At 72.7% G+C, this 55564-nt stretch carries 55 protein-coding genes (1 of these 55 cut by a window edge); 21 read left to right on the top strand and 34 right to left on the bottom strand.

The genetic code is table 11. The annotated features are described in order from the left end of the window. Window positions 1-582 carry the beginning of a cyclic dehypoxanthinyl futalosine synthase gene (gene mqnC, locus MUU72_RS11075; protein ID WP_248013016.1) on the bottom strand. It extends 618 nt beyond the left edge of the window, so the window shows 582 of its 1200 coding nt (coding positions 1-582); its start codon is at window positions 580-582; the stop codon falls past the left edge of the window. Window positions 583-1080: 498 nt separating this feature from the next. Here mqnC and MUU72_RS11070 point away from each other — a divergent pair, with 498 nt between their 5' ends. Further along, window positions 1081-2094, top strand: a complete 1014-nt coding sequence (locus MUU72_RS11070; protein ID WP_248013015.1) for an alpha/beta hydrolase — start codon at window positions 1081-1083, stop codon at window positions 2092-2094. Window positions 2095-2192: 98 nt separating this feature from the next. Here MUU72_RS11070 and MUU72_RS11065 read toward each other — a convergent pair whose 3' ends face one another. After that, complete coding sequence (locus MUU72_RS11065; protein ID WP_248013014.1) at window positions 2193-3092, bottom strand: menaquinone biosynthetic enzyme MqnA/MqnD family protein; 900 nt, start codon at window positions 3090-3092, stop codon at window positions 2193-2195. A 248-nt stretch (window positions 3093-3340) separates the two neighbouring features. Here MUU72_RS11065 and MUU72_RS11060 point away from each other — a divergent pair, with 248 nt between their 5' ends. The 4 genes from MUU72_RS11060 (at window position 3341) to MUU72_RS11045 (ending at window position 5914) form a co-directional block, all read left to right on the top strand. Next, window positions 3341-3544 carry a cold-shock protein gene (locus MUU72_RS11060; protein ID WP_043264958.1) on the top strand — a complete coding sequence of 68 codons (204 nt, stop codon included), beginning with the start codon at window positions 3341-3343 and terminating at the stop codon, window positions 3542-3544. Between the two features lie 706 nt (window positions 3545-4250). After that, the gene (locus MUU72_RS11055; protein WP_248013013.1) at window positions 4251-4388 is read left to right on the top strand and encodes a hypothetical protein; all 138 of its coding nucleotides are present in this window, start codon (window positions 4251-4253) and stop codon (window positions 4386-4388) included. A gap of 18 nt (window positions 4389-4406) precedes the next feature. Continuing rightward, the gene (locus MUU72_RS11050) at window positions 4407-4718 is read left to right on the top strand and encodes a hypothetical protein (RefSeq protein ID WP_248013012.1); all 312 of its coding nucleotides are present in this window, start codon (window positions 4407-4409) and stop codon (window positions 4716-4718) included. A gap of 278 nt (window positions 4719-4996) precedes the next feature. After that, on the top strand, window positions 4997-5914 hold the full coding sequence (locus MUU72_RS11045) for an alpha/beta fold hydrolase (protein WP_248013011.1): 918 nt from the start codon (window positions 4997-4999) through the stop codon (window positions 5912-5914). Between the two features lie 101 nt (window positions 5915-6015). Here the strand turns inward: MUU72_RS11045 and MUU72_RS11040 are convergent, their stop codons facing one another. From MUU72_RS11040 to MUU72_RS11020, 5 genes are all read right to left on the bottom strand, one after another. Beyond that, window positions 6016-7380, bottom strand: coding sequence for a dicarboxylate/amino acid:cation symporter (locus MUU72_RS11040; protein WP_248013010.1), 1365 nt, complete (start codon window positions 7378-7380; stop codon window positions 6016-6018). Between the two features lie 437 nt (window positions 7381-7817). Beyond that, on the bottom strand, window positions 7818-8105 hold the full coding sequence (locus MUU72_RS11035) for a DUF4229 domain-containing protein (RefSeq protein WP_248013009.1): 288 nt from the start codon (window positions 8103-8105) through the stop codon (window positions 7818-7820). Window positions 8106-8200: 95 nt separating this feature from the next. Continuing rightward, window positions 8201-8725, bottom strand: a complete 525-nt coding sequence (locus tag MUU72_RS11030; protein WP_248013008.1) for a GNAT family N-acetyltransferase — start codon at window positions 8723-8725, stop codon at window positions 8201-8203. 39 nt (window positions 8726-8764) lie between these two features. After that, on the bottom strand, window positions 8765-9928 hold the full coding sequence (mqnE, locus tag MUU72_RS11025; RefSeq protein WP_248013102.1) for an aminofutalosine synthase MqnE: 1164 nt from the start codon (window positions 9926-9928) through the stop codon (window positions 8765-8767). 177 nt (window positions 9929-10105) lie between these two features. Beyond that, window positions 10106-10564 (bottom strand): Lrp/AsnC family transcriptional regulator, encoded by a 459-nt coding sequence (locus MUU72_RS11020; protein ID WP_248013007.1) that lies wholly within the window; start codon window positions 10562-10564, stop codon window positions 10106-10108. Window positions 10565-10653: 89 nt separating this feature from the next. Between MUU72_RS11020 and MUU72_RS11015 the strand changes: the two genes are divergently transcribed. Beyond that, complete coding sequence (locus MUU72_RS11015; RefSeq protein WP_248013006.1) at window positions 10654-10824, top strand: hypothetical protein; 171 nt, start codon at window positions 10654-10656, stop codon at window positions 10822-10824. Window positions 10825-10828: 4 nt separating this feature from the next. Here the strand turns inward: MUU72_RS11015 and MUU72_RS11010 are convergent, their stop codons facing one another. Next, on the bottom strand, window positions 10829-11539 hold the full coding sequence (locus MUU72_RS11010; protein ID WP_248013005.1) for a UbiX family flavin prenyltransferase: 711 nt from the start codon (window positions 11537-11539) through the stop codon (window positions 10829-10831). Window positions 11540-11661: 122 nt separating this feature from the next. On the opposite strand from MUU72_RS11010, the gene MUU72_RS11005 reads away from it, so the two are divergent. Then, window positions 11662-12270 carry a rhomboid family intramembrane serine protease gene (locus MUU72_RS11005; RefSeq protein WP_248013004.1) on the top strand — a complete coding sequence of 203 codons (609 nt, stop codon included), beginning with the start codon at window positions 11662-11664 and terminating at the stop codon, window positions 12268-12270. Between the two features lie 130 nt (window positions 12271-12400). Here MUU72_RS11005 and mqnP read toward each other — a convergent pair whose 3' ends face one another. Together mqnP and MUU72_RS10995 are read right to left on the bottom strand one after the other, a co-directional pair. Then, window positions 12401-13300, bottom strand: coding sequence for a menaquinone biosynthesis prenyltransferase MqnP (mqnP, locus tag MUU72_RS11000; protein ID WP_248013003.1), 900 nt, complete (start codon window positions 13298-13300; stop codon window positions 12401-12403). A 73-nt stretch (window positions 13301-13373) separates the two neighbouring features. Beyond that, on the bottom strand, window positions 13374-14828 hold the full coding sequence (locus MUU72_RS10995; RefSeq protein WP_248013002.1) for a menaquinone biosynthesis decarboxylase: 1455 nt from the start codon (window positions 14826-14828) through the stop codon (window positions 13374-13376). 86 nt (window positions 14829-14914) lie between these two features. On the opposite strand from MUU72_RS10995, the gene MUU72_RS10990 reads away from it, so the two are divergent. The 3 genes from MUU72_RS10990 to MUU72_RS10980 all read left to right on the top strand — a co-directional run bounded on the left by MUU72_RS10990 (window position 14915) and on the right by MUU72_RS10980 (window position 17866). Continuing rightward, window positions 14915-15418: a PLD nuclease N-terminal domain-containing protein gene (locus MUU72_RS10990; protein ID WP_248013001.1), complete on the top strand. Its 504-nt coding sequence runs from the start codon at window positions 14915-14917 to the stop codon at window positions 15416-15418. Between the two features lie 121 nt (window positions 15419-15539). Next, window positions 15540-16151, top strand: a complete 612-nt coding sequence (locus MUU72_RS10985) for a DUF4291 domain-containing protein (RefSeq protein ID WP_248013000.1) — start codon at window positions 15540-15542, stop codon at window positions 16149-16151. Window positions 16152-16438: 287 nt separating this feature from the next. Next, window positions 16439-17866 carry an alkaline phosphatase family protein gene (locus tag MUU72_RS10980; protein ID WP_248012999.1) on the top strand — a complete coding sequence of 476 codons (1428 nt, stop codon included), beginning with the start codon at window positions 16439-16441 and terminating at the stop codon, window positions 17864-17866. Between the two features lie 102 nt (window positions 17867-17968). Here the strand turns inward: MUU72_RS10980 and ccsB are convergent, their stop codons facing one another. The 7 genes from ccsB to hemL form a co-directional block, all read right to left on the bottom strand. Beyond that, entirely contained in the window at window positions 17969-19054 is a 1086-nt protein-coding gene (gene ccsB, locus MUU72_RS10975; RefSeq protein ID WP_248012998.1) for a c-type cytochrome biogenesis protein CcsB, read from the bottom strand. Beyond that, entirely contained in the window at window positions 19051-20868 is a 1818-nt protein-coding gene (gene resB / locus MUU72_RS10970) for a cytochrome c biogenesis protein ResB (RefSeq protein ID WP_248012997.1), read from the bottom strand. Before resB ends, ccsB begins: the two co-directional genes overlap by 4 nt. A 3-nt stretch (window positions 20869-20871) precedes the next feature. Next, window positions 20872-21633 (bottom strand): cytochrome c biogenesis CcdA family protein, encoded by a 762-nt coding sequence (locus MUU72_RS10965; protein ID WP_248013101.1) that lies wholly within the window; start codon window positions 21631-21633, stop codon window positions 20872-20874. A 7-nt stretch (window positions 21634-21640) separates the two neighbouring features. Further along, a complete protein-coding gene (locus MUU72_RS10960; protein WP_248012996.1) occupies window positions 21641-22252 on the bottom strand; it encodes a TlpA family protein disulfide reductase in 612 nt (203 codons plus the stop codon). A gap of 142 nt (window positions 22253-22394) precedes the next feature. After that, a complete protein-coding gene (locus MUU72_RS10955; protein ID WP_248012995.1) occupies window positions 22395-23615 on the bottom strand; it encodes a polysaccharide deacetylase family protein in 1221 nt (406 codons plus the stop codon). 155 nt (window positions 23616-23770) lie between these two features. After that, window positions 23771-24418 (bottom strand): histidine phosphatase family protein, encoded by a 648-nt coding sequence (locus tag MUU72_RS10950; RefSeq protein WP_248013100.1) that lies wholly within the window; start codon window positions 24416-24418, stop codon window positions 23771-23773. Window positions 24419-24501: 83 nt separating this feature from the next. Continuing rightward, window positions 24502-25827 carry a glutamate-1-semialdehyde 2,1-aminomutase gene (gene hemL, locus MUU72_RS10945; RefSeq protein ID WP_248012994.1) on the bottom strand — a complete coding sequence of 442 codons (1326 nt, stop codon included), beginning with the start codon at window positions 25825-25827 and terminating at the stop codon, window positions 24502-24504. A gap of 319 nt (window positions 25828-26146) precedes the next feature. On the opposite strand from hemL, the gene MUU72_RS10940 reads away from it, so the two are divergent. Then, window positions 26147-26740 (top strand): hypothetical protein, encoded by a 594-nt coding sequence (locus MUU72_RS10940; protein WP_248012993.1) that lies wholly within the window; start codon window positions 26147-26149, stop codon window positions 26738-26740. Between the two features lie 147 nt (window positions 26741-26887). On the opposite strand, the gene MUU72_RS10935 is transcribed toward MUU72_RS10940, so the two are convergent. Further along, window positions 26888-27649, bottom strand: a complete 762-nt coding sequence (locus MUU72_RS10935; RefSeq protein ID WP_372503068.1) for an SDR family NAD(P)-dependent oxidoreductase — start codon at window positions 27647-27649, stop codon at window positions 26888-26890. Window positions 27650-27789: 140 nt separating this feature from the next. Then, entirely contained in the window at window positions 27790-28425 is a 636-nt protein-coding gene (locus tag MUU72_RS10930) for a cupin domain-containing protein (RefSeq protein ID WP_248013098.1), read from the bottom strand. Window positions 28426-28878: 453 nt separating this feature from the next. Here MUU72_RS10930 and MUU72_RS10925 point away from each other — a divergent pair, with 453 nt between their 5' ends. The 3 genes from MUU72_RS10925 (at window position 28879) to MUU72_RS10915 (ending at window position 30639) form a co-directional block, all read left to right on the top strand. Further along, complete coding sequence (locus MUU72_RS10925; RefSeq protein WP_248013097.1) at window positions 28879-29166, top strand: MazG-like family protein; 288 nt, start codon at window positions 28879-28881, stop codon at window positions 29164-29166. A 49-nt stretch (window positions 29167-29215) separates the two neighbouring features. After that, a complete protein-coding gene (locus MUU72_RS10920) occupies window positions 29216-29551 on the top strand; it encodes a YnfA family protein (protein WP_248012992.1) in 336 nt (111 codons plus the stop codon). A 320-nt stretch (window positions 29552-29871) separates the two neighbouring features. After that, a complete protein-coding gene (locus tag MUU72_RS10915) occupies window positions 29872-30639 on the top strand; it encodes an SDR family NAD(P)-dependent oxidoreductase (protein WP_248012991.1) in 768 nt (255 codons plus the stop codon). Window positions 30640-30667: 28 nt separating this feature from the next. On the opposite strand, the gene MUU72_RS10910 is transcribed toward MUU72_RS10915, so the two are convergent. Next, complete coding sequence (locus MUU72_RS10910; protein WP_248012990.1) at window positions 30668-31861, bottom strand: RtcB family protein; 1194 nt, start codon at window positions 31859-31861, stop codon at window positions 30668-30670. A 161-nt stretch (window positions 31862-32022) separates the two neighbouring features. Here MUU72_RS10910 and MUU72_RS10905 point away from each other — a divergent pair, with 161 nt between their 5' ends. Together MUU72_RS10905 and MUU72_RS10900 are read left to right on the top strand one after the other, a co-directional pair. Continuing rightward, the gene (locus MUU72_RS10905; protein ID WP_248012989.1) at window positions 32023-32952 is read left to right on the top strand and encodes a hypothetical protein; all 930 of its coding nucleotides are present in this window, start codon (window positions 32023-32025) and stop codon (window positions 32950-32952) included. A 198-nt stretch (window positions 32953-33150) separates the two neighbouring features. Next, window positions 33151-33939 (top strand): DUF3558 family protein, encoded by a 789-nt coding sequence (locus MUU72_RS10900; protein WP_248012988.1) that lies wholly within the window; start codon window positions 33151-33153, stop codon window positions 33937-33939. 185 nt (window positions 33940-34124) lie between these two features. On the opposite strand, the gene lysS is transcribed toward MUU72_RS10900, so the two are convergent. Further along, window positions 34125-35882 carry a lysine--tRNA ligase gene (lysS, locus tag MUU72_RS10895; RefSeq protein WP_248012987.1) on the bottom strand — a complete coding sequence of 586 codons (1758 nt, stop codon included), beginning with the start codon at window positions 35880-35882 and terminating at the stop codon, window positions 34125-34127. Between the two features lie 232 nt (window positions 35883-36114). On the opposite strand from lysS, the gene argS reads away from it, so the two are divergent. After that, window positions 36115-37869: an arginine--tRNA ligase gene (argS, locus tag MUU72_RS10890; protein ID WP_248012986.1), complete on the top strand. Its 1755-nt coding sequence runs from the start codon at window positions 36115-36117 to the stop codon at window positions 37867-37869. Window positions 37870-37943: 74 nt separating this feature from the next. On the opposite strand, the gene hemB is transcribed toward argS, so the two are convergent. From hemB to MUU72_RS10865, 5 genes are all read right to left on the bottom strand, one after another. Then, entirely contained in the window at window positions 37944-38933 is a 990-nt protein-coding gene (gene hemB, locus MUU72_RS10885) for a porphobilinogen synthase (protein ID WP_248012985.1), read from the bottom strand. 133 nt (window positions 38934-39066) lie between these two features. Then, window positions 39067-40725, bottom strand: coding sequence for a bifunctional uroporphyrinogen-III C-methyltransferase/uroporphyrinogen-III synthase (locus MUU72_RS10880; RefSeq protein WP_248012984.1), 1659 nt, complete (start codon window positions 40723-40725; stop codon window positions 39067-39069). After that, entirely contained in the window at window positions 40722-41732 is a 1011-nt protein-coding gene (hemC, locus tag MUU72_RS10875) for a hydroxymethylbilane synthase (protein ID WP_248012983.1), read from the bottom strand. Before hemC ends, MUU72_RS10880 begins: the two co-directional genes overlap by 4 nt. Beyond that, complete coding sequence (locus MUU72_RS10870) at window positions 41729-43114, bottom strand: glutamyl-tRNA reductase (protein ID WP_248012982.1); 1386 nt, start codon at window positions 43112-43114, stop codon at window positions 41729-41731. Before MUU72_RS10870 ends, hemC begins: the two co-directional genes overlap by 4 nt. Beyond that, window positions 43111-43890: a redox-sensing transcriptional repressor Rex gene (locus MUU72_RS10865; protein ID WP_248012981.1), complete on the bottom strand. Its 780-nt coding sequence runs from the start codon at window positions 43888-43890 to the stop codon at window positions 43111-43113. The genes MUU72_RS10870 and MUU72_RS10865 overlap by 4 nt, the downstream gene beginning before the upstream one ends. A gap of 332 nt (window positions 43891-44222) precedes the next feature. Here MUU72_RS10865 and MUU72_RS10860 point away from each other — a divergent pair, with 332 nt between their 5' ends. The 4 genes from MUU72_RS10860 to MUU72_RS10845 all read left to right on the top strand — a co-directional run bounded on the left by MUU72_RS10860 (window position 44223) and on the right by MUU72_RS10845 (window position 48196). After that, window positions 44223-44501 carry a glutaredoxin family protein gene (locus MUU72_RS10860; RefSeq protein WP_248012980.1) on the top strand — a complete coding sequence of 93 codons (279 nt, stop codon included), beginning with the start codon at window positions 44223-44225 and terminating at the stop codon, window positions 44499-44501. A gap of 237 nt (window positions 44502-44738) precedes the next feature. Continuing rightward, a complete protein-coding gene (locus MUU72_RS10855) occupies window positions 44739-45608 on the top strand; it encodes an HAD family hydrolase (protein WP_372503075.1) in 870 nt (289 codons plus the stop codon). 330 nt (window positions 45609-45938) lie between these two features. After that, the gene (locus MUU72_RS10850; protein WP_248012978.1) at window positions 45939-46727 is read left to right on the top strand and encodes an ECF subfamily RNA polymerase sigma factor, BldN family; all 789 of its coding nucleotides are present in this window, start codon (window positions 45939-45941) and stop codon (window positions 46725-46727) included. 266 nt (window positions 46728-46993) lie between these two features. Next, window positions 46994-48196: a DUF5667 domain-containing protein gene (locus MUU72_RS10845; RefSeq protein WP_248012977.1), complete on the top strand. Its 1203-nt coding sequence runs from the start codon at window positions 46994-46996 to the stop codon at window positions 48194-48196. A gap of 69 nt (window positions 48197-48265) precedes the next feature. On the opposite strand, the gene MUU72_RS10840 is transcribed toward MUU72_RS10845, so the two are convergent. The 8 genes from MUU72_RS10840 to MUU72_RS10805 all read right to left on the bottom strand — a co-directional run bounded on the left by MUU72_RS10840 (window position 48266) and on the right by MUU72_RS10805 (window position 55418). Further along, entirely contained in the window at window positions 48266-49261 is a 996-nt protein-coding gene (locus tag MUU72_RS10840; RefSeq protein ID WP_248012976.1) for a lysophospholipid acyltransferase family protein, read from the bottom strand. Window positions 49262-49275: 14 nt separating this feature from the next. Beyond that, window positions 49276-50325, bottom strand: a complete 1050-nt coding sequence (locus MUU72_RS10835) for an NAD-dependent epimerase/dehydratase family protein (RefSeq protein WP_248012975.1) — start codon at window positions 50323-50325, stop codon at window positions 49276-49278. A gap of 202 nt (window positions 50326-50527) precedes the next feature. Further along, window positions 50528-50626: a 30S ribosomal protein bS22 gene (locus tag MUU72_RS10830; RefSeq protein WP_003948845.1), complete on the bottom strand. Its 99-nt coding sequence runs from the start codon at window positions 50624-50626 to the stop codon at window positions 50528-50530. Between the two features lie 120 nt (window positions 50627-50746). Then, window positions 50747-50956, bottom strand: a complete 210-nt coding sequence (locus MUU72_RS10825; RefSeq protein WP_014144137.1) for a helix-turn-helix domain-containing protein — start codon at window positions 50954-50956, stop codon at window positions 50747-50749. Between the two features lie 128 nt (window positions 50957-51084). Then, complete coding sequence (locus MUU72_RS10820; protein ID WP_248012974.1) at window positions 51085-51900, bottom strand: phosphatase; 816 nt, start codon at window positions 51898-51900, stop codon at window positions 51085-51087. Window positions 51901-52280: 380 nt separating this feature from the next. Beyond that, on the bottom strand, window positions 52281-53456 hold the full coding sequence (locus MUU72_RS10815) for an acetoin utilization protein AcuC (protein WP_248012973.1): 1176 nt from the start codon (window positions 53454-53456) through the stop codon (window positions 52281-52283). Next, window positions 53407-54651, bottom strand: coding sequence for an MFS transporter (locus MUU72_RS10810; protein WP_248012972.1), 1245 nt, complete (start codon window positions 54649-54651; stop codon window positions 53407-53409). Before MUU72_RS10810 ends, MUU72_RS10815 begins: the two co-directional genes overlap by 50 nt. 116 nt (window positions 54652-54767) lie before the next feature. After that, a complete protein-coding gene (locus tag MUU72_RS10805) occupies window positions 54768-55418 on the bottom strand; it encodes an HAD family hydrolase (protein ID WP_248012971.1) in 651 nt (216 codons plus the stop codon). Window positions 55419-55564: the final 146 nt, after the last annotated feature.

Below are 55564 nucleotides of genomic sequence, written 5' to 3'. Positions count from 1 at the left end.
CGCGATGGCCTTGCGGGGGCGCTCGGGGAGGAGTTCCGCACCGGCGCCGGCGAAGGAGTCCAGGCCCGCGGCGTGGATGCGCGTGATGGCCTCCTCGACCGACACCTCGGAGATCCGCGCCATGTGCTCGACCTCGGAGGCGCCGAGGGAGTGGATGACCAGCTGCGGGAATTCCTTCTTGATGGCCGCGAAGTGCTTCTCGTAGTACTCGACGCCGTAGTCCGGGTGGTGGCCGCCCTGGAACATGATCTGGGTGCCGCCCAGCTCGACGGTCTCCGCGCAGCGGCGCAGGATGTCGTCGAGGTCGCGGGTCCAGCCCTTCTCCGTGTCCTTGGGGGCGGCGTAGAAGGCGCAGAACTTGCAGGCCGTCACGCAGACGTTGGTGTAGTTGATGTTGCGCTCGATGATGTACGTCGCGATGTGCTCGGTGCCGGCGTAGCGGCGGCGGCGGACGGCGTCGGCGGCCTGGCCCAGCGCGTGCAGCGGCGCGGAGCGGTAGAGGTCGAGCGCCTCCTCCGGCGTGATGCGGCCGCCCGCGGCGGCGCGGTCGAGTACGGACTGGAGGTCGGCGTTCTCGGTCACCGGGGCGTCCCTTTCGAGGCGTTACAGAAGGACTGAAGGACTCGACCAGCGTACGCCAGGGGTCTGACGGCGTCGGGGGCGGCCGCCGTCCGCGCCGGGGCCGTCTCTTGGGCGCGCCGCCGCGTCGCCCCGCCCTGACGGCCCGCCGGCACCGCGCCGTACGGCGCCCGCCCGGTGAACTCCCCGCCGGCGGCGGGCCCGGGTCATGCCGCTTATGACCCAGGTCATGCCGCGCTCCCGAAACCCGGCGGCCCCCTTTCCGCATCAAACAGGGCGCAAGCCGACCATCCGTCCCGCGCGCCCTGGGTCCAGGGCCCGTCCCTCGGGAGACCGCCCGTGCACCTCACCCCCGGGGACCGCCCGTACGGCCCGCGCCAGGACTTCCGCACCGCCCGCCGCGGCCTGACCGGCCGCCCGCGCCGCTCCGGGTGCTCCGGTCCGGCGCGCCGGACACCGGAAGGCTCAAAGGGGCGCCCGCGCCGCCGCCCGAGGTGGCGGATGTCCTTCCTCACCGGGCTGATCGCCCTCGTGGGCCTGTGCGCCTACCCGACCGTCAAGTACCTGGACGTGCTCAACGACATCGGTGAGCCGATGTCGTTCAGCCAGACGCTGCCCGGGGGCGCCCCGGGCCCGGTGCGGGCCTCGGCGGCCGATCCGGCGGTCCGGCTGCCGGGCGGCCCGCAGGCCGCGTTCCGGACGGCCGCGACGCTCTCCGACGGCACGAAGATCGGCGTCACCACGCTGCACGGCGAGAAGTCCGGCGTCACCGGCAAGGTGTGGGTCTGGGCGCCGAAGGAGTACTACGAGGCGCGCTACCGGAACAGCGCGTTCCCGGTGCTGATCGCGCTGCCCGGCAGCTACGGCTACCCGGACAACTACTGGGCGCGCCCCGGCCTGAAGCTCCAGCGCACCCTTACCGACCTGGTCTTCCAGGGCCGCAGCAAGCCGTTCCTGGTGGTGATGCCGGTCCTCAACCCTGCCCGGCACTACTACGACGGCAGCGACATCCCCGGGCAGCCGAAGATGGGCACCTGGCTGTCCGACGACGTGCCCGGCCTGGTCAGGGCCAACTTCCGGACGTTCGCCGACCGGGACGGCTGGGCGTTCATGGGGTCCTCGTCCGGGGGGTTCGCGGCCCTGAAGCAGGTCCTGGCGCACCCGGACCGCTTCAAGGCGGCGATCGCCAGCGGCCCGGACACCCGTCCGGACTCGCCGCTGTGGCGCGGCCACCGGGCGGAGAAGCGGGCCAACGACCCGGAGGTGCTGGCCCGGCGCCTCGCCGCCCGGCCCGGCGGCCCGGAGGTCTTCCTCCAGTTCCAGATCGGGACGCGGGAGGGCGGCCGGGCGAATCTGGAGCGGTTCATCCAGCGGTACGCCAAGGGGCCGGTGCACGCCCGGCTGCACGTCATCGAGGGCGGCGGCCACACGGCCAGGAGCTACGTCCAGGGGATGCGGGACGTGAGCCTGGAGGCGATCAGCCGGGTCCTGCGGGGGCCCACACCGGCGCCGTAGCGGCCGGTCCGGCCGGCGGGGCGCCCGCGGGGGCGCGCCGGGCGCGCGAGAGCCGCCACGGGCCGCCCTGGGCCCACCGCGGCCCGGCTCCCGCCCGGCTACGCCCCGGTGCGCGCCAGCAGGTCCACCCGGACGTCCGCCGGGAAGCCGGTGGTCGGGCCCACCCGGCGGGCGAACTCGGTGACGCCGCGCAGCTGGTCGGGGCCGAACCGGAAGTCCAGGGTGGTGAAGTACCGCTCCAGTACCGCCTCGTCGAAGTGCTCCCAGCGGGCGGCCTGTTCGGCCACCTTGCCGACCTCGTCCAGGGACAGGTCCCGGGAGGCCAGGAACGCCTCGTGCACCGAGCGGACCACGGCGGGCTCGCGCTCCAGGTAGTCGCGCCGGGCCGCCCAGACGGCGAAGACGAACGGCAGGCCGGTCCAGTCCTTCCACATCCGGCCGAGGTCGTGGACGTCCAGGCCGAGGGCGGGGCCGTCGTGCAGGTTGGCGCGGAGCGCGGCGTCGCCGATCAGCACCGCCGCGTCGGCCTCCTGCATCATCAGGCCGAGGTCCGGCGGGCAGGTGAAGTAGTCGGGCCGCACCCCGATCTTCTCGGCCAGCAGCAGCTGCGCCAGCCGGACGGAGGTCCGGGAGGTCGACCCGAGGGCGACGCGGGCGCCGTCCAGCCGGTCCAGCGGCTTCTGCGAGACGATCACGCAGGACATCACGGGCCCGTCGCAACCGACCGCGAGGTCGGGAAAGGCGACCAGGTCGTCGGCGGCGCGGAGGAATTCGACGAGGGTGATCGGCGCGATGTCGAGGTCCCCGCGCACCAGCTGTTCGCTGAGCTTCTCGGGGGTGTCCTTGGTGAGGTCCAGGTCGAGCAGGGTGCCCGTACGGGCCAGGCCCCAGTAAAGGGGCAGGCAGTTCAGGAACTGGATGTGGCCCACCCGCGGCCGGCTGCGACGGTGGTCGGCGTCGGCTCCTGCGGGCGCGTCTCGGAAGGTTGAATTGTCCACATGCGGAGGCTAGTCCCGGGGGGCGCCGCGACGGACGCCGGGGGCGGTATGGCCATTCCGGGCCGCGGCCAAACGTGATCTTTGGCTCTTCCCCGTCCGGAGCGCACCATGCTAGGCTCAGGCCAAGTTGCAGTTTGGTTTCCCTTGCAGTACAGAGCCTGCGGAGCATGTGACCCGCAGGCTTTTGTAGTTTTCAGACTTCTTTGCAGGTTCTGGAGCAGGGCAACCCTTTGGCCCAAGGAGGGCTCATGGCTACCGGAACCGTCAAGTGGTTCAACGCTGAAAAGGGCTTCGGCTTCATCGCCCAGGACGGCGGCGGCCCGGATGTCTTCGTCCACTACTCCGCGATCAACGCCACTGGTTTCCGCTCCCTCGAGGAGAACCAGCAGGTCACGTTCGACGTCACCCAGGGCCCGAAGGGCCCGCAGGCGGAGAACGTCACCCCGGCCTGAGTAACCCGCTCCGGTCTTTCTCAACCGATCGACCGGTAGCACCCAAGGAGCCCCCCTCCGCCTCCGGGCGGAGAGGGGCTCCTGCCTTTTGTACCGGCTTTCGTACAGCCTCGCCGCCGGGGGATTTCCCGCGGCCCGCCGGGCGGGGAAATGAATACCAGGTGAATATCGGCCACCCGGGGGCCGGAGGGACCGGTTCCGGGCCGTCCGCGGGGCGGAGCCGCCCCCGCCCGCGGTGCGCCGGCGGCCCGCGCGGGCCCCGTCCGGCGCGCAATGCCGGCCGGGAACGGAACGAAGAATTCCCCGGTTCTCGAAGATCCGGGAAAGGCCCGGGAAGGTTCCGGGAAAGGCGCGGGAAAGATCGGGGAACGGCGGGGAAATGCGCCCGCGCGGCACCGCCGGATTGCGCGTCGGCGCGATGCGCCGGCGCGGGAAATCCTCCGCATTCCCCTTCGCCCCGGCCACCCCGCCCGGGCCCGGCCGGCCTCCGGCACCGGCCCTGGCCTGCGGACTCCCGTCCCGCCCGGCCGCTCGCCCACCCCGCGCACCGGCGCTCTTCCGGCGACTGCCGGAGGGGCCTTCCGGGAGCGGAAAAAACCGGACCCCCGGTCGCATGAGAAGGCCCGCGGCCGGTGAAAGCGGAACCGCGAGGTGCGATCACGCAAAGTGGTCGCACCGCCACATGCCAGGTTCTACCGTGGGCAGAATGAGCGACAGCATGCCCCCGCAGAAGCCGTGCCCGGACTGCGGTGGCGCGGGCACCGTCGAGTGGGAGACCCCGGGCGGCCACAAGGTCACCACCCAGTGCTCCGGCTGCGCCGGCACCGGAACGGTCCTGGCATGAAGGAGGCGGAGGCGGACCATGGCGGCCTTCAGCAGAAGCGGCAAGCCGGTCGGCCTGGACGCGCGGTACGTCGGCAGACTCCCGTGCGCCGTCTGCGGGCTGCGGCCGATGAAGCTGCCGGGCCGGGAGGGCGGGGTGTGCATTCCCTGTTACGCCGAGGAGCGGGCGGCGGCCGGGCGGCGGGCCGCGTCGGCCGGGGCGTGGGTGGCGGCGAGCTTCGTCGGCGACCCGTGCCTGGCGTGCGGTTCGCGGTCCGTGGACGCCAACGGCTGGGCGTTCTGGTGCAATTCCTGCCAGATGCAGACGGCGGTGGCGCTGCCGCCGCGGTGAGGCGGACGGCGGAGCCCGCGGCCGCCGCGCGGCAGGCCGCAAGGCCCCGTGCCACCTCCCCCACAGAGGTGACACGGGGTTCCAGTTTGACGCGCCGAGGGCCAGGGCTCCAGAGCCGGAGCCACTGCCTTTCGTAAAGGCACGGCCATGTCCGGAGCGCCCGAGGTGGCGGAGCGCCCCCGATCCCCGCCCCCGCCCCGGGCGCTTGACACGCCTTTCCCACTGACGAGACGATACGTAGCGTCACGTTGGATGGTGGACGACACGGGAGGTCAGCCATGCCGGTGCCGGGGACGGCGGAGGCCGAGGAGCGGTTCGTCGCGGCCGGGGCGGGGGTCCGGCTGTGGACGGAGCAGCGCGGACCGGCCGGCGCGCCGCCGCTGCTGCTGGTGATGGGCGCGCAGGCCACCGGGGTGGGCTGGCCGGAGCCGCTGGTGGACGCGCTGGCCGCACGGCACCGGGTGATCCGCTACGACCACCGGGACACCGGGCGCTCCACCTGGTCGTTCGACGAACGGCCGTACCGGATCGCCGACCTGGCCGGCGATGTGCTCGCGGTGCTGGACGGGCTGGGGATCGCGCGGGCACACCTGGTCGGGATGTCGCTGGGCGGGATGCTCACGCAGCTGGTCCTCGCCGACCGTCCGGAGCGGGTGCTCAGCGCCACGCTGATCGGGACGTGCGCGCTCAGCACCGCCCCGTACACCCCGCCCGGCGGCGGCAGCGTGCCGGTGGCGGAGCTGCCGGGCATCGCGCCCGAGGTGCTGGAGATGTGGGCCCGGCCGGTGGCGGACCGCGGCGAGGAGGCGGAGATCGAGCGGCGGGTGGCGCACTGGCGGGTGCTCTCCGGCGGCGGGCTGCCGTTCGACGCGGAGTTCTACCGCGCGCTGGAGCGGCGGGTCATCGCGCACACCGGGCACCACCGGGTCGGCACCGCGCACGGGCGGGCCGACGACAGCGGGATGCTGCGCACCGAGGCGCTGGCCCGCAACGAGGTGCCGGTGCTGGTGGTGTCCGCCCCGGCCGAGCCGGTGTTCCCGCCGCCGCACCCGCAGCACCTGGCCCAGGCCGTCGGCGCGGCGCAGGTGGTGGAGGTGCCCGGGATGGGGCACGCGCTGCCGCCGGAGGTCCACGGTCCGCTGGCCGCGGCGATCCTGGCGCACACCGCGGCGGCACCGGAGGCGTCGCGGGGCTGAGCGGTCCGGCGCGGGACGGGGGTGCGCCGGAACGCGGCGGCGCCCCCGCGGCCACCTTGAAAGCGGTGGCCGCGGGGGCGCCGTGCGGTGCCGGCGGCGGGTCAGGCCGCGACGGGCGCCGGCTCGCGCTCGGCGGCGGGCTCGGCGGAGCCGTCCTGGGTCTCGCCGATGCGGATGCTGGTGGCGCGGGCGTAGGCGTCGCGGTCCAGGATCTTCTCGCGGGCGGAGACCAGGATCGGGATGACCGACTGGCCGGCCACGTTGGTGGCGGTGCGCATCATGTCCAGGATCGGGTCGATGGCCATCAGCAGGCCGACGCCCTCCAGGGGGAGGCCCAGCGTCGAGAGGGTCAGGGTCAGCATGACCGTGGCGCCGGTGAGGCCGGCGGTGGCGGCGGAGCCGATGACCGAGACGAAGGCGATCAGGACGTAGTCGGCGATGCTCAGGTGGACGTTGAAGATCTGCGCGATGAAGATCGCGGCGATCGCCGGGTAGATGGAGGCGCAGCCGTCCATCTTGGTGGTCGAGCCGAACGGCACCGCGAAGGAGGCGTACTCGCGGGGGACGCCGAGGCGCTCGGTGACCTTCTGGGTGACCGGCATGGTGCCGACCGAGGAGCGGGAGACGAAGGCCAGCTGGATGGCGGGCCAGGCGCCGCGGAAGAACTGGAGCGGGTTGACCTTGGCGACGGCCGACAGCAGCACCGGGTAGACCACGAAGAGGACCAGCGCGCAGCCGACGTAGATGTCGACGGTGAACGTGGCGTACTTGCCGATGAGGTTCCAGCCGTAGGTGGCGATGGCGTGGCCGATGAGGCCGATGGTGCCGATCGGGGCGAGGCGGATGACCCACCACAGGGCCTTCTGGAGGAGTTCCAGGGCGGACCGGCTGATCGTGAGGACCGGTTCGGCCTTCTCGCCGAGCTGGAGGGCGGCGATACCGGCGACGGCCGCCATGAAGACGATCTGGAGGACGTTGAGCTGGGTGAACGGTGTGATGACGTCGGTGGGGACGATGCCGGTCAGGAAGTCGATCCAGGAGCCGGTGTGCTGCGGGAGCTTGCCGTCCTTGGGGGTCAGGCCGGTGCCCGCGCCGGGGTGCGTCAGCAGGCCGATCGCCAGGCCGATCGCCACCGCGATCAGCGACGTGATCATGAACCACAGCAGGGTGCGGGTGGCGAGCCGGGCGGCGTTGTTGACCTGCCGCAGGTTGGTGATCGACACCAGGATCGCGAAGAAGACCAGGGGGGCGACGGCCAGCTTCAGCAGCTGGACGAAGAGGTCGCCGATGTGCTCCAGGGTGCCGCCGAGCCAGCCGACGTCACCGCTCTTGGCGACCCAGCCGAGCAGGACGCCGAGGACGAGGCCGGCCAGGATCTGCACCCAGAACGGAATCTTGGGTATGCGGGAGCCCTTCGGGGCCTGGGGCGCCGCTGCGGGCGCGGGGGTCTGGGCAGGCGTGGACAACGGACACACTCCGGGGACGGGAAAGGCGTGGACGCGGGGCGTCGGGATGGGGGTGCTCAAAGCGCCAGGAGGTCCGTACGTGTGAAACGGGATCTCCGGCCGCCGGGGGACATGTCAGCGGCGGCGACAGGCCGCGGACATACAGCGGCAAAGATCGACGTGCAGGCGCACCACGAGCGGGACGCTCATGGGGTTCGAGGGCGCTGCTGCGTTCGTCATGCCCAGTACGTTAACACTTGAACTTTGAGGGACCCAAAGAAAATCTTTGGGACGCGGGCGGGCCCGGCGGATCGGTACGGATCGGGCGGGAGGCAGCAAAACGGCGCCCGTGCCGGGGAGTTGGGACTCCGCGGCAGGGGCGCCGGACGGGGGCGGGGGCCGGACCGCGCGCCGACGTGACGCGTCTTACAGTCCGGGGGGCGGGGCGGGGGCGGGGCCTACAGCCCGTCCTCCATGCGCTGGTTGGCGGCGAGCCGCTCCTTCTGGCGGTCCACCCGGGCCACGATCTGCTCGGACATCGCGTCCCGCTGCTTGCGCAGCAGCACGAAGCTGAGCGGCGCGGAGATGACGATGGCGAGCAGCAGCATCCAGACGGTGTTGGAGTTGCCGACACCGAGGGGGATGATCCGGAAGTAGGCCAGCACCCACACCACGGCGAAGCAGACGGCGAACAGGCCGATGCGAAGGGCGGTGTAGCGGAGTGTGGCGAACTGGTGGCTACGCACGGTCGGGACCTTCTTCTCAACGGCAACCGAAAGGGTCTGCCGTCCAGTCAAGCACAGGGCGGCGGGTGATCTTCCGGGCCCCCGGGTGCGGGGCGTCAGTCCAGGTCCAGCCACATGGTGACGTCGTCGCGGTAGTCGTCGTCGGCGAGCCGGATGGCGCGGGGGGCGCGGCCGATCTCGCGATAGCCGCAGGACGCGTAGAAGCGGGACAGTCCGGTGCCGCCGCGGCAGGTGAGGCGGAGGCCGATGGCGCCGCCGGTGGTGCGGGCGGCGTCGGCGACCGCGGCCATCAGCGCGCGGCCCACCCCGCGGCCCTGGAGGGAGGGGTGGACCATCACGGTGTAGACCCACAGCCAGTGGGTGTAGAGGCGGTGCCGGTTGCGGGCGAGGAAGGCGGTGGCGACCACCCGGCCGCCGGCGTCCCGGCCGGCGACGAGGCGCTCGTCGCCCTCGGCGAGGGCCGCGAGGCGGCGGACGAGGTCGGGGCGGATGTCCTCGGGGGTGACGGGCGGGACGAAGCCGACCGCGCCGCCGGCGTTGGAGACGTCGGCCCACAGCGCGCAGATCCCGTCGCGTACGTCGGGGGTGACGGCAGGGTCCAGCTCGAAGCGCACGCTCATGGGCCGGACCCTACCGGGGTGTCCGCGGGAGGCGGCAGGTCAGAGGCGCATCGGCTGCGGGGCCTCGCGGCGCTCGGGGTCCGGGCCCGGGTACTCGCGGATGGTCTCGTAGCGGGTGTTGCGCTCGACGGGGCGGAAGCCGGCGTCCCGGATCAGCTCCAGCAGGTCGTCGCGGGTGAGCTTGTTGGGCGTGCCGTAGTTGTCCGCGTCGTGGGTGATCTTGTACTCGACGACCGAGCCGTCCATGTCGTCGGCGCCGTGCTGGAGGGCGAGCTGGGCGGTCTGCACCCCGTGCATCACCCAGAAGACCTTGACGTGCGGGACGTTGTCGAAGAGCAGCCGGGAGACCGCGAAGGTCTTGAGCGCCTCGGCGCCGCTGGCCATGGTGGTGCGGGCCTGGAGCTTGTTGCGGACCTTGCCGTCCTGCATGTCCACGAAGTCGTGCTGGTAGCGCAGCGGGATGAAGACCTGGAAGCCGCCGGTCTCGTCCTGGAGTTCGCGCAGCCGCAGCACGTGGTCGACGCGGTGGCGGGGCTCCTCGATGTGCCCGTAGAGCATGGTGCAGGGCGTCTTGAGGCCCTTCTCGTGGGCCAGGCGGTGGATCCGCGACCAGTCCTCCCAGTGGGTGGCGTGGTCGACGATGTGCTGCCGGACCTCCCAGTCGAAGATCTCGGCGCCGCCGCCGGTCAGCGACTCCAGCCCGGCGTCGATGAGTTCGTCGAGGATCTCCGAGGCGGACAGGCCGGAGATGGTCTCGAAGTGGTGGATCTCGGTGGCGGTGAACGCCTTGAGCGAGACGTTCGGCAGCGCCTTCTTCAGCTCCCGCAGCGAGCGCGGGTAGTAGCGCCACGGCAGGGTGGGGTGGAGGCCGTTGACGATGTGCAGCTCGGTGAGGTTCTCGTTCTCCATCGCCTTGGCGAGGCGGACGGCTTCCTCGATGCGCATGGTGTACGCGTCCTTCTCGCCCGGCTTGCGCTGGAACGAGCAGTACGCGCAGGACGCGGTGCACACGTTCGTCATGTTGAGGTGGCGGTTGACGTTGAAGTGGACGGCGTCGCCGTTCTTCCGGGTCCGCACCTCGTGGGCGAGGCCGCCCAGCCATGCGAGGTCGTCGGACGCGTAGAGGGCGATCCCGTCCTCGCGGGTCAGCCGCTCCCCGGCGTGGACCTTCGCTTCCAGCTCGCGCTTGAGGCCCGCATCCATCGACGCAGCCATCGGGTCGCCTCCCACCATCTCCGTGTGTCTCCGGCCGTTTCCCGTGAAACGCTGGCCGTTTCGTGCGAAAAACGGGCTTCGCCGAGCCTACTCCCCCGCTTCCGCCGCGGACGGAGGCCCCTTGGGGGCGCCCCGGGCCTCCGTCCGCCGGTGCGTCCGACCGGGTCAGTCCACCTCTTCGGGGAGTTCGCCGACGCGGTTCTCCCACTTGGTGGAGAGCACGATCGTGGTCCGCGTGCGGGAGACGCCCTTGGTGCCGGAGAGCCGGCGGATGGTGCGCTCCAGCCCGTCGACGTCGCCGACCCGGACCTTGAGCATGTAGGAGTCGTCGCCGGCGATGAACCAGCAGTCCTCGATCTCGGCCAGGTCCTTCAGCCGGCGGGCCACGTCCTCGTGGTCGGCGGCGTCCGAGAGGGAGATGCCGACCAGGGCGGTGACGCCCAGGCCCAGCGAGGCCGCGTTGACCGTCGCGCGGTAACCGGTGATCACACCGGCCGCTTCGAGGCGGTTGATCCGGTCCGTGACGCTGGGACCGGAGAGGCCGACGAGCCGGCCGAGTTCGGCGTAGGAGGCCCTGCCGTTCTCGCGAAGTGCCTGGATGAGCTGCCTATCCACCGCGTCCATGCCCTCAAGCCTTCCAATCTTTCCGCGTTTCTGCGTTCTGCATGTAGAATCTAAGGCATACAGGGTCCGAGCCCTGTGATTCATTTAGAATGATCAAGGACGATCTTTCAACAGGAGAAGACACCGTGTACTCGATCGAGATGGCCTACGCCCGCATGCGTGAGCTGCAGGACCAGGCCAATCGTTCCCGTGCCGCCCAGCAGTCCGCCACCCCGCGGACCCGGCGCCGCCTCGGCCGCGCCGCCACCAAGAAGCGCTGACGAGCTACCGGGCCTCCCCCTTGGAGCCGCCCCCCAGCTCCCCTTCCCACCGCCGGTACAGCCCGTGCGGCACCCGTGCCGCGTCGAGCACCCGGCCCGCGACGAAATCCACCAGATCCTGGATGTGCGTCGCACCCGCGTAGAACGCCGGAGAGGCGGGCAGCACCACCGCGCCCGCCTCGTCCAGCGCCACCAGGGCCTTCAGCGTCTGCCCGTTCAGCGGGGTCTCCCGCACCGCGACGACCAGCGGCCGCCGCTCCTTGAGCGTCACGCTCGCCACCCGCTGGAGCAGGTCCTTCGACAGCCCCAGCGCCACCCCGGCCACACACGCCGTGCTCGCCGGGACGATCAGCATCCCCTTCGCCGGATACGAGCCCGACGACGGCCCCGCCGCCAGGTCCCCGGCCGGCCAGTACCGGACCGCCGCCAGCGCCTCCTCGGTCACCGGGAACGTCTCCGGCTTGCCGTCGGCGCCGCGCGCCAGCCACTGCCGCAGATCGGCCCGCCAGTGCGCGTCCCGGAAGGCGATCCCGGTCTCGTCCAGCAGCGTCAGGCGCGAGGCCCGGCTGACGACGAGATCCACCGCCTCCCCGGCCGCGAGCAGTCCGCGCAGGACGGACGCGGCGAACGGCGTCCCGGACGCCCCGGAGATTCCCACGACCCACGGGCGGCGCCCCGGGTCCGGCTTGCTGGTGTCGATGTGCGGCGGCTCCACGGATCGAGCCTATCCGGCGGAACCGACAGGGCCGCCACGACCGTTACTACCTGTGCGCCGGCACCGCACCGGACGCACCGGACGACACCCCGGCGGCAGGCCGGCGGCGAAGGGGGCGGGAGATGACACCGCGCACGGCACGGGCCCGGCCCGCGCTCTTCCTCATGCTGGGCTGGATCGCGCTGCTCTGGGCCCTGGAGATCGCCGACACCCTCAGCGGGAACGCCCTCGACGCCTACGGCATCCGCCCCCGCGACGCGGACGGGCTGCTCGACGTGGTCCCGGCCGCCTTCCTCCACTTCGGCTTCGGCCACCTGGCGGCCAACACCCTCCCGCTGCTGGTGCTGGGCTTCGTCGCCGCGCTGCGCAGCGGGATCCGCCGGTTCCTGGCCGCCGCCCTGCTGATCATCCTGGTCAGCGGCGTGGGCGTGTGGCTGACCGCCGCCCCGGGCAGCACCACCGCCGGCGCCTCCGGGGTGGTCTTCGGGCTCTTCGGCTACCTCCTGGTCCGCGGCTTCGTCGAGCGCAAGCCGCTGGACATCGTGATCGGGCTGGTGGTCGGCGCGGTCTACGGGTCGATCCTGTGGGGCGCGCTGCCCACCACCAGCGGCATCAGCTGGCAGGCCCATCTGTTCGGGCTGGCCGGCGGCGTGCTGGCGGCGTTCCTGCTGCGCGAGCGGGGCCGGGCCGGGGTGGCGGCCGGGGGCGGCACCGGACCCCTCCCGCGCTAGCGGTGTCCGTGACGTCGCGTCGTTCGCCCGGAGGGCGGACGGGACTTTACGGACACCCCCTGGAGCGCCGAGGCCCGGCCGGTCGGCGCAGGCTGACCGGCCGGGCCTCGCGAGGGGCGGCCCCGCCGCCTCAGGGCGTCAGGCCGCGGACGAACAGGTCCAGCACCGCGCAGACGAACAGCGCGATCCCGATGAAGCTGTTGACCTGGAAGAACGCGCGGTTGAGCCGCGAGGTGTCGTGCGGGCGGACGAGCGCGTGCTCGTAGCAGAAGGCCGCCGCCACGATCACCAGGCCGAGCCAGAAGAAGACCCCGGCGCCGATGGCGGCGCCGTACCACGCCAGCAGCGCGGTGGTGGCGACATGGCACCAGCGGGCGCCCCACAGCGCGCCCGGCACGCCGAAGCGGGCCGGGACGGACTTCACGCCGTTGCGGCGGTCCGCCTCGACGTCCTGGCACGCGTAGATCAGGTCGAAGCCGCCGATCCAGATGCCGACCGCGAGGCCGAGGACCACCGCCTCCCAGGACCACGCGCCGGTGATCGCGATCCAGGCGCCGACCGGGGCCATCGCCTGGGCCAGGCCGAGGATCGCGTGCGGGAAGTCGGTGAAGCGCTTGCCGTAGGGATAGACCACCATCGGCACCACCGCGACCGGCGCCAGCGCCAGGCACAGCGGGTTGAGCAGCGCGGCCGCGCCCAGGAAGAAGACCACGGCGATCAGCGCGCCGGTCCACGCGGACCTGACCGACACCGCGCCGGTGACCAGCTCGCGCCCGGCCGTGCGCGGGTTCCGGGCGTCGATCTCCCGGTCGATGATGCGGTTGACGGCCATCGCGAAGGTGCGCAGGCCGACCATGGCGACGGTGACCAGCAGCAGCCGCACCCAGTGCAGGTGCCGGTCCAGCTGGTGCATGGCGGTGAACGCCGCGATGTAGGCGAAGGGCAGCGCGAAGACCGAGTGCTCGATGACGACGAGCCGCAGGAAGGCCCGCGTCCGGCCCGGCTGCGGAACGGCGGCGGAGGCGCTCATGCCGGCACCTCGCCGCGCTCGGTCCGGCGTGCGCGCGGCACGCCCCTGTTGACGGTGCGTCCGCCCGGCTCACTCACAGCCCGTACTCCTTCCAGCGGCGGTCGACCAGTGCCGCGGTCCGCGGGTCCGACTCGACCATGTCCGGCCAGCCGCCGTCGCGGGTGTAGCCCTCCTCGGGCCACTTCCGGGTCGCGTCGATACCCGCCTTGCCACCCCAGAACTGCTGGTAGGAGGCGTGGTCGAGGTGGTCGACGGGGCCCTCGACGACGGTCAGGTCGCGGGCGTAGTCGGTGTTGCCCAGCGCCCGCCAGGACACTTCGTGGAGGTCGTGCACATCGCAGTCGGCGTCGACCACCACGATCAGCTTGGTCAGCGACATCATGTGCGCGCCCCAGATGGCGTGCATGACCTTCTGGGCGTGCTTGGGGTACTTCTTGTCGATCGAGACGATCGCGCAGTTGTGGAAGCCGCCGGACTCGGGGAGGTGGTAGTCCACGATGTCCGGGACGATGATCTTCAGCAGCGGCCGGAAGAAGCGCTCCGTGGCCCGGCCCAGCGGCCCGTCCTCGGTCGGCGGCCGGCCCACCACGATCGACTGGAGCAGCGGCCGGCGGCGCATCGTCACGCAGTCGATGGTCAGCGCGGGGAAGGGCTCCTGCGGCGTGTAGAAGCCGGTGTGGTCGCCGAACGGGCCCTCCGGCAGCATCTCGCCGGGCTCCAGCCACCCCTCCAGGACGACCTCGGCGTGCGCCGGGACCTGGAGCGGGACGGTCTTGCAGTCCACCATCTCGACCCGCTTGCCCTGGAGGAAGCCGGCGAAGAGGTACTCGTCGATGTCGCCGGGCAGCGGCGCGGTGGAGGCGTACGTGACGGCCGGGGGGCAGCCGAAGGCGATGGCGACCGGCAGCCGCTCCCCGCGCCGGGCGGCGACCTGGTAGTGGTTGCGGCTGTCCTTGTGGATCTGCCAGTGCATCCCGATGGTGCGCTTGTCGTGGCGCTGGAGACGGTAGAGGCCGAGGTTGCGGACGCCGCTCTCGGGGTCCTTGGTGTGGGTGAGGCCGAGGTTGAAGAAGGAGCCGCCGTCCTTGGGCCAGGTGAACAGCGCCGGGAGCCGCTCCAGGTCCACGTCGTCGCCGGTGAGCACGGTCTCCTGGACGGGCGCCTCGCCCTTGATCTTCTTCGGCGGGACGTGCGTCATGCCCGCGAGCTTGCCGAACGCCTCGCGCACGCCGACGAAGCCGTGCGGGAGTTCGGGCCGGAGCAGCCCGCCGATCTTGTCGCCGATCTCCTCGTAGGACGTGAGGCCGAGGGCCTTCAGCAGGCGCCGGTCGGTGCCGTAGACGTTCATGGCCAGGGGCATCGAGGAGCCCTTGACGTTCTCGAAGAGCAGCGCCGGGCCGCCGGCCTTCTGCACCCGGTCCACGATCTCGCCGACCTCCAGATACGGGTCGACCTCGGCCTTGATGCGCGTCAGGTCGCCCTCGCGCTCCAGGGCCCGCAGCAGGGAGCGAAGATCGTCGTAAGCCATACGCCCCAGTATCCGGTACGCACTACCCTGGACGGGTCACGGGGCCCGCCGCGGGCCCGTCCGCGCATCCAGGGGGACCGTCCGCAATGCTCAGGTATCTGCCGTTCCTGTTGGTGCTGGCACTGTGGATCTACGCCTTCATCGACTGCCTCAACACCCCGGAGTCGCAGGTCCGCGGACTGCCCAAGGTGGTGTGGGTGCTGATCATCCTGCTCTTCGGCGAGGTGCTGATCGGCCCGATCGCCTGGCTGGTGGCCGGCAAGGAGCGGCACCGCGTCGCGGGCGGCGGGGGCAGCACCCCCTCGGAGTGGCACCGCAACCACAGCACCCGGTGGGTGGCGCCGGACGACAACCCCGAGTTCCTGCGCTCGCTCCGCGAGGAGAACACCAAGGACGAGGCGCTGCTGAAGGACTGGGAGGCCGATCTGCGGCGCCGCGAGGAGGAGCTGCGGCGCAAGGAGGCCGGGACCGGCGGCAGCCGGGACGGCGCGAGCGGCGCGGACGGTGCCGACGGGACGGGCGGCGCCGACGGGGCGGGCGGCCGGGCCCGCCGCAACGGCCCCGAGGACACCCCGCCGGCCACCTCCTGAGGCCCCGTCAGCCCGCTCCGGCCCGGCCCCGCACGCCGTCCCCCGCACACCGTCCGCCCTCCGCCGCCCGCCGCGAAATCCGGTGGCCGCCGCCGCCCGCTCCCGGCCAGGATGGGCCGCCATGAGCACCGGCACCACCGCCACGCGCGAGCCGTTCCGCCGCGTCCGGGCGCGGCACACCGCGGACACCGTCACCGTCTACCAGGCGTACGCGCCGTCCCTGGGCCTGCCCGCCGCGCGCGAGGGCCACTTCCCCGCGGCCTGGAAGCGGGACCGGATGACGTGGATCAAGCCGTCGTTCCTGTGGATGATGTACCGCTGCGGCTGGGCCACCAAGGCCGACCAGGAGACCGTGCTGGCCGTCGAGATCACCCGCGCGGGCTTCGACCACGCGCTGGGCCGGGCCTGCCTGTCGCACCACGACCCCGCGGTGCACCCGGACCGCGACGCCTGGCGGCGCGCGCTGCGGTCGGCCCCGGCCCGGGTCCAGTGGGACCCGGAGCGCGATCTGCACCTCCGGCCGCTCCCGTACCGCTCGCTCCAGCTCGGCCTGTCCGGTGAGTTGGTCCGGGCGTACGCGGACGCGTGGACGGTGGCGATCCGCGACGTGACGCCGCTGGCCCGCCGGATCCACGCCCTGGTCCGCGCGGGCGAGGACCGGGCCGCCCGGGCCCTGCTCCCCGAGGAGCGCCCGTACCCGGCACCGGACGCGGCCCTGGCGCATCTGCGCTGAACCGAGAGGGCCGCGGCCCGGGCCGACGCTGCCCGGCAGCCGGGGGAACTCCGGGCGCGGTCCGCGTGTCCCCGTCAAGGGCCGCGGCGGCGTAGCCGGGGTGGTGCGGGCGGCGGTGCGCGCCGCGCGCGGGGACGTACGCGGCGTAGGGGGGTCCGGCCAACTCTGGTCCGTTCACGGCCATTTGGGGCAGCGTTCAGCAACCTCCCCCTGCCCGGGAAACTGCGCCGCCGCCACAGTCGGGACGGTCCACCGAGGGCCTCAGCGACTCAGGGAGAGTGGCTCATATGCCGGATATGACCCGACGCAGACTCCTCGGCTCGGCGGCCGGGGCGATCGGCGGCACCGCCGCGCTGTCGCTCCTGCCGCCCAGCGTCCAGAAGGCCGTCGCCGCCGGTCCCCCGCGGCACGGCTCCCTGCACGCCGTCGAGCACGTCGTCCTGCTGATGCAGGAGAACCGTTCGTTCGACCACTACTTCGGCACGCTGCGCGGCGTCCGCGGCTTCGGCGACCCGGACGCGCTCACCCTCTCCACCGGCCGGTCCGTCTTCCACCAGCCCGACCCGGAGAACCCCGACGGCTACCTGCTGCCGTTCCGCCTCGACACCCGCACCTCCAGCGCCCAGGCCATCCCGTCCACCAGCCACGCCTGGTCGGTCCAGCACGAGGCGTGGAACGGCGGCCGGATGGACCGCTGGCTGCCGGCGCACCGCAAGGCCGACGGCGCCAACGGCCCGTACGTGATGGGCTACCACACCCGCGAGGACATCCCCTTCCAGTTCGCGCTGGCCGAGGCGTTCACCCTCTGCGACAACTACTTCTGCTCGGTCTTCGGGCCGACCTGGCCCAACCGGCTGTACTGGATGACCGGCACCCTCGACCCCGGCGGCACCCGCGGCGGCCCGGTCCTGAACAACACCGCGCCCACCCCGTACCGCTGGACGACGTACGCGGAGCGGCTGGAGGCGGCCGGGGTGAGCTGGAAGGTGTACCAGGAGGAGGACGACTACGGCTGCAACCTCCTGGAGCAGTTCCAGACCTTCCGGGACGCCAAGCCGGGCAGCGCGCTGTACGAGAAGGGCGTGCGGCCGCAGCCGGCCGGCACCTTCGAGGACGACGCCCGCCACGACCGGCTGCCGGCGGTCTCCTGGATCATCCCCACCAGCCACCAGTCGGAGCACCCGGACTACCTGCCGGCCGCCGGCGCCGACTTCGTGGCGCGGAAGATCGAGGCGATCGCCGCGAACCCGAAGGTGTGGGCCAAGACCGCGTTCATCCTCAACTACGACGAGAACGACGGCCTCTTCGACCACGTACCGCCGCCGGTGCCGCCGGCCGGGACCAAGGACGAGTTCGTCCACGGGCTGCCGATCGGCGCCGGCTTCCGGGTGCCCTGCCTGATCGTCTCGCCGTGGACGGTGGGCGGCTGGGCGGCCGGCGACGCCTTCGACCACACCTCGGTGCTCCAGTTCCTGGAGCGCTTCACCGGGGTGGCGGAGCCCAACATCAGCGACTGGCGGCGGGCCGCCTTCGGCGATCTGACCTCGGCGTTCGGCTTCCGCGACCCGGCCCGCCGGCCGCCGCGGCTGCCGCGGGACACCGCCGCGCAGCTGGCCGAGGCGCAGTGGGAGGTGGCGCACCTGCCGAAGCCGGTGCTGCCGGGCGCGGACCAGAAGCCGCCGCGGCAGGAGCGCGGCGGGCGCCGGCGGCGCTGACCCGGGGCGCGCACGCCCCGGACGGACGGCGGTGCCGTACGGACCGGCCCGGCGGGCGGGCCGGTCCGTACGGCACCGGGTGGGGCGGAGGGGGCGCGGGGCTCAGACGCCGGCGTAGGAGTGCAGGCCGGTGACGAAGATGTTCACGCCGTAGTAGTTGAAGAGGTAGCAGGCGAAGGCGATCAGGCCCAGCCAGGCGGCCTTGCGGCCCTTCCAGCCGACGGTGGCGCGGGCGTGCAGGTAGCAGGCGTAGGCGACCCAGGTGATGAAGGACCAGACCTCCTTGGGGTCCCAGCCCCAGTAGCGGCCCCAGGCGGCCTCGGCCCAGATGGCGCCCGCGATGATGGTGAACGTCCACAGCGGGAAGACGGTGGCGTTGACGCGGTAGGCGAACTTGTCGAGCGAGGCGGCCGACGGCAGCCGCGTGAGGACCGAGGTGGCGAAGGCACCGGGCTGCTTGCCGGCCGGGTCGGCGAGCTTGGCCTCGTAGCGGTCGCGGAAGAGGAAGAGCAGGGTGGCGACCGCGCCGAGGTAGAGCACCGCGCCGGAGAGGATCGCGCAGGAGACGTGGATCCACAGCCAGTAGGAGTGCAGCGCGGGCACCAGCTGGTCGCTGGCGGTGTAGAGCACGCTGACGGCCAGGCCCAGGTCGAGCAGGACGGTGGTGACCAGCGGCAGGCCGATCCAGCGGACGTTCTTCCTCAGGGCCAGCAGGAGCAGGTAGATCGTCACCGCGACCGCGCCGAAGGTCGTGGAGAACTCGTACATGTTGCCCCAGGGGGCGCGCTGCACGGACAGCGCCCGGGTGACCACGCCGCCGACGTGCAGCGCCCAGGCCAGCACGGTCAGCGAGATCGCGATCCGGCCGTAGAGGTCGCCCTTCTCGGTGCCGCCGTGCGCGCCGGGGCCGTCGGGGACGTCGCGGCTGCCGGCCGCGGCGCGGGTGACGACCTCGGGGCGCTCCAGGACGGCGGTGCCCCCCTTGGCGGCGGTCCGCACGACCGGGGCGGCGGGCGCGGCGGCCGCGGCCGTCAGGGCCGCCGCGGTCCGGCCGACCTTGCTGCGGCTGCCGAACACCCACTCGGCCATGTGGGCGACGAAGGCGAGGGTGTAGATCGCCATCGCCGAATAGACCAGCACGTTGCTGTTGTGAGCCAGTGTCTCGTTGGCTGCGGCAGCGAGGTTCACGCGCGCGCTCCTTCGGAGGGGTCAGCAGGATCGGCAGAGTCGGCGGAGTCGGACGGCTCCGCCGGGTCGTCGGCGGACGCGTCCGCTGCGGGCGCGGCCGGCGGGGCGGCCGGGGTCAGCTCCCCGGCGAGGGCGGCGAGTTCCTCGGCCACCCGGGCCGACTCGCTGCGGCCCAGACCGGCCATCTCGACGAGGGCGGCGCCGCCGTCGGTGGGCTCCACGCGCACCCAGACCCGGCGCCGCTGGATGAACAGCGAGGCGGCCAGGCCGAGCAGGGCCAGCACCGCGCCGGTCAGCGCGAGGCCGTTGCCGGGCTGGTGGGCGATCTTGAAGCTGGCCCAGGTCCTGATGCCCTCGAAGGTGATGGAGCCGTCGCCGTTGGGCAGCTGCATGGTGGACTCGGCGGCCAGCTGCTGCGGGGTCAGCTCCGCGCCGGCGTGGCCGAGCATCTTCGCCGCCCGGTCCTTGGGCAGCAGCATCTTCTTGAAGATGTCGCCGTCGGGGTCCTTGTACTGCTTCATCCGGTCGGTGTTGAGCCGGTAGACGTTCTGCGGCAGGCCGGAGTCCAGGCTGAGGTCGCCGTGCCAGGCGTTCACCGACAGGACGGGGAAGTCCGGGGCGGGGAACTGGGAGAACATCGACCCGGAGTTCTTACCGCCGAAGGTCGGGACGAACAGCGCCTGGAAGCCGAGCTGGTTGCGCTTGCCGTCCTTGGTCTGCGCGCCGGGCACCTTCACCACGCCGGAGGAGGTGAAGTTCTTGGGGTCCTGCGGGAGGAACGGCACCGCGCCGTGGTAGACGACCTTGCCGCGGCCGTCCTTGACGGTGACGACCGGCGCGTAGCCGTGGGAGAGCAGGTAGACCTTGTTGCCGGCGATGTCGAGCGGGGTGTTCACCTCGATCGACTTCTTGTGCGGGGTGCCGTCCGCGCCGGTGAAGTAGGTGATGTTGGCGCGGAAGGTACGGGGGGTGCCGCGCTGCGGGCCGGTCCGCTCGTACGTGGCGTCGAAGGAGTCCATGGTGAAGCCGAACGGCTCCATGGTGTCGGTGTCGAAGAACGGGCCGGAGCTGAAGTCGTCGTACTGGGTGAGGCTGTTGGAGAAGCCGTCGCCCTCGGTGATCAGCTTGCCGCCCTCGGACTTCCACAGGCCGCCGACGGCGAACGCCACCAGCATCACGATCAGCGCGACGTGGAAGAGGAGGTTGCCGGCCTCACGCAGGTAGCCCTTCTCGGCGGCGACCGCGGTGCCCTCCCGGCGGACCCGGAAGCGCCGCTTCTTCAGCATCCGCTCGGCGGCGTCCAGCACGTCCCCGGGCGCCGCCTGCGTGTGCCAGGTGGTGTACGCGGGCAGCCGGGTCAGCCGGCGGGGGGCGGCCGGCGGGCGGCCGCGGAGCTGGCCGACGAACTGCCAGGCGCGCGGCACGATGCAGCCGATCAGCGAGATGAACAGCAGCAGGTAGATCGCCGAGAACCACACCGAGCTGTAGACGTGGAACATCCCCAGCTTGTCGTAGACCGCGCCGAGGGTGGCGTGCTTGTCCCGGAACTCGTCGACCTTGACCGGGTCGATGCTGGTCTGCGGGATCAGCGAACCGGGGATCGCCCCGATGGAGAGCAGGAAGAGCAGCAGCAGCGCCACCCGCATGGAGGTCAGCTGGCGCCAGAACCAGCGCACCCAGCCGAACGGGCCGAGTGAGGGGAGGCTGACGTCCTCCGCGGGCGCGGTGGAGAGCCGGTCGCCGGCGGCGCCGAGGTCACCGCCCTGGTCGGCGGCGGCGCCCGGCTCTCCCGGGGTGTCGGTCTTGGTGGACATCAATCAGATCCCAACGGTGATGCTTTGCGTCCAGCTCTGTAGCTGGGACATCAGGATGTCCCAGACACCTGTGAGAAGGAGGACGCCGAGGGCGATCATCATGCCGCCGCCGGCCCTCATCACCCACACGTAGTGCCGCTTGACCCAGCCGAAGGCGCCGAGCACCCGGCGGAAGGCGAGGGCCACGGCGATGAACGGCAGGCCCAGGCCCAGGCAGTAGGCGACGGTGAGCAGCGCGCCGCGGCCGGCACTGGCCTGCTGGTAGGCGAGGGCCTGGACGGCGGTGAGGGTGGGGCCGAGGCACGGCGTCCAGCCGACGCCGAAGAGCACGCCGACCACCGGCGCGCCGGCCAGCCCCATCGCGGGCTTCTTGTGGAACCGCAGCTCGCGCTGGCCGAACCGCTTCAGGACGCCGGCGAAGGCCAGGCCGAGCAGGATCATCAGCACGCCCAGGACCCGCGAGATCGCGGTCCGGTACTCCTGGAGGGTCTGGCCGAAGAAGCCGAAGAGGGCGCCGCCGGAGACGAAGACGGCGGTGAAGCCGAGGACGAAGAGGGCGGCGCCGGCCAGCATCCGGCCGCGCCGGGCGTCGGCGAGGTCGGTGCCGGTCACGCCGGTCACGTACGACATGTAGCCGGGGACCAGGGGCAGGACGCAGGGCGAGAAGAACGAGACCAGGCCGGCGAAGAGGGCGACCGGGACGGCGGCGACCAGGGCACCGGTGAGGATGGTCCGGTTCTCCGCGGCGGCGGCGGCGAGCGCGATCACGCGATCACTTCTCGGCGATCAGCGGGTCGACCATCTTGCGCAGGTCGTCCTCGGTGAGCGGGCCGATCGAGCGGGCGGCGATCCGGCCCTGCTTGTCCAGGGCGATGGTGGAGGGGATCGACTGCGGGTTGAGGCTGCCCTTGGGGAAGCGCAGCATCAGCTTGCCGGTGGGGTCGAACAGGCTCGGGTAGGGCACCTTGTGCTCGTCCTCGAACTGGGTGGCCTGGGACCGCTCGGAGTCGCGGGTGTTGATCCCGACGAACTGGACGCCCTTGTCCTTGTCCTCGTTCGCGACCTTGGCGAAGTTCGGGGCCTCGGCGATGCAGGGGCCGCACCACGATCCCCAGACGTTGATGACGACGACCTTGCCCTTGTAGTCGGCGACGTCCAGGTGCTTGCCGGTGGTGGTCTCGCCGGACAGCTCGGGGGCCGGCTGCCGCTCACCGGGCTTGACGGTGTCGACGCCGTTCTTGCCCTGGACGAACCGGGTCTGCGCCGAGCCGCCGGAGGCGCCGTCGCCGCAGGCGCTCAGCGTCAGCGAGGCGGCCGCCGCTCCCGCGGCGCACAGGGCGAGGCGGCGGCTGGTGAGGCGGCGTGGCGCGCGGCTGTCACTCATGTGAAAAGTTTCGCATGGGCCTTTTGCGGATCTTCCGCGCCCCCCTCGCCCCGCCGGACCCCGGACAAAGGGGCATGTCAGACCATGCGGAACGATACCTTCCGGCGCGTCCCGGGGTCGCGGCCCGGGACGCGCGGGGCCGTCAGACCGCGGCCAGGTAGCTCTTCCAGCCGCCGGCCGGCCGCTCGCCGACGCCCATCCGCTGGAGCTTGCGGACGATGCGCGGGTCCTGGACGTCGAGCCAGTCGGTGAACTGCCGGAACGAGACGAGCCGGACGTCCTTGTTCCGCTCGTTGGCGATGTGCTTGAGCGCCTCCTCGACGGCGTCCATGTAGATGCCGCCGTTCCACTCCTCGAAGTGGTTGCCGATGAAGAACGGCGCGCGGTTGGTCTCGTACGCCCGGCGGAAGCCGGAGATGTAGGCGTCCGCAGCCTGCCGGCGCCAGCCCGGGTAGTTGGCCGGCGGGGCCTTGGTCGAGTTCTTCGACTGGTTGGCCAGGATGTTGTAGTCCATCGAGAGGACCTCGAACGAGTGGCCGGGGAAAGGTATCTGCTGGAGCGGGAAGTCCCATATGCCCTGCTTTTTCCGGGGCCACATCTGGAGGCCGCCGGGTGAGCTGGCGTCGTAGCGCCAGCCGAGCTCCCGGGCGGTGGGCAGCAGGTTCTCCTGGCCGAGCAGGCACGGGGTGCGGCCGCCGACCAGTTCCTTGCGGTAGTCGAAGGGCAGCGGGTCGGCGTCGGCGAAGCCGGTGTGCGTCCGCCACTTGGTGACGAAGCCCACGGCCTGGTCTATCTCGGAGCGCCACTGCCGGGGCGTCCAGTGCGCCACGCTGCCCCGCCCGGAGCAGAAGTGACCGTTGAAGTGGGTGCCTATCTCATGGCCGTCGAACCACGCCTGGCGGACGTTGTCGAGGGTCTCCTTCAGGTGCGCGGTGTTGAGGTAGCCGATGTCGGAGGCGCCCGGCCGGTTGTTCGGCGGGAGGTAGAGGTGCTTCTTCTCCTCGGGCAGCAGGTAGAGCCCGGAGAGGAAGAAGGTCATGGCCGCGCCGTGGTCCTTGGCGAGCTTGCGGAAACGGGGGAAGAGGCCGTTGCCGACCTCTCCCGCCCCGTCCCACGAGAAGACCACGAACTGCGGCGGGGTCTGCCCCGGCTCCAGCGGTTCGGGCGCGGCGGGCTGGTGGGGCTGCTTGCCGTAGTCCGCCGTCGACCCGTCACCTATGAGCTTGGGGCGGGCCGGTGCGGCGTTCTTCACCCGCTGCCCGCCGGCGCCACCCTGCCCCGAATCGGCGCACCCGGCGACACCGAGGGCCGCGGCGGCCCCCATTCCCATCCCCAGCAGGCTCCGCCGACTGATCGCGCCCATAGCGTCGTTCCCCATCCGTGCTCGACGACTCAATATCCATATAAACGGACATTGATATAGAGGGCACATCGGGTACGGAGGTTGCTCGCTATTCGCTCAAATTTTTCATTTCCGGCGAATTTGACATAACGCCACCTGACCACGCGTCAGGTGTGTTAGGCACCGAACGCCTTGGCGGAGCCCTTCACCGGCTTGGCGCCGGCCAGCAGATGGGCCGGCACCAGATCGCGCGCCGGCTCGCTGTACCCCACCGAGACGATCTTGTCACCGTGGAAGGTGAACGACGTCAGCGAGGCCAGCGTGCACTGCCGCTTCCGCGGGTCGTGCCACAGCCGCCGGCGCTCGGCGAAGCTGCGCACGATCCAGATCGGCAGCTGGTGGCTGACCGCCACCGCCTCGTGCCCGCGCGCCGCGTCCCGGGCCGCGCCGAGCGCCGCCATCATCCGGACCACCTGCTCCAGGTACGGCTCGCCCCACGAGGGCCGGAAGGGGTTGGTCAGGTACTTCCAGTTCCCCGGCTTCTTCAGCGCGCCGTCACCGACCCCGAAGGTCTTCCCCTCGAAGACGTTGGCCGCCTCGATCAGCCGCTCGTCGGTCGCGGTCGGCAGGCCGTGCGCCGCCCCGATCGGCGCCGCGGTCTCCTGCGCGCGCTCCAGCGGCGAGGCCACCACGTACCGGATGTCCCGCTCCGCGAGGTGCTCGGCGACCCGGTCCGCCATCTTCCGGCCGAGGTCGGAGAGGTGGTACCCGGGCCGCCGCCCGTAGAGCACGCCCTCGGGGTTGTGGACCTCGCCGTGCCGCATCAGGTGCACGACGGTGATCTCGTCACCGCGCTCCGCGCCGCCGCTCACCGCGTCCCGCTCCCGTTCCGTGCGGTCCGTGCCGGTCACGCCGTCGCCTCCGCAGCGGCCTTGGCCGCGGCCGGCAGCGCCGCCGCGATCCGCTCGATCGCCGCGTCGTCGTGCGCGGCCGAGACGAACCAGGACTCGAACGCGGACGGCGGGAGGTAGACGCCCTGCGCCAGCATCGAGTGGAAGAAGGCGGTGAAGCGGAACGACTCCTGCGCCCTGGCCTTCCCGTAGTCCGTCACCGCGGCGTCGGTGAAGAACACCGAGAACATGTTCCCGGCGGTCTGGAGCCGGTGCGCCACGCCCTCCTTGGTCAGCGCCTCGGTGACCAGCGCGCGCACCGCCGCGGAGACCGCGTCGACCTTCGCGTACGCGGCGTCGTCCAGCAGCCGCAGCTGCGCGACACCGGCGGCGGTGGCGACCGGGTTCCCGGAGAGGGTGCCCGCCTGGTAGACCGGCCCGGCCGGGGCGAGGTGCGCCATCACGTCGGCCCGCCCGCCGAAGGCCGCGGCCGGGAAGCCGCCGCCCATGACCTTCCCGAAGGTCATCAGGTCCGGGCGGACCCCGTCGATGCCGTACCAGCCGGCCCGGCTGACCCGGAAGCCGGTCATGACCTCGTCGGAGATGTAGAGCGCGCCGTTCTCCCGGCAGAGGTCCGCCAGGCCCTGGTTGAAGCCCGGCAGCGGCGGCACCACGCCCATGTTGCCCGGCGACGCCTCGGTGATCACGCAGGCGATCTCGCCCTCGTGCGCGGCGAACGCGGCCCGGACCGCCGCCAGGTCGTTGTACGGCAGCACGATCGTGTCGCCGGCCTGCGCGCCGGTCACGCCGGGGGTGTCCGGCAGCCCGAACGTCGCCACGCCCGAACCGGCCGCGGCCAGCAGCGCGTCCACGTGCCCGTGGTAGCAGCCCGCGAACTTGACGACCTTGGCCCGGCCGGTGAACCCGCGGGCCAGCCGGATCGCCGACATCGTCGCCTCGGTGCCGGACGACACCAGGCGGACCTGCTCGACCGGCTCGATGCGGGCCGTGATCTCCTCGGCCAGCTCCACCTCGTCCGCGCCGGGCGTGCCGAAGGACGTCCCGCGGGCGACCGCCTCCTGGACGGCGGCGGTGACCTCCGGGTGCGCGTGGCCGAGGATCATCGGCCCCCACGAACACACCAGGTCGACATACTCCCGGCCATCGGCATCGGTGAGGTACGGACCGGTTCCGGACACCATGAACCGGGGCGTACCGCCCACGGCCCGGAAGGCCCGCACCGGAGAATTCACGCCGCCCGGCGTCACTACTGACGCACGGTCGAACAGCGACTGCGAAACAGGGGCTTCATACGGAAAAGACACTGTGATCCTGACCTGCATATACGGGTGGGAGGGCGGCGGCGTACGGGGTCCGGCCCGGCTGACTGGGGTGGGGAATCACCGGTGCGGGCCACCGGGCCCGTCACGCGATTCCCGCTCGATTCCCTCTTGGTTTCTTTTTCGTTCCTCTCCCTCGCGACCGGGCCTCAGCCGCCGCGCGTCTGCGAAACTGGGGCGACGTACGAGTAAGTCACGCAAGCAATGGTCTCAGAGGTGCACGGGGGCGTGCGGCCGGGCGTTTCACGCGCCGGTGACGGGGGAGGTCTCTGAGACGATGATCGGGTTGCGCGGCTGGGGCTGCGAGTGGTCGGGTGGAGATATGCATCGCGGTGGCGAACTGGGCGAGGGAACCGATGACCGGGGTCCCGAGCGCGCCCAGCGCGGCCGTCACCGGCGGGAGGGCGCCGAGAACATCAGGGACGACCGTCGCAAGGGCACCGAAAGCATTACGGGCGGGGAAAACAGGGGCGGCCGCATGGGGGTGACGTACAAATACTTCGGCGCACCCAATGGCGCCACCGCCGCCCGGGTCCCGATCTCCATGCGCCCCGAGGAACTGGGCGGGGACGAGCTGGGCATGGGCGGCATGTTCACCAAGATCAAGCCGGAGACCATGGCCGCCATGGTGCTCACCGGTATAGAGGGCATACCGCTGCACAAGGTCCCCCCGCTCGAACTGGTCGTCCTCCACCCCGACTACGCCGTCGTCAAGCTCCCCATGACCGTGGTCGACCCGCTGCGCGGCGTCGGCGAGGAGTCCGTCGGCGCGGCCGCGTTCATCTGGTCCACCGTCCCCGACCGCGGCGGCCCGCGCGACGCCTTCAGCGTCTACCGGCTCCTCCACGAGTGGCAGGACTTCTCCCACCGCCTCCACGAAGCGGGCCACCAGGCGTACTGCCTCGTCTGGCCCTGAGGACGGGAACGGGGCCGGGCCGGGCTCCGCTGCGCCCCACCGCGCCAGCCTCCCGCCCGCCCCGCGTGCGGTGCGCGCCCGGCCCGTCCGCTCCGGTGCCGCTCGCGTGCGGCGCGGACGGCGCCCGGGGGGCGTCCCGGCGCCGGCTCACCAGGTGGGGCGGGCCGAGACGCCCCCGTCGACGACGAGGTCGTGGCCGGTGATCCAGGAGGCCATCGGGGAGGCGAGGAAGACGCAGGCGTCGCCGATGTCCTCCGGACGCCCCAACCGCCCCAGGGGCGCGGCCCGTTGCCAGCGGCGGACCCCCTCGGACCAGTCCCCGGCCAGCCCCGGGCGGTCGATCAGCCCCGGGGAGACGCTGTTGACGCGGATCCCGTACGCCCCGTACTCCAGCGCCGCGGCGCGGGCATGCATCACCACCGCCGCCTTGGACGCGCAGTAGTGCGCATGGCGGGGCGCCGGGCGGTCCGCCTCGATCGAGGCGATGTGGGTCACCCACCCGCCGCCGCCCGCGCGCAGCACCTCCGCCGCGGCCTGGGTGCAGGCGAAGACGCTGTGCACGTTGGGGTCCGCGACCGCCCGCCAGTCGGCCAGCGACATCCCCGCGAGGTCCTGGGTGGGCTGCACGCCCGCGTTGTTCACCAGGCCGGTCAGCCGGCCCCGCCAGCCGGCCGCCTCCGCCACCAGCCGGTGGCACTCCGCCTCGGCGGTCAGGTCCGCGCGGATCGCGAGCGCGCTCCCGCCGCCCCGCTCGATCTCCCCGACCAGCGCCCGCGCGGCCTCGCGCCCGGCCCGGTGGTGCACCACGACGTCCGCGCCCGCGGCGGCGAACCGCAGCGCGATCCCCCGCCCGATCCCGCCCGACGCCCCGGTGACCAGCACCACCTGCCCGCCGAGACCGGGCAGCACGGGCGCGCCCCCGGGGGCACCCCCTTCCCCCACCGCCCTACCGGGGCGCCGGGCCTGGCCGGATCCGCCCTGCCCACCCCCCCGCCCGGGAGTACCCGCCTCCTGCCCGCCGTTCGGCTCGCGAGGGGGCCGCATCGCTGTCATGCCCGGCTCAGCTCCCCGATCCGCGCCGCCTCCCGGGGGAACCGCGCGGCCAGCCGCCCCGCGTCCCCGTGCTCGTAGTCCGCGAACGTGAAACCGGGTGCCATCGTGCAGCCGAAGAGCGTCCAGGCGCCCCCGTCGGCGACCTCGGCCGCCATCCACGTCCCGGCCGGGACCGTGAACTGCACGTACTGGCCGGCCAGGACGTCCGGGCCGAGCACGACCGTGCGGGCCGTCCGTCCGGGCCCGCCGGCGCCGGTGCCCTCGGCCTCGTCCTCCCGGTGGGCGTCGGCGTGGCCGCCGTCATGGCGGGTGCCTGCGCCCCCGTCGGCGTGGCCGGCGCCGTCGTCGTGGCCGGTGGCGTCGTCGCCGGGCAGCAGGAACAGGATGAGCGGGTCGCCGCGGTAGAAGTGCCAGGTCTCGTCGGACGGCAGCCGGTGCAGCGCCGAGAACACGCCCGGCTCGGCGGTCAGCAGCACCACGATCGCGGAGCCCTCGGGCCGCCCGTCCGGCCGCTCCGGCCCGGCCCAGGTCCGCCGGTACCAGCCGCCCTCGCGGGGCAGCCGGGTCAGGCCGCAGCGGGCGACCAGCTGCCGCGGGAACGGGTCCCGGGGCAGTGCGGGGTGCTCGTCCATCCGCCGGGCCGCCTTCCGCTTCCGCTCGTCCACCGTGCCGCCGGTGCCGGCCGCAGCCACTGCCCGGCCGTGGGCTCACCCTAGGGGCGGAGGCCGCGCGGTGCGGGGAACGAGCGGAAGAATCGGGCCATGTCCGTTCCCGATTCCCCCCTCGCGTCTCCGGATCCCGCGCCCGCCTCGGTGCGGGCCCAGGGGAGCGCGTCCATCAGCCCGGACGGCCCTTCTCTCCCGCCGGGCCCGTCCGGCCCGCCGGGCCCGTCCGTCCCGTCTGGCACTTCCGCCCCTTCTGGCACTTCCGGCGCTTCCCGCGCCTCCAGTCGGTCCGCCCCCTCCTGCACGTCCGACTCCTTCAGCCCATCCGACTCCTCCAACTCCTCCGGCCCCGCCAGCCCCTCCGATGCGTCCGGGTCCCCGGCCGACTGCGGGGCGGGGCTCTGGGGGACCGTCGACGGGCTGGTGCGGTGGCTCGACCGGGAGCGTGTGCTGCCGGTCGAGCAGGAGCGGCTGCTGCGGCTGCTGAAGCTCTCGGAGGAGGCGGGCGAGGTGGCCCAGGCCGTCATCGGGGCCACCGGCCAGAATCCGCGCAAGGGGCACAGCCACACCTGGGACGACGTCCAGGCCGAACTGTGCGATGTGATCGTGACGGCGATGGTGGCGCTGCGGACGCTGACGCCCGAGGCGCAGCAGGTGTTCGAGGGGCATCTGCGGCGGATCGCGGGGCGGGTGCCGGGACCGGCCTGAGGGGGCACCGCCGCCGCGCGGCACCCCGGCCGCCCGTACGCTGAGGCCCATGCTCATCGCGCGTTCCGCAGCCCTGTTCGTCGTCGCGGCGCTGTTCGAGATCGGCGGGGCCTGGCTGGTGTGGCAGGGGGTGCGGGAGCACAAGGGCTGGGCGTGGATCGGCGCCGGGGTGATCGCCCTGGGGGTGTACGGCTTCGTGGCCACGCTCCAGCCGGACGCGCACTTCGGCCGGATCCTCGCGGCGTACGGCGGGGTGTTCGTCGCCGGGTCGCTGGTCTGGGGGGCGGTCGCGGACGGCTACCGCCCCGACCGGTGGGACGTCCTCGGCGCGCTGATCTGCCTGGCCGGTATGGCGGTGATCATGTACGCCCCGCGCGGCCGCTGAGCCCGCCGGGTCCCGCCCGCGCCGGTACCGTCCGGAGTCCGGCGCCCGTGCCCGGCGTCCCAACACCCCGCCCCGCCCTGCATATCCTGACCTCACGCGCACCACTCGCACCGCCCGAACCACCCGCACCACCGCACCACACCGGCCCACCGGCCGCCCCGGCCCACCGCAGCCGCCGGGCCGTACGGCAGCCCGGTCCGTACGTACCCCGGCCCGGTCCGCACCCGGTCCGTGAGCCGGGGCGCGGCCCGCCGGCCGGACGACCACGTATCGCGTAGAGATCGCAGAGATCGCGTAGAGATCGCGCAGAGGGAGAGCACATGACCGCCGACACCGCCGGCCTCCGTACCGCCGTCGTCACCGGAGCGAGCAGCGGCATCGGCGCCGCCACCGCGCGCGCCCTGGCCGCCGCCGGCTACCGCGTCGTGCTCACCGCCCGCCGCAAGGACCGGATCGAGGCGCTCGCCGCGGAGCTGCCGCACGCCGAGGCGTACGCGCTGGACGTCACCGACCGGGCCGCGGTCGACGCCTTCGCCCGGTCCCTGGACCGCTTCCCGACCGTGGACGTGCTGGTGAACAACGCCGGCGGCGCGCTCGGCGCGGAGCCGGTCGCCACCGGTGACCCGGCGGACTGGCGCGCGATGTACGAGGTCAACGTGCTCGGCGTCCTGCACATGACCCAGGCGCTGCTGCCCGCCCTGACCGGCTCCGGTGACGGCACGGTCGTGGTGCTCTCCTCCACCGCGGGGCACGGGACGTACGAGGGCGGCGGCGGGTACGTCGCGGCCAAGCACGGCGCCCATGTGCTCGCCGAGACGCTCCGCCTGGAGCTGTGCGGCCAGCCCGTACGGGTCATCGAGGTGGCGCCCGGGATGGTGCGGACCGAGGAGTTCGCGACCACCCGCTTCCGCGGCGACGCCGACCGGGCCGCCAAGGTCTACGAGGGCGTGGACGCGCCGCTCACCGCGGAGGACGTCGCCGACACCATCGCCTGGGCCGTCACCCGCCCCCCGCACGTCAACGTCGACCTGCTCGTCGTCCGCCCCCGCGCGCAGGCGTCCAACTCCAAGGTGCACCGCAGCAGTTGAGCGGGCGAGGGGTGAGGCTGCCGGGGCCTCACCCCTTCACGCACACCACCTGCTTGAGCTTGGCGACGACCTCGACCAGGTCGCGCTGCTGCTCCATGACGTGCTCGATCGGCTTGTAGGCGCCGGGGATCTCGTCGACGACGCCGGAGTCCTTGCGGCACTCCACTCCCCGGGTCTGCTCCTCCAGGTCGCGGGTGGTGAAGCGCTTCTTCGCGGCGTTCCGGCTCATCCGGCGGCCGGCGCCGTGCGAGGCGGAGTGGAAGGACGCCGCGTTCCCCAGGCCGCGGACGATGTACGAGCCGGTGCCCATGGAGCCGGGGATGATGCCGTGGTCGCCGAGGCCGGCCCGGATCGCGCCCTTGCGGGTCACCAGGAGGTCCAGGCCGTCGTAGGTCTCCTCCGCCACGTAGTTGTGGTGGCAGGAGATGACCGGCTCGAAGACCGGCCGGGCCGCGCGGAATTCCCTGCGGACGACGTCCTGGAAGAGCGCCATCATCAGGTCGCGGTTGTGCCGGGCGTACTCCTGGGCCCAGAAGAGGTCGTTGCGGTAGGCCGCCATCTGCGGGGTGTCGGCGACGAAGACGGCCAGGTCGCGGTCGACGAGCCCCTGGTTGTGCGGCAGCTTGCGGGCCTGCTCGATGTGGTACTCGGCGAGTTCCTTGCCGATGTTGCGGGAGCCGGAGTGCAGCATCAGCCACACCGAGCCCTGCTCGTCGAGGCAGAACTCGATGAAGTGGTTGCCCGAGCCGAGCGACCCCATCTGCCGGGCGGCCCGCTCGCGGCGGAACCGCACCGCCTCGGCCACCCCGTCGAAGCGCTGCCAGAAGGCGTCCCAGCCGGCGGTGGTGACGCCGTGGAGCCGGCGCGGGTCGAGCGGCTCGTCGTGCATGCCCCGGCCCACCGGGATCGCCTGCTCGATACGGGAGCGCAGCCGGGAGAGGTCGCCGGGCAGGTCGTTGGCGGTGAGCGAGGTCTTGACCGCGCTCATCCCGCAGCCGATGTCCACGCCGACGGCGGCCGGGCAGACCGCGCCGTGCATCGCGATCACCGAGCCGACGGTGGCGCCCTTGCCGTAGTGCACGTCCGGCATCACGGCCAGGCCCTTGATCCACGGCAGGGTGGCGACGTTGTGCAGCTGCTGGAGGGCGACGCCCTCGACCGCGGACGGATCGGTCCACATCCGGATCGGCACCTTGGCGCCCGGCACTTCGGTGTACGGCATGACGGATCCATTCCCCCGGAAATACGAAAAAGCAAAAGGCGGACAATGCGCCTGATTCTGGACAGCGAACCGGCGTTCACCGCGAAACGTGCGGTAGACATTGTGTCCACCGGCCGCCGCCCGGCGGCAACCGCATTTCCGCAGGGAAGGAGCCGCGAACGATGCCGCGCAAGTCGTTCGTACCCGGTGCCGCGCTGCTGGCCACCGCGGCGCTGGCCGCCGGTCTCGCCGGCTGCTCCGGCGGCTCCGCCACCGGCAGCCGCGGCGGCGACGGCAAGAGCGGCGACGTCACCGCCGCGACCCAGTCCGCCGAGCCCGGCCGCTACCAGTACCTCCCGGAAGCCTGTGGCCTCCCGGCCCGCAGCACCATCCGCGGCATGCTGCCCGGCGACGGCCAGCAGCTCGCGCCCGCCGACGCGGAGAAGATCTACGCCGGCCGGGCCGACATCACCTACGACACCGACCGCCGCGTCGGCTGCCAGTGGACCCGGGAGACCGCCGAGGGCACCCGCCACCTCACCCTGGACATCCAGCGGGTCGTCTCGTACAGCCCCGCGGTGAGCGACGAGGACCGGGCGCAGGAGCTCTACCGCGGCAAGGAGCAGGCCGCGAAGATCCCGTCCGGCAGCTCGGGCACCCCCACGACGGCCGCCCCCAAGGACAAGCCGGCGGACAAGCCCGCGGACGGATCGAAGAGCCCGTCCGCGGCGCCCGGCGCGGGCAGGGAGCCGCAGCCGGGCGGCGCCGGTGCGGAGGCCGGGGGCAAGAAGGCCGACGGCGCCGCGCAGACCACCCCGCCGCCGGCGACGCCCTCCCCGTCCCCCTCGGAACCCTCCGCCGGCCCCGGCGGCACGCTGGCCCCCCGCGAACTGGACAACCTCGGCGACGCGGCGTTCCTCAACGACCGGCTGAGCACCACGGACTCGGGGGTGCACCGCGACGTGACTGTGGTCTTCCGCACGTCGAACGTCATCGTGACGCTCACCTACGACCAGTGGTCCGCGGACAAGACGAAGCTGCCGGAAAGCCAGGAATTGCAGGACAAGGCGCGTTCCCTGGCCGCCGAAGTGGTCGACAGCCTCAGCGAATAGCCCCGTAAGGGCGGATGGCCCGACAGGTGAACTGTGCGCACCTTTCGCCCGATTCACCCCTTTTCTCGGTCGCCGGGAACCGGCCGCCCACCTCGCTCCGCCGCGTACCGTGCACTGGTGCCCGCCCCGTCCCGGGGCCGGGCCACCCGCTCCCCAAGGGTGCCCAACGACTCGACGACGACGAACAGCGAAGGAACCATGCACCGATCAGCCAAGCGACTCGCCGGCCTCCTCACCTGCGCAGCAGTACCGGTGCTGCTCGTCGCCGGGTGCTCCGGCTCGGACGGCAAGAGCTCCGGTGGCAGCACTCCCTCCGGATCGTCCAGCGCCGCCGGCTCCCCGTCGCCGACCGTCGCCGCCGCGAAGTACAAGAAGCTGCCGAACCCGTGCGAGGCGTTCTCCAAGGACACCATCAACACGCTGCTGCCCAAGGTGAAGGACGCCGCCGGCGCGCAGGGCAAGTCCACCGACCCGGCCACCCGCGGCTCCTGCTCCTGGAACAGCTCGGAGGACCAGGGCGTGGACGGCACCCAGTTCCGCTGGCTGGACGTCGCCTACCAGCGCTACGACTCCGACCCGGCGCTCGGCTCCGGCGAGAAGCGCGCCACCGACTTCTTCACCCAGCAGATCGACGACGCCAAGGGCACGCCCGGCGCCAAGAAGGTCACCGCGGTGCAGACCGCGGGCACCGGTGACGCGGCGACCGCGATCACCTACGACATCAAGAAGGACGGCAACGACTTCAAGAACACGACGGTCGTGGCGCGCACCGCCAACGTCGTCGTCACGCTCAACTACAACGGCGCGGGCATGGCCGGCGCCGACACCCCCAACGGCAACGACCTCCTCAAGGCCGCCCAGGCCGCCGCCAAGGAGGCGGTCGCCACCGCCGCCAAGGCCAACGGGGCCAAGCCCGACGACGCCACGACGGACGACGCCAAGACCGAGAGCGCCAAGCCCGGGAGCAGCAAGGCGGGCAAGAGCTGACCCGGCCGGCGGGCCCGCCCCGGCCCGGGGAGGGCCCGCCGCACCGCCGCTGGGGGGGTCCGCCGTCCCCTCGGCGCCGCCGCTCTTCTTCCAGCGTGACGGGGCCGGCCCCGGGGAACCTCCTCCCCGGGGCCGGCCCCGTTCTCGCCCGTGCGGGGGAGAGCCGGCCCGGCCCTCCCCCCGCCTCAGCCGCCCAGCAGCTTGCGGACCCGGTCCGCGCCGACGGCCAGCAGCAGCGTGGGCAGCCGGGGACCGGTGTCCCGGCCGACCAGGAGGTTGTAGAGCAGCGCGAAGAAGGCGCGCTGGGCGACCTTCAGCTCCGGCGTCGGCTTGGCCTCCGGGCTGAGCCCGGCCTGCACCTTGGGCACCCCGTAGACCAGCGTCGTCAGACCGTCCAGCGACCAGTGCTCGTCCAGCCCGTCGAGCAGCAGCCGCAGCGCGCCGCGGGACTGCTCGTCGAGGGTGGCCAGCAGCTCCTCGTCCGGCTCGGCGCGGACGACGGTGCGCTGGTCGGCGGGGACCTGGGTGGTGATCCAGTGCTCCGCCCGGTCCAGCCGCGGCCGGACCTCGTCCAGGGAGGCGACCGGCTGCTCCGGGTCCAGCTCGCTCAGGATCCGCAGGGTCTGCTCGTCGTGGCCGGCGGTGATGTCCACGACCGAGGCCAGCGTGCGGTACGGCAGCGGGCGCGGGGTGCGCGGGAGTTCACCGGCGGCGGTGCCCACCGCCCGGGCGTAGGCCGCGGCGTCCGCGGGCTGCGCGGTGCCGTCGGCGACCTTGGCGGCGAGCTTGTCCCACTCGTCGTAGAGCCGCTGGATCTCCTGGTCGAAGGCGATCTTGAAGGACTGGTTGGGCTTGCGGCGGGCGTACAGCCAGCGCAGCAGCGGCGCCTCCATGATCTTCAGCGCGTCACCCGGGGTGGGCACCCCGCCCTTGGACGACGACATCTTCGCCATGCCGCTGATGCCCACGAACGCGTACATCGGGCCGATCGGCTGCGCGGCGCCGAACACCTCGCGGACGATCTGGCCGCCGACGACGAACGACGAGCCCGGCGAGGAGTGGTCCACCCCCGACGGCTCGAAGACCACGCCCTCGTAGGCCCAGCGCATCGGCCAGTCGACCTTCCACACCAGCTTGCCGTGGTCGAACTCGCTCAGCAGCACCGTCTCGGCGTGCGCACAGGCCACGCACTCGTAGCGCAGCTCGGTGGTCTCGTCGTCGTAGCCGACGACCTTGGTGAAGTCCTTGTTGCAGGCCGTGCAGTACGGCTTGTACGGGTAGTAGCCCGCGCCGCCCGCACTGCCGTCGTCCTCACCGGCCGCGCCGGAGCCCTCGGCCGCCGCCAGCTCCGCCGCGTCCATGGCGGCCTCCGGCTTCTGCTGCTTCTTCGGCTTGCCGGTCGCCTTGTCCTTGGTGCGGTAGCGGTCCAGGACCGCGTCGATCTCCTTGCGGTGCTTCATCGCGTGCAGGATCTGCGCGCGGTACGCACCGGAGGTGTACTGGGCGGTCTGGCTGATGCCGCGGTACTCGATGCCCAGCTCCGCCAGCGCCTCCTCCATGGCCGCCTTGTAGTGCTCGGCCCAGTTGGGGTACGCGCTGCCGGGCGGCGCCGGCACGGCGGTCAGCGGCTTGCCGATGTGCTCCTCCCAGGACGGGTCGATGCCCGCCGGGACCTTGCGGTACCGGTCGTAGTCGTCCCAGCTCAGGACGTGCACGCACGGGATGCCGCGGCGGCGGATCTCGTCGGCGACCAGGTGCGGGGTCATCACCTCGCGGAGGTTGCCGAGGTGGATCGGGCCGGACGGGCTCAGGCCCGAGGCGACGACGATCCCCGGTGCGGAGGCGCCTGACGCCACTTTGCCGGGGGCGCGGCGCTCCGCCTCGGCAATGACCTCGTCCGCGAACCTGGAGACCCAGTCGGTCTCGGTGCTCTGCTGAGCCACGATCGGCCCTTCCTCTTCCTGGTGTCCGAAGTGCCCGGTGTCCTGGGCCGCACGATGTGCCCCCGCGCGCCCTCCGGCGCCGCGCTCCCTCTCCCGCGGCGCGGGCGGAGCGGTCCGGACGGACAAAAGCCTGACGGAGCCATTGTCCCAGACGCCCGCCGGACAGAAATTCAGTGGTGGCGCCATGGGATACTCGTGGCAAACCCTTTCCACCCCAACGGAACGGCAGCCCATGGCCTCGGTCACCTCCCTCGCAGCTACGGTCAACCAGCGCGTCGCGGACGCCCTCTCGGCAGCCCTGCCGGAGGCCGGCGCCGCGGACCCGCTGCTGCGACGCAGTGACCGGGCGGACTTCCAGGCCAACGGCCTGCTGGCGCTCGCCAAGAAGCTGAAGGGCAACCCCCGCGAGCTGGCCGGCCAGGTCGCCGCCGCCCTCGGCGCCGACGACGTGCTGCACACCGTCGAGGTCTCCGGCCCCGGCTTCCTCAACCTCACCGTCGCCGACGGCGCGATCATCCGGACGCTCGCCGCGCGCGCCGCCGACGACCGGCTCGGCGTGCCGCGCGCCGCCGCGACCGGCACCACCGTCATCGACTACGCCCAGCCCAACGTCGCCAAGGAGATGCACGTCGGCCACCTGCGCTCGGCGGTCATCGGCGACGCGCTGCGCAACCTCCTGGACTTCACCGGCGAGAAGACCATCGGCCGCCACCACATCGGCGACTGGGGCACCCAGTTCGGCATGCTCATCCAGTACCTGATCGAGAACCCCGACCAGCTGGCCCCGGCCGCCGACACCGACGGCGAGCAGGCGATGAGCAACCTCAACCGGGTCTACAAGGCGTCCCGGGCGGTCTTCGACGCCGACGAGGAGTTCAAGGAGCGGGCCCGCAAGCGGGTCGTCGCCCTCCAGTCCGGCGACCGGCAGACCCTCGACCTCTGGCAGCGCTTCGTCGACGAGTCGAAGATCTACTTCTACTCGGTCTTCGAGAAGCTGGACATGGAGATCCGCGACGAGGAGATCGTCGGCGAGTCCGCCTACAACGACATGATGGCCGAGACGGCGCGGCTGCTGGAGGAGTCCGGCGTCGCCGTCCGCTCCGAGGGCGCGCTCGTGGTGTTCTTCGACGACATCAAGGGCAAGGACGACAAGCCGGTCCCGCTGATCGTCCAGAAGGCCGACGGCGGATTCGGCTACGCGGCCAGCGACCTCTCCGCGATCCGCAACCGCGTCGTCGACCTCGACGCCACCACGCTCCTGTACGTCGTGGACGTCCGCCAGTCCCTGCACTTCCGGATGGTCTTCGAGACCGCCCGCCGGGCCGGCTGGCTCAACGACCAGGTCACGGCCCACAACATGGGCTACGGCACGGTCCTGGGCGCGGACGGCAAGCCGTTCAAGACCCGGGCCGGCGAGACGGTGCGGCTGGAGGACCTGCTCGACGAGGCGGTGCAGCGCGCCGCCGAGGTGGTGCGCGAGAAGGCCCAGGACCTCACCGAGGACGAGATCCTGGAGCGGGCCGCGCAGGTCGGCATCGGCGCGGTGAAGTACGCCGACCTCTCCACCTCGCCCAGCCGCGACTACAAGTTCGACCTGGACCAGATGGTGTCGCTCAACGGCGACACCTCCGTCTACCTCCAGTACGCCTACGCCCGGATCCAGTCCATCCTGCGCAAGGCCGGCGACACCGGCCCGGCCGCGCACCCGGAGCTGGCGCTCGCCCCGGCCGAGCGCGCCCTGGGCCTGCACCTGGACGCGTTCGGCGCCACGGTCGCCGAGGCCGCCGCGGAGTACGCGCCGCACAAGCTCGCCGCGTACCTCTACCAGCTCGCCTCGCTCTACACCACCTTCTACGACCAGTGCCCGGTCCTGAAGGCGGACACCCCCGCGCAGGTCGAGAACCGCCTCTTCCTGTGCGACCTGACCGCCCGCACCCTCCACAAGGGCATGGCGCTGCTCGGCATCCGCACCCCCGAACGCCTCTGACCCCCCGCCCGCGTACGCACGAGGGCCCGCACCGGAGATCCGGTGCGGGCCCTTCCGCATGGCGGGACCGGCGGTCACAGCCCCCGCGCGACCTCCGTCGCCCAGTAGGTCAGGATCATGTTCGCGCCGGCCCGCTTGATGCCGGTCAGCGTCTCCAGGATCGCCTTGTCCCGGTCGATCCAGCCCTTCTCGGCGGCCGCCTCGACCATCGCGTACTCCCCGGAGATCTGGTACGCCGCGACCGGCACGTCCACCGCCTCCGCGAGCTTCGCCAGCACGTCGAGGTAGGGCAGCGCCGGCTTGACCATCACCATGTCGGCGCCCTCGTCGAGGTCGAGCGCCAGCTCGCGCAGCGACTCCCGGAGGTTGGCCGGGTCCTGCTGGTAGGTCTTGCGGTCGCCGCGCAGCGAGGAGCCCACCGCCTCCCGGAACGGCCCGTAGAACGCCGACGAGTACTTCGCGGTGTAGGCCAGGATCGCCACGTCCTCGTGGCCGGTCCGGTCCAGCGCGTCCCGGACCACGCCCACCTGGCCGTCCATCATGCCGCTGGGGCCCACCACGTGGACGCCGGCGTCGGCCTGGACCTGCGCCATCTCGGCGTAGCGCTCCAGCGTCGCGTCGTTGTCGACCCGGCCGGCGGTGTCCAGCACCCCGCAGTGGCCGTGGTCGGTGTACTCGTCCAGGCACAGGTCCGACATGATCACCAGGTCGTCGCCGACCTCGGCCCGCACGTCCCGGATGGCGACCTGGAGGATGCCGTCGGGGTCGGTGCCGGCGGTGCCCGCCGCGTCCTTCTTGGCGTCCTCCGGCACGCCGAACAGCATGATCCCGGAGACCCCGGCCGCCACCGCTTCCACGGCGGCCTTGCGCAGCGTGTCGCGGGTGTGCTGGACGACGCCCGGCATCGCGGCGAGCGGCACCGGCTCGCTGATCCCCTCGCGGACGAACGCGGGCAGGATCAGGTCCGCCGGGTGCAGCCGGTGCTCGGCCACCATCCGGCGCATCGCGGGCGACGTCCGCAGCCGCCGCGGCCGCGCGCCTGGGAAGCTTCCGTACTTCGTCATGGCGTCCACGCTACGCCCGCCCGGCCCCCGCCTTTGCCGACGCGTCGTCGGCCGCCCGGGGCGGCGCCCCGGTCCGGCAAACGCCCGAGGGCGCCCCCTGGAGGGCGCCCTCGGGCATCGTGTGGACGGCCGCTCAGCTGCGGGCCCGCCGGCGCGCGCCGGGCCGCCGCTCGCTGGGCCGGGTGACCGGGTCCCCGGCCTCCAGCGCGGCATCCCGCCGCGCCGCGCCGAAGTCCGCGAGCGCCTCGGCCAGCTTGTGCACCGACGGCTCCGGCGACATCACGTCGACCCGCAGCCCGTGCTCCTCGGCGGTCTTGGCGGTGGCCGGGCCGATACAGGCGATCACCGTCACGTTGTGCGGCTTGCCGGCGATGCCGACGAGGTTCCGCACGGTCGAGGACGAGGTGAACAGCACCGCGTCGAAGCCGCCGCCCTTGATCGCCTCCCGGGTCTCGGCCGGCGGCGGCGAGGCCCGCACGGTCCGGTAGGCGGTGACGTCGTCGACCTCCCAGCCCAGCTCGATCAGCCCGGCGACCAGGGTCTCGGTGGCGATGTCGGCGCGCGGCAGGAACACCCGGTCGATCGGGTCGAAGACCGGGTCGTAGGGCGGCCAGTCCTCCAGCAGCCCGGCCGCGGACTGCTCACCGGACGGCACCAGGTCGGGCTTCACGCCGAAGGCGACCAGCGCCCTGGCGGTCTGCTCGCCGACCGCCGCGACCTTGATCCCGGCGAACGCCCGGGCGTCCAGCCCGTACTCCTCGAACTTCTCCCGGACCGCCTTGACGGCGTTGACCGAGGTGAACGCGATCCACTCGTAGCGGCCGGTGACCAGGCCCTTGACCGCGCGCTCCATCTGCTGCGGGGTGCGCGGCGGCTCGACGGCGATGGTCGGGACCTCGTGCGGCACCGCACCGTACGAGACGAGCTGGTCGGAGAGCGACGCGGCCTGCTCCTTGGTCCGCGGGACCAGCACCCGCCAGCCGAACAGCGGCTTGTTCTCGAACCAGGAGAGCTGCTCCCGCTGCGCCGCGGCACTGCGCTCACCGACCACGGCTATGACCGGCTGCCCGCCGTCCGGCGACGGCAGCACCTTCGCGGCCTTGAGCACCTGCGCGACGCTGCCGAGGGTGGCCGTCCAGGTGCGCTGCCGGGTGGTGGTGCCGGCGACCGTGACGGTCATCGGGGTGTCCGGCTTGCGGCCGGCCGCCACCAGCTCCCCGGCGGCCGCGGCCACCGAGTCCAGGCTGGTGGAGACCACCGCGGTGGCGTCGCTGCCGCCCAGCTCCGCCCAGCAGCGGTCATCGGCGGTGCGCGCGTCGATGAACCGCACGTCGGTGCCCGCGGCGTCCCGCAGCGGCACCCCGGCGTAGGCGGGCACGCCGACGGCGGCCGCGATACCGGGGACGACCTCGAAGACGATGCCCTCGGCGGCGCAGGCCAGCATCTCCTCGGCGACGTAGCCGTCGAGTCCGGGGTCTCCGACCACCGCACGGACGACCCGCTTGCCCGCGCGCGCGGCCGTCATGACAAGATTGGCGGTGTCCCTGAGGGCGGAAACGCCAGGGGGGCTGCCGGGGATTGACGCCTCGTCAGCTGACGCCTGCAGCGGTGTGTCCACCTGCGCGCGTGCATGCACACGCACGACGTCCAGGACCTGCGGGTCGGCGATGAGGACGTCCGCGGAGGCCAGCGCCTCCACGGCACGCAGCGTCAGCAGGCCCGGGTCTCCCGGCCCGGCACCCAGGAAGGTGACCTGACCGGAGGCGGAATGGTTCGGGGCGGTGGGGTTCAAAGTGCTCGCTCCCCCATAAGACCGGCCGCACCCTTTGCGAGCATCTCGGCGGCGAGTTCCCGGCCCATGGTGAGGGGGACCGACTCGTCGTCAAGAGAGGCAGGTACGTGCCCGGTGGTGGACAGCTGCACCAGCGTGCTGCCGTCGGTCGTGCCGACGACACCGCGCAGGTGCATTTCGGTGACAGCCTGCTCGCCGGCCTGGGGGCCTCCCCCGCTCGGGGAAAGGTCGGCCAGCGCCGCCACCGGGGCGGAGCAGCCGGCCTCCAGGGCGGCGAGCAGGGAACGCTCGGCGGTCACGGCGGCCCGGGTGACCGGGTCGTCGAGCGCGGCGAGCGCGGCGGCGAGGGCAGCATCGGGGGCGGTGTGCCCCGCCCTGCACTCGACCGCCAGTGCCCCCTGGCCGGGGGCGGGCAAAACCACGTCGGGCGACAGCAGCTGCGTCGCCTCGCCGATGCGGCCGATCCGGGTCAGGCCGGCGGCGGCCAGCACGACCGCGTCCAGCTCGCCCTTCGCGACGAAACCGATCCGGGTGTCGACGTTGCCGCGGACCGGCACGGTCTCGATGCGCTTGCCCAGCGACCTGGCCCAGGCGTTGAGCTGGGCCATCCGCCGCGGCGAGCCGGTACCCACCCGGGCACCGTCCGGCAGCTCCTCGAAGCGCAGGCCGCCGCGGGCGATCAGTGCGTCGCGCGGGTCCTCGCGCTCGGGTACGGCCGCCAGGACCAGCCCGGCCGGATGCGCGGTCGGCAGATCCTTCAGCGAATGGACGGCGAAGTCGATCGCGCCGGCCAGCAGCGCGTCGCGCAGCGCCGACACGAAGACGCCGCTGCCGCCGATCTGCGCCAGCTGCTCCCGGGAGGTGTCGCCGTAGGTGGTGATCTCCACCAGCTCCACGGGGCGGCCGGTCAGCTCCCGCACCGCCTGCGCCACCTGCCCGGACTGGGCCATGGCGAGCGTGCTGCGCCGGGTGCCCAGGCGCAGGGCTCTGCTCGTGCTGTCGGTCATGCCCGCTCCTGTGCTGCATCGTGCCGGTCGGCCCTGCTGACGGCGGCGACCGTCTGCGGGTCGAGGTCGAACAGCTCCCGCAGGGCGTCCGCGTACCCGGCGCCGCCGGGCTCGCTGGCGAGCTGCTTGACCCGCACGGTGGGCGCGTGCAGGAGCTTGTCGACGACCCGGCGGACGGTCTGGGTGATCTCCGCCCGCTGCTTGTCGTCCAGGGCGGGCAGGCGGCCCTCCAGCCGGGCGATCTCGCTGCTGACCACGTCCGCCGCCATGGTGCGCAGGGCGACCACGGTGGGGGTGATGTGCGCGGCCCGCTGGGCGGCGCCGAACGCGGCGACCTCCTCGGCCACGATGGCGCGGACCGCGTCCACGTCGGCGGCCACCGGACCCGCCGACACCGCCGGCTCGCCGGGGGCCGCGGCCGAGGCGTCGGCCAGCGACTCGATGTCGACCAGGCGGGCGCCGTCGATCCGGTGCACCGCCGCGTCGATGTCCCGCGGCATGGCCAGGTCCAGCAGCCACATCCGGTCGGTGCGCCCGGCCAGCGCCGCCGCGATCTGCTCGCCGGTCAGCAGCAGCCCGGCCGCGCCCGTGCAGGACACCACGATCTCGGCCCGGGCCAGCTCCGCCGCGACGGCGTCCATCGCGACCGCGCGGGCGGTCAGCCCGGTGGCCGCACCCGGCCCGCCCGGCTCGGTCAGGATCTGCACCAGGCGCTGGGCGCGGGCCGGCGTGCGGTTGGCGACGGCCAGTTCGCCCACGCCGCTGCGGACGAGGGTGGTGGCGGCCAGCGACGACATCGAGCCGGCGCCGATCACCAGTGCCCGCTTGCCGCGCGCCCAGTCCGCGACGTCCGGGCCGCCGGCCAGCTGCTCCAGGCCGAAGGTGACCAGCGACTGGCCGGCCTTGTCGATCCCGGTCTCGCTGTGCGCGCGCTTGCCGACCCGCAGCGCCTGCTGGAAGAGGTCGTTCAGCAGCCGCCCGGCGGTGTGCTGCTCCTGGGCGACGGCCAGCGCGTCCTTGATCTGGCCGAGGATCTGGCCCTCGCCGACCACCATGGAGTCCAGGCCGCAGGCCACCGAGAAGAGGTGGTGGACGGCGCGGTCCTCGTAGTGGACGTAGAGATAAGGGGTCAGCTCCTCCAGGCCGGCGCCGCCGTGGCGGGCCAGGAGGGTGGACAGCTCGGCGACACCGGCGTGGAACTTGTCCACGTCGGCGTAGAGCTCGATGCGGTTGCAGGTGGACAGCACCGCGGCCTCGGTGGCCGGCTCGGCCGACACCACGTCCTGGAGCAGCTTGCCGCGGCCCTCCGGGGCGAGCGCGGCCCGCTCCAGCACGCTGACCGGCGCGCTGCGGTGACTGAGTCCGACGACGAGAAGGCTCATGCCGGCATCACGGCGGGCACGTCCCCGTCGGGTCCCTTGCGTTCTGCGGCGACGCCCGCGGAACGGGCCGGCGGCGCCGGCGGCGTGCTCCCCGGGCCGGTCTGGCCGGTCTCCTCGCCCGCCTTGCGCTGTTCGTGGAAGGCGAGGATCTGGAGCTCTATGGACAGGTCCACCTTGCGCACGTCCACCCCGTCCGGGACGGTCAGCACGGTCGGCGCGAAGTTCAGGATCGAGGTGACACCGGCGGCGACCAGGCGGTCGCAGACCTGCTGCGCGGCGCCCGCCGGGGTGGCGATCACGCCGATCGACACCCCGTTGTCGCGGATGATCTGCTCCAGCTCGTCGGTGTGCTGCACCGGGATGCCGGCGACCGGCTTGCCCGCCATGGCCGGATCGGCGTCGATCAGCGCGGCGACCCGGAAGCCGCGGGAGGCGAAGCCCCCGTAGTTGGCGAGGGCGGCGCCGAGGTTGCCGATACCGACGATGACCACGGGCCAGTCCTGGGTGAGGCCGAGCTCCCGCGAGATCTGGTAGACGAGGTACTCCACGTCGTAGCCGACGCCCCGGGTCCCGTAGGAGCCGAGGTAGGAGAAGTCCTTGCGCAGCTTCGCGGAGTTGACTCCCGCCGCGGCCGCGAGCTCCTCGGAGGAGACCGTGGGGACCGAACGCTCGGAGAGCGCGGTCAGTGCACGCAGATACAGCGGTAGCCGGGCGACGGTGGCCTCGGGGATGCCTCGGCTTCGGGTCGCCGGTCGGTGAGTTCGGCCAGTTGCCACGGTGCTCCTGCGGGTAGAGCGGGGCTGTGGGCGGCCGTCAGGAACCCGACCGCCCCGTCCCTTGCAGGCTATGTCTTTGTGAACGCGTGCACAAAGATGGTGTCCGTTTTGCCCGGCCAAAGTGATAGGGCTCACGCAGCTTTTACGGGTGTCGGCGGAACCAACTCCCACGCCACACCGTTCACACGCGCCACCGGCTATCCGTGGCAGCACTGACGGGAGCACGCGCCCTCACTCCTCACCGCTATGCCCCCGGACCTCTACAAATCGCCCATCGATGGTAAGCGAACCGGCCACCGGACGGCGCCGCCGCGAACCGGCACAATGGCCCCATGGCCCCCTTGTTCAGCCGCACCCCCCGCAAGAGCCCCGCCGACCGGATGGTCACCCTGATCATGAAGCCGGGCTGCCACCTCTGCGACGACGCGCAGGCGGTGATCGAGAAGGTGTGCGCCGAGACCGGCGCGTCCTGGGAGAAGAAGGACATCACCCAGGACGCCGAACTCCACCGCCAGTACTGGGAGCAGATTCCGGTCGTCCTGGTAGACGGTGCCCAGCACGACTTCTGGCGCGTCGACCCCCGGCGCCTGCGGACGGCCCTGGGCGCCTGAGCCCGCCCGCCGCCCCGGCGCCGCCGCACCGCACCCCCGGCAGCTGGCCGTAACGCGCCCTTCGGCGGTCCCGGTGCCTCCTGACACGCGCCCGTAACCGGCCGCACCGAACAAACTGGCTACGCTAGCCGCATGGCCCGCCCGTCGCCCGCCCCCCGCCCGGACCGGAGCCCCACCGGGGCGCTCTTCCCCACGGGGTGGTTCACCCGCCGCAGACGACCCGCCACCGCCCGCAGCGTGCTGGCCGGCGAGGCCGCGGCCGAGGCCGCCCGGAAGTCCTCGCAGGAGGTGGCGCCGGCCGAGGCCCCGGCCGAACCGGAGTTCCCGGTCGCCGGGGACACCACCGCGGCCGCCTTCTTCGACCTCGACAACACGATCATGCAGGGCGCCGCCCTCTTCCACTTCGGCCGCGGCCTGTACAAGCGGCACTTCTTCCACAAGCGCGACCTGGCCCGCTTCGCCTGGCAGCAGGTCTACTTCCGGCTCGCCGGCTCGGAGAACCCCGAGCACATGGCGGACGTCCGCAACAGCGCGCTCTCCATCGTCCAGGGCCACCGCGTCGCCGAACTCATGGCCATCGGCGAGGAGATCTACGACGAGTACATGGCCGAGCGCGTCTGGCCCGGCACCCGGGCGCTCGCCCAGGCCCACCTCGACGCCGGCCAGAAGGTCTGGCTGGTGACCGCCGCCCCCGTGGAGACCGCCACGATCATCGCCCGCCGGCTGGGCCTGACCGGCGCCCTCGGCACGGTCGCCGAGTCCGTCGGCGGGGTCTACACCGGCAAGCTGGTCGGCGAGCCGCTGCACGGCCCGGCCAAGGCCGAGGCGGTCCGCGCACTGGCCGCCGCCGAGGAACTGGACCTGTCGCACTGCGCCGCCTACAGCGACTCGGCCAACGACATCCCGATGCTCTCGCTCGTCGGCCACCCCTACGCGATCAACCCCGACTCCCGGCTGCACAAGCACGCCCGGGAACACGGCTGGCGGGTGCGCGACTACCGCACCGGCCGCAAGGCGGTGCGGATCGGGATCCCGGCGGCCGCCGGGGTCGGCGCGCTCGCCGGCGGGGCCGCGGCCGCCGCCGCCCTCCAGCGCCGCCGCCGCTGACCATCCTTGATCACCGGGCCCGGCGGCGGGCCATCCGCACTCCCTACCCCCGCGGCCGCGCGGTCAGTCCCTTTCCTGCCGCTTAACCACAACACGCTCTCCAACCAGGCAGATTGCGCTCCCTTCCGATCAATAGTTGCTCAATATTCGATACTTGATCCGCCACCAACCGGACACGGACCGTAAGTAATCGATGATTTGAGCAACTGGGTGTAGCGCTGCCTGTACGAAGCGTTATTCTCCTCAGACGCATTCCGGAACCCACACGTCCCTACGACGAGTGAAGGGTCCCGCACTGCACGTGATGGAAGCTCTGCCTCTGGGAGTCCCGTGTACCCACACGTCGGGGTTGACGCCTCGGGCCTGGCTACGCTGCGTACGACGCTCGTCGACCACCTGCGCAGTTTCGTCCCCACCGCGTACGCCGTCCCCGCATTCGCCACAGCCGTCCCCACCGGCCCCTGCTACGCACTGGCCGACGGGAGCGCTGCGGTCGGCAAGGCCGCCACCGCCGGCAGAACCCGCCGCGCCGGCGCCGGCACCACCACCGCACGCCGCCCCGCGGACAGCGACAGCCGGCGCATGATGGACCTCGTCGAGCGCGCCCAGGCCGGCGAGGCCGACGCCTTCGGCCGCCTCTACGACCAGTACGCCGACACCGTCTACCGCTACATCTACTACCGCGTCGGCGGCCGCGCCACGGCCGAGGACCTCACCAGCGAGACCTTCCTGCGCGCGCTGCGCCGCATCGGCACGTTCACCTGGCAGGGGCGCGACTTCGGCGCCTGGCTGGTGACCATCGCCCGCAACCTCGTCGCCGACCACTTCAAGTCCTCCCGCTTCCGCCTGGAAGTCACCACCGGGGAGATGCTCGACGCCAACGAGGTCGAGCGCAGCCCCGAGGACTCGGTCCTCGAATCCCTCTCCAACGCCGCCCTGCTGGAGGCGGTCCGCAAGCTCAACCCCCAGCAGCAGGAATGCGTCACCCTGCGCTTCCTCCAGGGCCTCTCGGTCGCCGAGACCGCCCGCGTCATGGGCAAGAACGAGGGCGCCATCAAGACCCTCCAGTACCGGGCCGTCCGCACCCTGGCGCGGCTCCTCCCCGACGACGCCCGCTGACACCGCCCTCCCCGCGCGCTCCCAACACCCCGTCACCGGCTCACCGTTGGTGACCGGCCATGCCCTGACGGTCAGATCATCGTGAGTGCGTAACCCGAGTGCCGCGCCGCTCGTTGTGCGGGATGCAGGCTCCATGCGGTCACGCCATGTCCGCTGCCCCTCACTCGATCGAGTGGCCACGGACAAGGCGTGCAACCATCCGGCCCGTCTGGATAGTCAAAGCCAGTCCGGGGAGCCGAGCGGGATGACGAGAGGAGGTGCCGCCCGTGATCGCGAATGTCTCCGTGCACCGGCGGGCCAACGCCTTCGCCCAGGCCCTGGAGGAGCAGGAGCTCAAGGGCGCGGCGGCCGAGGACCAGGTCGACAGTCCGGCGCAGACGCCGGCGGAAGCACGGCTGTTGGCGGTCGCCGACGGCCTCGGGGAGCTCCCGAAGCCGGAGATGGCCGCCGAGGTCAAGACTGTCCAGCGCGCCCAGCTCATCGCCGCGATGGAGGCCGCCTTCGCCGAAGGCGCCCCGTCCGGCGACGCCCGGGTGCCCGAGCAGCGCGAGGCCGGGGGCGCGCACCGCGCCGCGAAATCCCTCGGCCGACTGCGCCCGCGCTCCCGCCTCTCCAAGGGGCTGGCGGCCGGCGGGCTGACCGTCGGCGTGGCCGCCGGCGCGTTCACCGGGGTCGCCGCGGCCAGCACCGACGCCCTCCCCGGCGACTCCCTGTACGGCCTCAAGCGCGGGATGGAGGACCTCCGGCTCACCATGGCCGGCGACGAGTCCGACCGCGGCCGGCTCTACCTCGACCAGGCGTCCACCCGCATGCTGGAGGCCCGCCGCCTGCTGGAGCGCGGCCGGTCCGCGCAGCTCGACCACGAGGCGCTCGCCGAGGTCCGCCGGGCCCTGGCCGGGGTCCGCCACGACGCCGGCGAGGGCCACCGCCTGCTGCACGCCGCGTACGAGCGCGACGGCTCGCTCGCCCCCATCCAGGCGCTGAACTCCTTCACCAAGTCGCACCGCCGCACCTGGACGCAACTGCGCGACAAGCTCCCGGTGCAGCTCACCGACGTCCGCGACGAGGTCAGCTCGGTCTTCGACGCCATAGACGATGAGGTCGGCCCGCTGCGCTCACTGCTCCCGCCGGGCCCGGACAGCCGCGGCCACCACCGCGCCCCGTCCGCCGGCGGCGGCAGCACGGGCGACGACAACCGCCCGTCCCCGGCCGACCGCGGGTCCGGCACCGGCTCCCACGGCACGCCCGAGCGCGCCCCGCGCCCGTCGGCCTCGCCGTCCCAGGAACAGGACGGCCTGCTCGGCGGCAGCACGGGCGGTCTGCTCGACCCGGGCGGCAAGGGCAGCGCGACACCGCATGACGGCAGCCACGGCAAGGACGGCGCGGGCCACCCCGATGTCACGCTCCCGCCGCTGCTGCCCGGGCTGCTGCCCGACCTCGGCATCGACGGCGACAGCCTGCCCAAGTAGCCCGGCTCCCCGCGTGCCCCCGGCATCGCGGGCCGGCCCGGGGCGGCCCCGGCGCTCGGTGTTCTCCGCTCAGAAGAACACCGAGCGCCGCTGCACGAGCAGCTTGTAGAGGGTGTGCTGGATGGTCTCCCGCACCTGGTCGGTGAGGTTGAACATCAGCATCGGGTCGTCGGCCGCCTCGGCCGGATAGCCGTCCGTCGGGATCGGCTCGCCGAACTGGATCGTCCACTTCGTCGGCAGCGGCACCGCACCGAGCGGCCCCAGCCACGGGAAGGTCGGCGTCACCGGGAAGTACGGCAGCCCCAGCACCCGCGCCAGGGTCTTGGCGTTCCCGATCATCGGGTAGATCTCCTCCGCGCCGACGATCGAGCACGGCACGATCGGCACCCCGGCCTTCAGCGCCGTGGAGACGAAACCGCCCCGGCCGAAGCGCTGGAGCTTGTAGCGGTCCGCGAACGGCTTCCCGATGCCCTTGAAGCCCTCCGGCATCACCCCGACGATCTCCCCGCGCTCCAGCAGCCGCTGGGCGTCCTCCGCACAGGCCAGGGTGTGCCCTGCCTTGCGGGCCAGCTCGTTCATCACCGGCAGCACGAACACCAAATCGGCCGCCAGCAGCCGCAGATGGCGCTGCGCCGGGTGGTGGTCGTGCACCGCGACCTGGAGCATCAGCCCGTCCAGCGGGAGCGTCCCGGAGTGGTTGGCGACGATCAGCGCGCCGCCCTCGGCGGGGATGTTCGCCACCCCCTTCACCTCGACCCGGAAGTACTTCTCGTACAGCGGCCGCAGCAGCGACATCAGGACCTGGTCGGTCAGCTCCCGGTCGTAGCCGAAGTCGTCGACCTCGTAGTCACCGGTGATCCGGCGGCGCAGGAACGCCAGCCCGCCGGCGATCCGCTCGTCCAGGGTCCGGCCGCCGGCCGGCTGCGGGGCGGGCACCGGCCGGGGCCCGGAGCGGGCCTCCGGGACGGGCGCCAGCGCCGTGCCGCGCCCGGTGCGCCCGGTGCGCCGGGCCTTGCGGCGGGCCCGGGGCTCCTCGCCGAAGGGGATGACCTTGGCGTCCGCCATCGTGGGTGAACTCCTCACTGGCTCGGGCCGCGGCGTGCGGGCAGCACGCCGGCGAGCCGGTCGACGGTGCGGGCCAGGGACGCGGGCGGCAGCAGCCCGGGTCCGCGGCCGCGGGCGAATTCCGCGAAGGTCTCCGCCGTGGTGTACGCGGGGTGGAAGCCGAGCGTCTCGCGCATCTGCGTGGTCTCCACGACCCGGCCGTGGGTCAGCATCCGGATCTGCTCGGGCGAGAAGTCGGTGATGCCCAGGGACCGCAGGACCGTGCCGGCCCAGGTGACGGTGGGCAGGAACAGCGGCAGGGTGGGGCGGCCCAGCCGGCGGGAGACCTGCGAGAGCAACAGGACACCGTCCCCGGCGATGTTGAACGTGCCGCTGTTGAGGGTGCCGCGGCGCGGCTCGGAGGCGGCGATCCGCAGCACCTCGATCGCGTCGTCCTCGTGGACGAACTGCAGGCGCGGGTCGTAGCCGAGGACGGTGGGCAGGACGGGCAGCGCGAAGTACTCGGCGAGCGGGGAGTCCGCGGAGGGGCCGAGGATGTTGGCGAACCGCAGGACGCACACCGCCACGTCGGGGCGGCGCCGGGCGAAGCCGCGGACGTACCCCTCGACCTCGACGGTGTCCTTGGCGAAGCCGCCGCTGGGCAGGGACTTGGGCGGGGTGTTCTCGGTGAAGACCGCCGGGTCGCGGGGCGCGGAGCCGTAGACGCTGGTGCTGGACTTGATCACCACGCGCTGGACGGCCGGGGCCTTCTGGCAGGCGCCGAGCAGCTGCATGGTGCCGATGACGTTGGTCTCCTTCACGGAGGCCCGGCCGCCGCGGCTGTGCAGGGGGGTGCCGTTGATGTCCATGTGGACGACGGTGTCCACACCGGTCTCGGCCAGGACCCGGGCGATCGCCGGGTGCCGGATGTCGGCCTTGAGGAATTCGGCGTCACCGAGGTGGTGCTCCGGCGCCACGGCATCGACCCCGATCACCCGGTCGACGTCGGGATCGCGCTGGATGCGGCGGACGAACCGGCCCCCCAGCTGCCGTGCGACGCCCGTGACGAGCACGACGTTGCCCAAGATCGGCCCTCCTTCCCGCAGCGGCTTCCGCCGGCGCCGAGCTGTGCGGCTCACGCTATCGGGTCGGTGTTGCGCCGCGGTGACCGCACGATGCCCCGGGCGACATTTGCCCGCAACCACCGTCCATACGGCCCACAGACGCACCGCGGCCCCTCACCGCACGAGGGGCGGTGAGGGGCCGCGAAATCGCGATCAGCGTCGCTTACTTCTTGTTACGACGCTGGACGCGGGTGCGCTTGAGCAGCTTGCGGTGCTTCTTCTTGGCCATCCGCTTGCGCCGCTTCTTGATAACAGAGCCCACGACTACCCTCGCTCACTTCGTATCACTCGGTGCGGGGCGTCCGAGCCCACACTACCTACATCGGGTCAGGGTACCCGGCGCCGGCCGTACCGCGTAATCCGAGGGTCGCCGAACGGCCCGTCAGGCCGATTCCACCCCCACGTACGACTCGCGGAGGTAGTCGTGGACCGCCTGCTCCGGCACCCGGAAGGACCGCCCCACGCGGATCGCGGGCAGATGACCGCTGTGCACCAGGCGGTACACGGTCATCTTCGACACTCGCATCACCGTGGCGACTTCCGCCACTGTCAGGAACACAACCTCGTTCAACGGCCTCTGGTCCGCAGCCATCACACACCTGCACCTTCCGCATAAGACGGGCACCGGCTTCCCCTCCGGTGACTCTTCGTCGCCATGCGTTCACTCCCCAGATTAGGGGCGGGTGATGCGAGTGGGGAAGAGGAGCAGCGAACAGCCGCCTATCCGGACAGACATGACCTATTGAGGACATAGCGGGCCAGTGGTCGGTAGTGCACGGACCGCACCCCATCGTCCAGCGGCACCACCGTGGACAGCCGCCCCTCGGCCTGGCCGACGAACGGCGCGGGGTCGTCGCTGTCCGCCAGCCCGACCGCCTCGATACCCAGCTGACCTGCCCCGCAGACCCACCCGTGGTCCCCGATGACGAGCGCGGGAAGCGGCCCTCCGGCGGCCGCCGCGACCCCCAGGACGGTCCGCACCGGGAGCGGCGAATGGGTGTGCACGCCCCCCTCCGCCGATGCGCCCCGCACGCCGGTCTCTCGCATCAGCGCGACTCCCCGTACGTACGTGACGACCCGCGTGCGTACCCCGAACCGGGTCGCCATGTCGACACGGTGGCCATACGCCGGGGTGAGGACGGGGCAGCCCGCTGCCGAGAGGGCGTCTGCGAGGGCGGCGTAGAACCCCAGCAACCGGTGCGGATGGCCGGTGCCGAGCAGGACCGGCAGCCGGCGGGCGGCCACCGCGGCGAGCCGGCCGGCGAACGCGTCCAGCGCGGCCACCGTCCGCGCCGGGTCGATGACATCCCGGCCGGAAGTGTGCGCCGGATCGGCCGAAACGCCGCACCGCCGCCCCATCAGCCGCAGCACCTCGCCGAAGGACCAGTCCGCTTCCGGGTCCAGGCCGAGCAGCACCCGCGGGTCCCGGGCCGCGAAGAGCCGGTACCGCCGCAGGCTCTGCTCCCGCGTGGTCGCGATCCGCCCCGCCAGCCGCGCCTCGACCAGATGCGCCCGCAGCGCCCCGCTCCCCGCCACGGCCCCATGCTCACCCACCGACCGCGAACCGCATGCCCGAACCAACGAGTAGTCACACATCCGGACCACCCCGGACCACCCCGGGCCACCCCGGGCCACCCCGGGCCACCCCGGGCCACCGACGGAAACGGGCTGCCGGGCTGCCGGGGCACGCTCCTCCCCCTCACCACGTCCCGGGCACGCCTCCCCCTCCGCCCCCTTGGGGCCGGAGCCTCCCGCACCTCCGCGGCCGGAACTCCCCGCGCCTCGCCCCGTCCTCGGAATACCCCGCTCCCCCGCCACGTTGTGGCCCCGCAGGGGGCGCTCACGACCCCTACGGGATCCGTTCCCCTCCCCCCTAAGGCCCCGGCCCCCGCGCCCCCGCCGCCCGCCGCCCGCCCCTACGGCAGCAGCCCGTGCGCCGGGAACACCGCCCGGCGGGTCGCCAGCACCGCCTGGTCGAGCCGGTCGGCCGGGTCGTAGCCGCTCTCGGCGAAATCCCGCCACTGCGGCATCCGCCCGTCCGTCATCCGCTGCGGCGCCAACTGCCGGGTCCGGCGGAACACTTCGTGCCGCCACTCCTCCGGCACCTGCGACGCCGGATCGATCGGCCGGTGCCCCGCGATCGCCGCCAGATGCGTCCAGCTGCGCGGCACCACGTCCACCACCGCATAGCCGCCGCCCCCGAGCGCGACCCACCGCCCGTCCGCGTGCTCGTGCGCCAGCGCATGGCACGCTGCGGCCACCGCCCGCTGCGCGTCCAGACTCACCGCCAGGTGCGCCAACGGGTCCTCGAAGTGGGTGTCGGCGCCGTGCTGGGTCACCAGGACCTGCGGACGGAACGCCGCCAGCAGCTCCGGAACCACCGCGTGGAACGCCCGCAGCCACCCCGCGTCCCCGGTACCGGCCGGCAGCGCCACGTTCACCGCACTGCCCTCCGCGCCCTCCCCGCCGGTCTCCTCCGGCCAGCCGGTCTGCGGGAACAGCGTCCGCGGATGCTCGTGCAGCGAGATCGTCAGCACCCGCGGGTCCTCCCAGAACGCCGCCTGCACGCCGTCGCCGTGATGCACGTCGGTATCCACGTACGCCACCCGTTCGGCGCCCAGCTCCAGCAGCCGGGCGACCGCCAGCGCCGCGTCGTTGTAGACGCAGAATCCGGACGCGCCGCCGGGCATGGCGTGGTGCAGCCCGCCCGTGAAGTTCACCGCGTGCGGCGCATCGCCGCGCCACACGGCCTCCGCGGCGCCCACCGACTGCCCGGCGATCAGCGCCGACGCCTCGTGCATCCCCGGGAACGCCGGGTCGTCCTCGGTCCCCAGGCCGTACCCGGTCTCCGCGGCCGCCGGGTCCGCGGAGGCCCGCCGGACCGCCGCGATGTAGTCCTGCCGGTGGACGAGCCGCAGCGTGGAGTCGCCGGCCGGCTTGGCCGCCACCACCTCCAGCGGCCCGCGGTGGAGCTCGTACGCCTCCACCAGACGCATCGTCAGGGCGAGCCGGACGGGGTCCATCGGATGCCCCGGACCGAAGTCATAGCCCGTTACTGCCTCGTCCCACATCAACTGTGCGCGGCCGCTCATGGCCGTCACCGTACCGGTCCGCGGATGACCCGAACGAGCGGGCGTAGACCAGCGTCACCAGCACGAGGACCATCGGGACGAGCATCGCGCCGCGGTAACTCCACGCGTCCCCCAGCGCCCCCACCAGCGGCGAGCCGATCAGAAACCCCACATAGTTGAAAATGTTCAGTCGCGCGACGGCCGTATCCGACGCCCCCGGACCGTGCCGTTCGACGGCGTACCGCCCGGCCGCCGCGAAGGTCTGCGGCACGATCACACACAGGCCGATCCCCAGCAGCGTGAACCCCGCCATCCCCGCCCAGGCCCCCGGAGCCGCCGCCACCACCGCGAAGCCGGCCGCCGCCACCACCGTCCCGGTCCGCACCACCGCGACCGGCCCGAAGCGCCGCACCCCCAGGTCCCCGACCGCCCGCCCGAGCAGCGTCATCACCGTGTAGACGTTGTACGGCACGGTCGCCAGCTGCTCGGAGCTGTGCAGCACGTCCTGGAGGTACTTGGCGCTCCAGTTGGAGACCGTCGAGTCCCCGATGTACGCGAACGCCATCACCAGGCACAGCGGCAGCAGCAGCCGCATCGCCACCGGTGTCCCACCCCCGGTCCCGCCCGGTTCCGCCCGGCCGTCCGCGTCCACGAACCACCGGCCGATCACCAGCACCACCGGGACGAGGACCGCCACCACCGGGCCGTACAGCAGCGCCAGCGGCAGCTGCCAGTGCGCGCCCGCCCAGGCCAGCGAGGCCCCGACGATCCCGCCCAGGCTGTACGCGGCGTGGAAGCCGAGCATGATGCTGCGCCCGTACGCCCGCTGGAGGCTCACCCCCAGCATGTTCATCGACGCGTCCAGGGCACCCACCGACAGCCCGAACGCGGCCAGCGCCAACGCCACCTGAGGCAGCGAGCCGACCGCTCCGACGGCCAGCAGCGCCAGGCACACCACGGGCTGCACGACACGCAGGACGACGCTCGGCCGGACGCGCCTCACCAGGCGCTCGGTGCCGACGCTGCCGACGCCGGCGAGCACCGGCACCGCGGCCAGGAAGGCCGGCAGCAGCCCGTCCGAGATCCCGTAACGCACCTGGATCGCCGGTATCCGGGTCACGAGCAGGGCGAAGACCGCCCCCTGAGCGAAGAAGCTGAGGGCGAGCGAGACCCGGCCGTGCCGGAGCCGCGCTCCCGGTACCTGAGGGGGCGTCATGGCGGGCCAGCCTAGAACTCCCGGCTACCGCTGGGTAGATGGATCACGCACCCGATTCCCCGCAGCCCGCGCCCCGTTACGGCCCTCGCCGGCGCCGCCCGCCCCGAAAGACGCCGCTACCGCAGCAACTCCGGCAGCTCCGCCATCTCCGCGAAGAGCACGGTGGCTCCGGCCGCGGTGAGCTTCTCCGCCGGCGTCATCGCGGTGAACCCGTACACGTCCATCCCGGCGGCGAGGGCCGCCTGCACGCCCAGGGGGCTGTCCTCGACCACCGCACACCGGCCGGGTTCGACGCCCATCTCCCGGGCCGCGTGCAGGAACAGATCCGGCGCCGGCTTTCCCCGCCCGACGTCCTGCGACGAGAAGATCCGCTCCTCACCGAACCGCTCGAACAGTCCGGTCTTGGTCAGTGCCACCCGGATCCGCTCATGGCTTCCCGACGATCCGACGCAGTACGGCACCCCGTCCGCGGCCAGTTTCTCCAGGACGGCCTCCACGCCGCGCACCGGCTGAAGCTGCCTGCGGAACGCCTCGAAGACCCGCGTGTGGAAAGCGGCCTCGAAGTCTTCCGGAAGCGCCCGCCCTGACTTCTCCCGCACCAGGTCGCACACGCGCTGCATCGACCCGCCCATGAAGTCCCGGAGCGATTCCTCGTACGTGGTCGGGTGCCCCAGCTCGGTCAGGTACCCGGCGAGTATCCGGTTCGAGATCGGTTCGCTGTCCACGAGGACACCGTCATTATCGAAAATGATCAGGTCGTAGCCCATCTCCCGAGACTACCTAGCCCTTTCGGCACACAACGCAAAAAAGCCTCGCCCCCCGAGTCGAAACTCGGGGAACGAGGCTTTATCAAAAGGAGTTCGGCGGCGTCCTACTCTCCCACAGGGTCCCCCCTGCAGTACCATCGGCGCTG

This window comes from Streptomyces rhizoryzae, assembly GCF_023155275.1.
Taxonomy (GTDB): Bacteria; Actinomycetota; Actinomycetes; order Streptomycetales; family Streptomycetaceae; genus Streptomyces; species Streptomyces rhizoryzae.
Note: the sequence above shows the minus strand (reverse complement) of the source record. Positions and strands in the feature narration are given on the sequence as shown.

Coding starts and splice junctions, on each gene's coding strand:
- MUU72_RS11070 (WP_248013015.1), top strand. CDS start 1,081: ATGTCCTTCCTCACCGGGCTGATCGCCCTCGTGGGCCTGTGCGCCTAC.
- MUU72_RS11060 (WP_043264958.1), top strand. CDS start 3,341: ATGGCTACCGGAACCGTCAAGTGGTTCAACGCTGAAAAGGGCTTCGGC.
- MUU72_RS11055 (WP_248013013.1), top strand. CDS start 4,251: ATGAGCGACAGCATGCCCCCGCAGAAGCCGTGCCCGGACTGCGGTGGC.
- MUU72_RS11050 (WP_248013012.1), top strand. CDS start 4,407: ATGGCGGCCTTCAGCAGAAGCGGCAAGCCGGTCGGCCTGGACGCGCGG.
- MUU72_RS11045 (WP_248013011.1), top strand. CDS start 4,997: ATGCCGGTGCCGGGGACGGCGGAGGCCGAGGAGCGGTTCGTCGCGGCC.
- MUU72_RS11030 (WP_248013008.1), bottom strand. CDS start 8,725: ATGAGCGTGCGCTTCGAGCTGGACCCTGCCGTCACCCCCGACGTACGC.
- mqnE (WP_248013102.1), bottom strand. CDS start 9,928: ATGGATGCGGGCCTCAAGCGCGAGCTGGAAGCGAAGGTCCACGCCGGG.
- MUU72_RS11020 (WP_248013007.1), bottom strand. CDS start 10,564: ATGGACGCGGTGGATAGGCAGCTCATCCAGGCACTTCGCGAGAACGGC.
- MUU72_RS11015 (WP_248013006.1), top strand. CDS start 10,654: ATGATCAAGGACGATCTTTCAACAGGAGAAGACACCGTGTACTCGATC.
- MUU72_RS11005 (WP_248013004.1), top strand. CDS start 11,662: ATGACACCGCGCACGGCACGGGCCCGGCCCGCGCTCTTCCTCATGCTG.
- mqnP (WP_248013003.1), bottom strand. CDS start 13,300: ATGAGCGCCTCCGCCGCCGTTCCGCAGCCGGGCCGGACGCGGGCCTTC.
- MUU72_RS10995 (WP_248013002.1), bottom strand. CDS start 14,828: ATGGCTTACGACGATCTTCGCTCCCTGCTGCGGGCCCTGGAGCGCGAG.
- MUU72_RS10990 (WP_248013001.1), top strand. CDS start 14,915: ATGCTCAGGTATCTGCCGTTCCTGTTGGTGCTGGCACTGTGGATCTAC.
- MUU72_RS10985 (WP_248013000.1), top strand. CDS start 15,540: ATGAGCACCGGCACCACCGCCACGCGCGAGCCGTTCCGCCGCGTCCGG.
- MUU72_RS10980 (WP_248012999.1), top strand. CDS start 16,439: ATGCCGGATATGACCCGACGCAGACTCCTCGGCTCGGCGGCCGGGGCG.
- resB (WP_248012997.1), bottom strand. CDS start 20,868: ATGTCCACCAAGACCGACACCCCGGGAGAGCCGGGCGCCGCCGCCGAC.
- MUU72_RS10960 (WP_248012996.1), bottom strand. CDS start 22,252: ATGAGTGACAGCCGCGCGCCACGCCGCCTCACCAGCCGCCGCCTCGCC.
- MUU72_RS10955 (WP_248012995.1), bottom strand. CDS start 23,615: ATGGGCGCGATCAGTCGGCGGAGCCTGCTGGGGATGGGAATGGGGGCC.
- MUU72_RS10950 (WP_248013100.1), bottom strand. CDS start 24,418: ATGCGGCACGGCGAGGTCCACAACCCCGAGGGCGTGCTCTACGGGCGG.
- hemL (WP_248012994.1), bottom strand. CDS start 25,827: ATGCAGGTCAGGATCACAGTGTCTTTTCCGTATGAAGCCCCTGTTTCG.
- MUU72_RS10940 (WP_248012993.1), top strand. CDS start 26,147: ATGCATCGCGGTGGCGAACTGGGCGAGGGAACCGATGACCGGGGTCCC.
- MUU72_RS10930 (WP_248013098.1), bottom strand. CDS start 28,425: ATGGACGAGCACCCCGCACTGCCCCGGGACCCGTTCCCGCGGCAGCTG.
- MUU72_RS10920 (WP_248012992.1), top strand. CDS start 29,216: ATGCTCATCGCGCGTTCCGCAGCCCTGTTCGTCGTCGCGGCGCTGTTC.
- MUU72_RS10915 (WP_248012991.1), top strand. CDS start 29,872: ATGACCGCCGACACCGCCGGCCTCCGTACCGCCGTCGTCACCGGAGCG.
- MUU72_RS10910 (WP_248012990.1), bottom strand. CDS start 31,861: ATGCCGTACACCGAAGTGCCGGGCGCCAAGGTGCCGATCCGGATGTGG.
- MUU72_RS10905 (WP_248012989.1), top strand. CDS start 32,023: ATGCCGCGCAAGTCGTTCGTACCCGGTGCCGCGCTGCTGGCCACCGCG.
- MUU72_RS10900 (WP_248012988.1), top strand. CDS start 33,151: ATGCACCGATCAGCCAAGCGACTCGCCGGCCTCCTCACCTGCGCAGCA.
- argS (WP_248012986.1), top strand. CDS start 36,115: ATGGCCTCGGTCACCTCCCTCGCAGCTACGGTCAACCAGCGCGTCGCG.
- hemB (WP_248012985.1), bottom strand. CDS start 38,933: ATGACGAAGTACGGAAGCTTCCCAGGCGCGCGGCCGCGGCGGCTGCGG.
- hemC (WP_248012983.1), bottom strand. CDS start 41,732: ATGACCGACAGCACGAGCAGAGCCCTGCGCCTGGGCACCCGGCGCAGC.
- MUU72_RS10870 (WP_248012982.1), bottom strand. CDS start 43,114: ATGAGCCTTCTCGTCGTCGGACTCAGTCACCGCAGCGCGCCGGTCAGC.
- MUU72_RS10860 (WP_248012980.1), top strand. CDS start 44,223: ATGGCCCCCTTGTTCAGCCGCACCCCCCGCAAGAGCCCCGCCGACCGG.
- MUU72_RS10840 (WP_248012976.1), bottom strand. CDS start 49,261: ATGGCGGACGCCAAGGTCATCCCCTTCGGCGAGGAGCCCCGGGCCCGC.
- MUU72_RS10825 (WP_014144137.1), bottom strand. CDS start 50,956: ATGGCTGCGGACCAGAGGCCGTTGAACGAGGTTGTGTTCCTGACAGTG.
- MUU72_RS10815 (WP_248012973.1), bottom strand. CDS start 53,456: ATGAGCGGCCGCGCACAGTTGATGTGGGACGAGGCAGTAACGGGCTAT.
- MUU72_RS10810 (WP_248012972.1), bottom strand. CDS start 54,651: ATGACGCCCCCTCAGGTACCGGGAGCGCGGCTCCGGCACGGCCGGGTC.
- MUU72_RS10805 (WP_248012971.1), bottom strand. CDS start 55,418: ATGGGCTACGACCTGATCATTTTCGATAATGACGGTGTCCTCGTGGAC.